General features: G+C 50.2%; 44 protein-coding genes and 1 pseudogene (1 of these 45 only partly in view). 20 read left to right on the top strand and 25 right to left on the bottom strand.

Going from position 1 to position 52346, the window contains the following annotated elements; genetic code table 11:
* The first annotated feature begins 240 nt into the window (after positions 1-240).
* The 4 genes from J3L11_RS03375 (at position 241) to J3L11_RS03360 (ending at position 5211) form a co-directional block, all read left to right on the top strand.
* Positions 241-567: a cytochrome c gene (locus J3L11_RS03375; protein ID WP_189616747.1), complete on the top strand. Its 327-nt coding sequence runs from the start codon at positions 241-243 to the stop codon at positions 565-567.
* Positions 568-678: 111 nt separating this feature from the next.
* Positions 679-2406 (top strand): DUF3373 domain-containing protein, encoded by a 1728-nt coding sequence (locus J3L11_RS03370; RefSeq protein ID WP_189616749.1) that lies wholly within the window; start codon positions 679-681, stop codon positions 2404-2406.
* 41 nt (positions 2407-2447) lie between these two features.
* Positions 2448-3821, top strand: coding sequence for a tetrathionate reductase family octaheme c-type cytochrome (locus tag J3L11_RS03365; RefSeq protein WP_207570024.1), 1374 nt, complete (start codon positions 2448-2450; stop codon positions 3819-3821).
* 247 nt (positions 3822-4068) lie between these two features.
* Complete coding sequence (locus J3L11_RS03360; protein WP_242695066.1) at positions 4069-5211, top strand: putative sulfate/molybdate transporter; 1143 nt, start codon at positions 4069-4071, stop codon at positions 5209-5211.
* Positions 5212-5214: 3 nt separating this feature from the next.
* On the opposite strand, the gene J3L11_RS03355 is transcribed toward J3L11_RS03360, so the two are convergent.
* Positions 5215-6990 carry a PhnD/SsuA/transferrin family substrate-binding protein gene (locus J3L11_RS03355; protein ID WP_242695073.1) on the bottom strand — a complete coding sequence of 592 codons (1776 nt, stop codon included), beginning with the start codon at positions 6988-6990 and terminating at the stop codon, positions 5215-5217.
* Positions 6991-7224: 234 nt separating this feature from the next.
* Here J3L11_RS03355 and J3L11_RS03350 point away from each other — a divergent pair, with 234 nt between their 5' ends.
* On the top strand, positions 7225-7809 hold the full coding sequence (locus J3L11_RS03350; RefSeq protein ID WP_207570020.1) for a response regulator: 585 nt from the start codon (positions 7225-7227) through the stop codon (positions 7807-7809).
* A 9-nt stretch (positions 7810-7818) separates the two neighbouring features.
* On the opposite strand, the gene J3L11_RS03345 is transcribed toward J3L11_RS03350, so the two are convergent.
* Genes J3L11_RS03345 through J3L11_RS03335 form a run of 3 tightly spaced genes read right to left on the bottom strand, consistent with a single transcriptional unit; the run spans position 7819 to position 10448 of the window.
* Positions 7819-8895, bottom strand: a complete 1077-nt coding sequence (locus J3L11_RS03345) for an AbrB family transcriptional regulator (protein WP_207570018.1) — start codon at positions 8893-8895, stop codon at positions 7819-7821.
* A 3-nt stretch (positions 8896-8898) separates the two neighbouring features.
* Entirely contained in the window at positions 8899-9453 is a 555-nt protein-coding gene (locus tag J3L11_RS03340; protein WP_207570016.1) for an isochorismatase family protein, read from the bottom strand.
* Positions 9454-9512: 59 nt separating this feature from the next.
* Positions 9513-10448 carry a pseudouridine synthase gene (locus J3L11_RS03335; RefSeq protein ID WP_207570008.1) on the bottom strand — a complete coding sequence of 312 codons (936 nt, stop codon included), beginning with the start codon at positions 10446-10448 and terminating at the stop codon, positions 9513-9515.
* A gap of 400 nt (positions 10449-10848) precedes the next feature.
* On the opposite strand from J3L11_RS03335, the gene J3L11_RS03330 reads away from it, so the two are divergent.
* Positions 10849-13248 carry a TonB-dependent receptor gene (locus tag J3L11_RS03330; RefSeq protein WP_207570007.1) on the top strand — a complete coding sequence of 800 codons (2400 nt, stop codon included), beginning with the start codon at positions 10849-10851 and terminating at the stop codon, positions 13246-13248.
* A gap of 131 nt (positions 13249-13379) precedes the next feature.
* The gene (locus J3L11_RS03325) at positions 13380-13853 is read left to right on the top strand and encodes a YhcH/YjgK/YiaL family protein (RefSeq protein ID WP_207570035.1); all 474 of its coding nucleotides are present in this window, start codon (positions 13380-13382) and stop codon (positions 13851-13853) included.
* Positions 13854-13906: 53 nt separating this feature from the next.
* Here J3L11_RS03325 and J3L11_RS03320 read toward each other — a convergent pair whose 3' ends face one another.
* Positions 13907-14536 carry an MliC family protein gene (locus J3L11_RS03320; protein WP_207570005.1) on the bottom strand — a complete coding sequence of 210 codons (630 nt, stop codon included), beginning with the start codon at positions 14534-14536 and terminating at the stop codon, positions 13907-13909.
* A 292-nt stretch (positions 14537-14828) separates the two neighbouring features.
* Here J3L11_RS03320 and J3L11_RS03315 point away from each other — a divergent pair, with 292 nt between their 5' ends.
* Entirely contained in the window at positions 14829-17231 is a 2403-nt protein-coding gene (locus J3L11_RS03315) for a TonB-dependent receptor (RefSeq protein WP_207570003.1), read from the top strand.
* A gap of 166 nt (positions 17232-17397) precedes the next feature.
* Positions 17398-18210: a transporter substrate-binding domain-containing protein gene (locus tag J3L11_RS03310; RefSeq protein ID WP_207570002.1), complete on the top strand. Its 813-nt coding sequence runs from the start codon at positions 17398-17400 to the stop codon at positions 18208-18210.
* Positions 18211-18545: 335 nt separating this feature from the next.
* On the opposite strand, the gene J3L11_RS03305 is transcribed toward J3L11_RS03310, so the two are convergent.
* From J3L11_RS03305 to J3L11_RS03270, 8 genes are all read right to left on the bottom strand, one after another.
* Positions 18546-19673, bottom strand: a complete 1128-nt coding sequence (locus tag J3L11_RS03305) for an NAD(P)-dependent alcohol dehydrogenase (RefSeq protein WP_207570001.1) — start codon at positions 19671-19673, stop codon at positions 18546-18548.
* Positions 19674-20244: 571 nt separating this feature from the next.
* Complete coding sequence (locus tag J3L11_RS03300) at positions 20245-20979, bottom strand: nucleoside phosphorylase (RefSeq protein ID WP_207570000.1); 735 nt, start codon at positions 20977-20979, stop codon at positions 20245-20247.
* Positions 20976-21716 (bottom strand): nicotinamide riboside transporter PnuC, encoded by a 741-nt coding sequence (gene pnuC / locus J3L11_RS03295; protein ID WP_207569999.1) that lies wholly within the window; start codon positions 21714-21716, stop codon positions 20976-20978. Before pnuC ends, J3L11_RS03300 begins: the two co-directional genes overlap by 4 nt.
* 128 nt (positions 21717-21844) lie before the next feature.
* Positions 21845-25003 carry a CusA/CzcA family heavy metal efflux RND transporter gene (locus J3L11_RS03290; RefSeq protein ID WP_207569998.1) on the bottom strand — a complete coding sequence of 1053 codons (3159 nt, stop codon included), beginning with the start codon at positions 25001-25003 and terminating at the stop codon, positions 21845-21847.
* 10 nt (positions 25004-25013) lie between these two features.
* Entirely contained in the window at positions 25014-26114 is a 1101-nt protein-coding gene (locus tag J3L11_RS03285) for an efflux RND transporter periplasmic adaptor subunit (protein ID WP_207569997.1), read from the bottom strand.
* A 116-nt stretch (positions 26115-26230) separates the two neighbouring features.
* A complete protein-coding gene (locus tag J3L11_RS03280) occupies positions 26231-26647 on the bottom strand; it encodes a hypothetical protein (protein WP_207569993.1) in 417 nt (138 codons plus the stop codon).
* A gap of 12 nt (positions 26648-26659) precedes the next feature.
* Positions 26660-26830 carry a DUF3012 domain-containing protein gene (locus J3L11_RS03275; protein WP_189616782.1) on the bottom strand — a complete coding sequence of 57 codons (171 nt, stop codon included), beginning with the start codon at positions 26828-26830 and terminating at the stop codon, positions 26660-26662.
* Between the two features lie 68 nt (positions 26831-26898).
* Positions 26899-27276 (bottom strand): STAS/SEC14 domain-containing protein, encoded by a 378-nt coding sequence (locus J3L11_RS03270; protein WP_207569992.1) that lies wholly within the window; start codon positions 27274-27276, stop codon positions 26899-26901.
* Between the two features lie 127 nt (positions 27277-27403).
* Here J3L11_RS03270 and arfB point away from each other — a divergent pair, with 127 nt between their 5' ends.
* Complete coding sequence (gene arfB, locus J3L11_RS03265; RefSeq protein ID WP_207569991.1) at positions 27404-27820, top strand: alternative ribosome rescue aminoacyl-tRNA hydrolase ArfB; 417 nt, start codon at positions 27404-27406, stop codon at positions 27818-27820.
* A gap of 81 nt (positions 27821-27901) precedes the next feature.
* Positions 27902-28342, top strand: coding sequence for a type II 3-dehydroquinate dehydratase (gene aroQ, locus J3L11_RS03260; RefSeq protein WP_133038487.1), 441 nt, complete (start codon positions 27902-27904; stop codon positions 28340-28342).
* A gap of 35 nt (positions 28343-28377) precedes the next feature.
* Here the strand turns inward: aroQ and J3L11_RS03255 are convergent, their stop codons facing one another.
* A complete protein-coding gene (locus tag J3L11_RS03255; protein WP_207569990.1) occupies positions 28378-28842 on the bottom strand; it encodes a hypothetical protein in 465 nt (154 codons plus the stop codon).
* A gap of 171 nt (positions 28843-29013) precedes the next feature.
* Here J3L11_RS03255 and ubiD point away from each other — a divergent pair, with 171 nt between their 5' ends.
* Positions 29014-30495, top strand: coding sequence for a 4-hydroxy-3-polyprenylbenzoate decarboxylase (ubiD, locus tag J3L11_RS03250; RefSeq protein ID WP_207569989.1), 1482 nt, complete (start codon positions 29014-29016; stop codon positions 30493-30495).
* 41 nt (positions 30496-30536) lie between these two features.
* A complete protein-coding gene (gene fre / locus J3L11_RS03245; RefSeq protein ID WP_207570033.1) occupies positions 30537-31235 on the top strand; it encodes an NAD(P)H-flavin reductase in 699 nt (232 codons plus the stop codon).
* A 234-nt stretch (positions 31236-31469) separates the two neighbouring features.
* Here the strand turns inward: fre and J3L11_RS03240 are convergent.
* The 3 genes and pseudogenes from J3L11_RS03240 to J3L11_RS03230 all read right to left on the bottom strand — a co-directional run bounded on the left by J3L11_RS03240 (position 31470) and on the right by J3L11_RS03230 (position 34510).
* Positions 31470-32505, bottom strand: a pseudogene (locus J3L11_RS03240) (IS110 family transposase).
* Positions 32506-32594: 89 nt separating this feature from the next.
* Entirely contained in the window at positions 32595-33872 is a 1278-nt protein-coding gene (gene pncB, locus J3L11_RS03235) for a nicotinate phosphoribosyltransferase (protein WP_207569988.1), read from the bottom strand.
* A 2-nt stretch (positions 33873-33874) separates the two neighbouring features.
* Positions 33875-34510, bottom strand: coding sequence for a nicotinamidase (locus J3L11_RS03230; RefSeq protein WP_207569987.1), 636 nt, complete (start codon positions 34508-34510; stop codon positions 33875-33877).
* Positions 34511-34761: 251 nt separating this feature from the next.
* Here J3L11_RS03230 and J3L11_RS03225 point away from each other — a divergent pair, with 251 nt between their 5' ends.
* Positions 34762-36915, top strand: a complete 2154-nt coding sequence (locus J3L11_RS03225; RefSeq protein ID WP_207569986.1) for a methyl-accepting chemotaxis protein — start codon at positions 34762-34764, stop codon at positions 36913-36915.
* A gap of 58 nt (positions 36916-36973) precedes the next feature.
* On the opposite strand, the gene J3L11_RS03220 is transcribed toward J3L11_RS03225, so the two are convergent.
* A complete protein-coding gene (locus J3L11_RS03220; RefSeq protein WP_207569985.1) occupies positions 36974-37774 on the bottom strand; it encodes a PhzF family phenazine biosynthesis protein in 801 nt (266 codons plus the stop codon).
* A 252-nt stretch (positions 37775-38026) separates the two neighbouring features.
* On the opposite strand from J3L11_RS03220, the gene J3L11_RS03215 reads away from it, so the two are divergent.
* Positions 38027-39526 (top strand): diguanylate cyclase, encoded by a 1500-nt coding sequence (locus tag J3L11_RS03215; RefSeq protein ID WP_207569984.1) that lies wholly within the window; start codon positions 38027-38029, stop codon positions 39524-39526.
* Positions 39527-39598: 72 nt separating this feature from the next.
* Complete coding sequence (locus J3L11_RS03210; RefSeq protein WP_207569983.1) at positions 39599-40120, top strand: GNAT family N-acetyltransferase; 522 nt, start codon at positions 39599-39601, stop codon at positions 40118-40120.
* Here the strand turns inward: J3L11_RS03210 and J3L11_RS03205 are convergent.
* Positions 40117-40824, bottom strand: coding sequence for an oxidative stress defense protein (locus tag J3L11_RS03205; protein ID WP_133038479.1), 708 nt, complete (start codon positions 40822-40824; stop codon positions 40117-40119). The genes J3L11_RS03210 and J3L11_RS03205 overlap by 4 nt on opposite strands.
* A gap of 205 nt (positions 40825-41029) precedes the next feature.
* Here J3L11_RS03205 and rimO point away from each other — a divergent pair, with 205 nt between their 5' ends.
* Positions 41030-42472, top strand: coding sequence for a 30S ribosomal protein S12 methylthiotransferase RimO (gene rimO, locus J3L11_RS03200; RefSeq protein ID WP_207569982.1), 1443 nt, complete (start codon positions 41030-41032; stop codon positions 42470-42472).
* Positions 42473-42528: 56 nt separating this feature from the next.
* On the opposite strand, the gene J3L11_RS03195 is transcribed toward rimO, so the two are convergent.
* Positions 42529-42747, bottom strand: coding sequence for a ribosome alternative rescue factor ArfA (locus tag J3L11_RS03195; RefSeq protein ID WP_207569981.1), 219 nt, complete (start codon positions 42745-42747; stop codon positions 42529-42531).
* A 345-nt stretch (positions 42748-43092) separates the two neighbouring features.
* Here J3L11_RS03195 and J3L11_RS03190 point away from each other — a divergent pair, with 345 nt between their 5' ends.
* On the top strand, positions 43093-43713 hold the full coding sequence (locus tag J3L11_RS03190) for a hypothetical protein (protein WP_133038476.1): 621 nt from the start codon (positions 43093-43095) through the stop codon (positions 43711-43713).
* A 39-nt stretch (positions 43714-43752) separates the two neighbouring features.
* Here J3L11_RS03190 and pmbA read toward each other — a convergent pair whose 3' ends face one another.
* On the bottom strand, positions 43753-45096 hold the full coding sequence (pmbA, locus tag J3L11_RS03185; RefSeq protein WP_207569980.1) for a metalloprotease PmbA: 1344 nt from the start codon (positions 45094-45096) through the stop codon (positions 43753-43755).
* 157 nt (positions 45097-45253) lie between these two features.
* On the opposite strand from pmbA, the gene yjgA reads away from it, so the two are divergent.
* Positions 45254-45784 (top strand): ribosome biogenesis factor YjgA, encoded by a 531-nt coding sequence (gene yjgA, locus J3L11_RS03180; protein WP_133038474.1) that lies wholly within the window; start codon positions 45254-45256, stop codon positions 45782-45784.
* 426 nt (positions 45785-46210) lie between these two features.
* Entirely contained in the window at positions 46211-48472 is a 2262-nt protein-coding gene (locus tag J3L11_RS03175) for a hypothetical protein (protein ID WP_207569979.1), read from the top strand.
* A gap of 81 nt (positions 48473-48553) precedes the next feature.
* On the opposite strand, the gene J3L11_RS03170 is transcribed toward J3L11_RS03175, so the two are convergent.
* The 4 genes in view from J3L11_RS03170 to J3L11_RS03155 are tightly spaced (each overlapping or abutting the next) and all read right to left on the bottom strand, a layout consistent with a single transcriptional unit that may run on beyond the window.
* Entirely contained in the window at positions 48554-49693 is a 1140-nt protein-coding gene (locus tag J3L11_RS03170; RefSeq protein ID WP_207569978.1) for an ABC transporter permease, read from the bottom strand.
* The gene (locus J3L11_RS03165) at positions 49690-50850 is read right to left on the bottom strand and encodes an ABC transporter permease (protein WP_207569977.1); all 1161 of its coding nucleotides are present in this window, start codon (positions 50848-50850) and stop codon (positions 49690-49692) included. The genes J3L11_RS03170 and J3L11_RS03165 overlap by 4 nt, the downstream gene beginning before the upstream one ends.
* A complete protein-coding gene (locus tag J3L11_RS03160) occupies positions 50850-51827 on the bottom strand; it encodes an efflux RND transporter periplasmic adaptor subunit (protein WP_207569976.1) in 978 nt (325 codons plus the stop codon). The genes J3L11_RS03165 and J3L11_RS03160 overlap by 1 nt, the downstream gene beginning before the upstream one ends.
* Positions 51817-52346, bottom strand: partial view of a TolC family protein gene (locus tag J3L11_RS03155; RefSeq protein WP_207569975.1) — the final stretch only. Its footprint extends 871 nt past the window's final position; only the last 530 of its 1401 coding nucleotides appear in the window; its start codon lies off the right edge, out of view; the stop codon is at positions 51817-51819. Before J3L11_RS03155 ends, J3L11_RS03160 begins: the two co-directional genes overlap by 11 nt.

Below are 52346 nucleotides of genomic sequence, written 5' to 3'. Positions count from 1 at the left end.
ATCTATTTTTTATAAATTAATAAAGTAAAAAACAACCAATTGATTCTATTGTTTTTTGTATATTAAAAATATTGATCAATTAGTTTTTTTTCAATGATATTTTTTTCAATTAGAAAAATTTCATGAAAGTGATCATCGTCAAACCTCAATATTTTTTCCTTTGCTAAATTCTTAACCGAAATAAAACAACAGCAACATTCGTAAAGGAATGATGCATTAAAACGCAATACGAGGACATTGATGATGAAAACCAAAATCCAGCTCGGTGTATTACTGCTGGCCACTGTGCTGGCGGCAGGAGCCACCGCCGCCGATGGCGGCAACCCCAAAAAAGGTAAACATCTGTATAAGAAGGAATGCAAGGTCTGCCACAGTAAAAGTGATGCCGCTGGGGAATTAACCCCAATGAGCAAAACCATGGCGCAATGGGATCGTTTCTTCGATAAAGACAAGCATAAAGCCAAACCTGAAGTGTTCCAAAAGCTGAGTGAGCAGGATCTGAAAGATATTCAGCAATTCCTGTATGACCATGCTGCGGATTCAGCTCAGCCTCAGACCTGCGGCTAATCCCGGCACTTAGCCAACACAAACCCGACAAACTGACAGCAACAGTATGGAGCATGCTCCAGGGCCTGTTGCTGCCTGAAAAAGACCGGGGTTCCGGTCAGGAGATAAAATATGCGCACGTTAGTCGCAATTGTTGTCGCCCAGGCTTTAGGACTTGCCGCCATGGCCAGCCCAGCTGTTTATGCCGCAGAACAGACAGATAACGCCAAGATTACTGAGCTAAAACAGCAACTGGCAGAGATTACTCAGGAACTGGAAAGTCTCAACTCTAGGGTGAATAAAACCGAACGTCATGCCGCGCTTGACCGTATCACTTTTACAGGTGATTTTCGCGTCAGAGCCCATTCTCTGCACTATCAGGACGTCACCTGGAATCCAGCAATACTGGTAAATTTTAGTGATTTTGGTGCCCGCGCCATGGCTGGAGAATACGGTAATCCTGCCGATGCCAATTCACCGCTCGGTAAAATGATGGCCGCCAATCCAGCACTGGCAAGTGCCTTCCAGAGTGGTCAATTAAACGGGGTTATGCCTTATGTACTGGCTGCCCAGACTCGTCAGGATATCGACAATGACATTTATTACAACACCCGTCTGCGCTTAAATCTGAAAGCGCAGGTATGGGATAACGTGGACTTTGCCGGGCGCCTCAGTATGTATAAAAACTGGGGGGATTCTACCGGAGTTCAGGTGTTCGATTCCTGGCGCTCATTCACCATGGATGGCACCGATTCTGCTAACACTTCCGGTGACTGGCTGCGAGTAGAACGCGCCTATTTCGACTGGCGCAACATCGGTGGTTCCGAGTTTTACCTGTCCATTGGCCGTCGCCCCTCCACCTATGGCCCACCAAGCCATTATCGTGAAAACGAGCTGCGGGGCGGCACCCCGTCTGGCCATTTAGTTAACTTCAACTTTGATGGTATGACTATCGGTTACAAACTTGGTGAATTGACCGGGGTTGAAGGCCAAGTCGTGCGTTTCTGCTATGGTCAGGGTTTTGAGTCACAATGGGGCAATGGTGAGCTATTTGGTGACACCATCACCAAAGATACCCACTTGGGCGGCTTTAACATTGATGCCATTAACGATGGCAACCACTTCCTGCAGTTTACCCTGTTCGCGGCCAAGGACATCAATGATGGTTTCAAAGGCACAATGGCCTTCCCTAACCAGTTGGCGTCTATCTTTGCACCGACCATGTACCAAGATCTGCAGAAGTTTGACAACTTCAATTTCGTCACTCGGGTCCAACCTAGCGGAGTGATCGGTGATATGTATCTGGGTGGCGTAGGTTACTCCTACGAAACCGATGATGAGATGAAGTTCTTCGCCTCGTTCGGTTGGACGCGTACCGTTGGTAATGGCTATGCTGGCATGTTCGGCGGCTTGTTATCAGATGCGGTATTCACTGCAGAACTGAATAGTGATGGCAGCGAAATCATCATGTCGCCCTCCACCGCTGACAGTAACGAAAATCACGATGGCTACGGCGTTTATGTCGGGATGCAGATCCCCGCGCCATACGGCAAATTTGGTCTGGAATACAACTACGGCTCCAAATACTGGACACCGTTCACCCAGGCGCAGGATGACCCAATCGGCAGCAAACTGGCTACTCGCGGTCACGTCATCGAAGGCTATTACATCTTCGACGTTAACCCCCACATGTTCATCAAACTGGCGGGTCTTTACTACGACTATGAATATACCGGCAGTGGCACACCTGTAGGCGCACCGCAGAAAGTCAGTGATGTGCTCAAAGGTACCGCCTATTCGCTGTTACCTGTGATTGATACCGCCTTTGATGTTAATGCTTCACTGACCGTCAACTTCTAACCCCATACAACAGCCCCGGGCAACCGGGGCAGGAGACTCTTATGAAATCACTTGCGTTACTCCTGTTGCTGGCGGCGGGAAGTGCCAGCGCAGCAGCGCCGCACCAAGAGGTACTGAAGGGGCCCTATGCCAACGGTCCTGAAGTCACCAAGGCCTGCCTGCAATGTCATGAAAAGGAAGCGAAAGACGTCATGAAAACCTCCCACTGGACCTGGGAGCTGAAACAGCAATTACCTGACCGCACCGTGATGCGCGGCAAGAAAAATGCGATCAACAACTTCTGTGTTTCCATTGCAGGTAACCAACCACGTTGTACCGTATGCCATGCTGGCTATGGCTGGAAAGACAACAACTTTGATTTCAAAGATGAAACCAAAGTAGATTGTCTGGTTTGCCATGACACCACCGGCACCTACAGCAAAACTGTGGCTGGCGAGGCGTTTGAAAACGTCGATCTGGTCAAAGTGGCGCAAAACGTCGGTAAACCTGTACGTGATAACTGCGGCTCCTGTCACTTCTATGGCGGTGGCGGTGACGCGGTGAAACACGGCGATCTGGACTCTTCTATGGCTTACCCAGACAAGAATCTGGATGTACACATGAATGCCGATGGTAACGACTTCCAATGTCAGGATTGTCATCACACCAAGGATCATAATATCAGCGGCAATGCCATGGGCGTGTCACCTGGTGGTGAAGATCATATCGGCTGTACTAACTGCCATGATGCGGCGCCTCACGCTAACAAACGTTTGAACGCCCATACTGCAACCGTTGCTTGTCAAACCTGCCATATTCCCTACTATGCCCGCCAGGAAGCCACCAAGCTTACTTGGGACTGGTCAACTGCCGGTGAAGACCGAGAAGATGCGGTGGATGAATATGGTCGCCATACTTATCTCAAGAAAAAAGGTTCATTCACTTGGGGCAAGATGGTGAAACCTAGTTACGCCTGGTACAACGGCAAAGCGGATGCTTATATGGCTGGGGATAAGATGGATCCAACAAAAGTCACTAAACTGGCGTATCCGCTGGGCGATATCAAAGATCCAAAAGCCAAGATCTATCCGTTTAAGGTGTTTACCGGTAAGCAGATCTACGACAAGAAGAACCATATCTTCCTCAATCCGAAAACTTACGGTAAAGGCGGTTACTGGAGCGACTTCGACTGGGATAAAGCTGCTCGGCTGGGTATGGAAGCCAGCGAAGCCATGAAAGCGGTAGGTGCTACCTACAGCGGTGAATACGGCTTTGCACCAACTGAAATGTGGTGGCGTATCAACCACATGGTGTCACCAAAGGAACAAGCGCTCAAGTGTGCCGATTGCCACAGTGCGAATGGTCGATTGGACTGGAAAGCACTGGGCTATAAAGGTGACCCAATGAAAGTAAAAGGGACACTACACCGTCAATAAAACCTAACCCGCGTTCCTTGTTTGGTCGGACATAACAAGTGCTCCCGACTAGGACCAGTCCCAATCCCTGCTCAGGGACTGGTCCACCTTTCCAGACAATAAGACTAAGCCTTCAGCCAAACTGTCCCAACACCGCTAAACTCAAAGCGTAAATACCAGAAAATTTCGGAATCTACAGCGTTAACACTGCTAAAAAACTGGCACTGTTATTGCGGTTATTATGGTAACTGTTAACACGGCAACCTATATGACTCCATCCAGTCTTGTCTCTTTCAATGTCAACCGCACCTTAGGGGAATTCAGCGGCGCTTTTGCCGATCTGGGTACTTTTCTGCCGTTAGTGCTGGGGCTTATCGCCCTTAATCAGTTTTCGCCACAAGGTATCTTTTTCGGTTTCGGGATTTTTGCTCTGGCGGTAGCGCTGTTTTACCGTCGCCCCATCCCGATCCAACCGATGAAAGTGATCTCTGCACTGGTCATCGCCCAAGGCTTGACGCCCGGGATCATGCAGGCCAGTGGCATCTTGATGGGAATAATCCTGCTGTTGTTAGCCTTCAGTGGTGCCATCACCTGGCTGTCGCGGCAGATATCCCAGGCCATCAGCGTGGGTATCCAGTTGGCGATTGGCATCCAGTTGCTGATGATGGGCGGCAAAATGATGGCGGTGACCCCAACCATAGGTTTTGGTGCATTTGCGTTGATCTTCCTGTGCCGATTTTTGCCATTACGCTACGTTTCCATGCCGTTGGTGCTGGTAGCAGGAATGTTGTGGCAATATCATCACGGCGGTGATGTGGCGACTTTCAGCTTTAACCAAACGCCGTGGCAATTCCACTGGCCGTTAGCGGGTGAGTGGTCACAGGCATTGACGTTACTGGTACTGCCGCAACTGGCGATGACACTGACCAATGCGGTGATAGCAACCTCGGTGGTGGCCAAGGAAAAATTCCCTGAAGAAGCCGAGCGCTTTACGCCTAAAGCATTTGCCACCAGCTCCGGGCTGGCAAACCTGCTGTTGGCCCCGTTGGGCGCCATTGCTATGTGTCATGGTGCCGGGGGCTTAGCCGTGCAATATCATTTTGGCGCCCGTCGTATGTGGGCGCCTTTCATCTTTGGCGTCAGCTGTGTCGCGATTGCCCTGAGTTGGGGCGAGTCTGTGGCCTGGCTGCTAAGCCTGATCCCGATGGCGATCCTCGGCAGTTTACTGTCAATCGCGGGCTTACAGTTAGCCTGGTCAAAACGGTTACTTGATGGCCGACCATTCTGTATGGCGGTTATTGCTTCCACTGCGATTGTCAGTCTGGCGGTTAACCCGGCAGCCGGATTGCTGGCAGGCTTGGTAGTGGAATTTTGCCGCAGCCGCTGGGAGTTAATCCAAACTATCCGTTAACCGCTAGTTACGCTGATACGGCAACCACAGCCGCGCCCGACATCCTTGACGGTCATGACGGTTTTCCAGTTGCAATAAGCCTTGGTGTTCGGTCATTACATCGCGGCAGATGGCTAATCCCAGCCCAAGGCCATGCTCTTTGGTGGTGGCAAAAGACTCCATCAATTGGCTGACCGGCGCGGTCAAACCACTGCCAGTATCGCTCACTTCCAATAACAGCCAGGACTGCTGTAATTCTTGCTCACGCTCACTCGGAAATGCTTGATAATCAATGCGGATCTGCAGTTGCCGTTCGCGGCTATTTTCCATCGCATCCAAGGCGTTTTTCAGCAGATTCACCAGTACCTGACTGAGTCCGACACTGTCACCCAGTATGGCTTGTTCCTCGCCATTGATGTGCAATTGCAATGCGACTTGCTGCTGCTCTATCGCACGTTGGAACAACGCTAGCGCTTCCTGCAGCAATGGCAGGATCAGCAAAGGCACGCTGCCATTACGGCGGCGGCGTAACAGCCCACGAATACGATGCACTACGCCACCAGCACGCATTGACTGGTTGTAGATTTTAGTCAACACCTCATGCAGTTGCTGATGATTCGGGTCTTGCTGATCCAGTCGCTCCAACGCCATCAAGGCACCTTCACTGTACTGAGTAATCGCCGCAATTGGCTGGTTCAATTCGTGGGCCAGCCCGGCACCAATTTCCCCGACAATGGCGGCGCTCTGCATTCGCTCCAGCTGTAATTCTTTATCTTTGAGTTGCCGCTCAGTCACCAGCAAAAATTCATTCTTTTGGCGGATTTTGTATTCCAGCCACAAATGATACAAAGGTGCCAGAAAGAAAATCGCCAACAGTAGCAGTGCCAGATCTCGATGTAGACGAAACCATTTGCGGGCCGCATCGTACAAGGGCGGTGGCCCACCATGCAGTTGCAGTTCATCGTACAGTTTGATCACTGCCAACTGGCTCACCGGTGCGGTCCAGCCCATCAAGTCGGCACGGATAGCGGCCTCAGAATCGGCTGGCAGCTCAAACAACGCTTGAGTAATTGCCTGGGTGATAGGACTTGGAACCTGATCAGACGCAGCAAAAGACCAGTTAGGGTACAGCGGCGTACTGGTATCACAGTCATAACCCTCTGGGCGTTGGCGATTGATCACCCGAAAGTCCTCGCGCTTGACCAGCCCGCCCTCCACCATCTCTTCCAAAGTACAGTAAGGTGTAATGGCAGCATCCACCGTGCCATCACGCACCTGATATACCAAAGGCTCTAATGGAAACCCTAGAAAATGAATATCACCAAAAAATGAGCTGGCTTCTATACCGTGTCGGTTCAATAATCCCACGGCGGCCTGATATCCCCCTAGGGCCTGTGGATCACTGGCCACTACTGAAGCACCGCGCATATCCTCTAACGTCTTAATCGGGCTGCTTGCCTTCACGATAATGGTGGACCCAATGGCATAGGTTGCACCATTATGTTTTCGACTGCGCATGGTAGCTAACCACGATAAAGGTAACTGGCTGCTGAGGCTCAGGTATTGGCCGGGATTGGTGACAATAAATTGAATTCGATGATCCAGCAGTTGCTGATCCATCTGGGTAAAGTTCAGCGGCACCACTTCGAAACGATTGCCCGGCAGCCGGTCACTCAGATAATCCATCATCGGCTGCCAACGCTGTTTCGCTTGCGCTTCGCCATGATTGGCCAGCACGGCGACACGAAACACCGCTTCAATGGGGTCATCGCCCATCTCACCATCGGCAATGGAATGCATCGCCTGACTCTGGCCGCAGCAGAACCACAACAGCAGCATCCACCAGTACCGCTTCATAATCACCCCACCGGATTTAATTGCGTTCAGCCTAATACAGCCATTAAGGCAAATCCTTGAATCACCGCAAACGCTCAGCAAAAAGCGGGTGATCTGGCTCCAAAAGCCAACGTTGCTGATTTGTCGCTGTTGCAGCGGCGCATTACTCTTGAGGCAAGGGTCATATTGAGAGCACCAATGCAACAAACTATCTATCTGGTGGATGATGATGCCGCCATCCGCGATTCGCTCAGTTTTATGCTGGGCCAGTTTGGTTATCAGGTACAAGTATTTGCCGACGGCATGAGTTTTCTAGCGCACTGCCCACTGCAACAACCCGGCTGCGTTATTCTCGATGCGCGGATGCCAGAGCTGACCGGTCAGGCATTGCAGCAACAACTGCTGCAATGTGACAGCCCGTTAGGCATCATTTTTCTCACCGGTCATGGCGATCTGCCGATGGCAGTTGAGGCATTCCGCCGTGGTGCCTGTGACTTTTTCCAAAAACCTGTCAATGGTAAAGCCTTAGCAGCCGCCATTGATAAAGCGTTGGAAAGTAGTCGAAAGGTGTGGGAAGAACAGCAGTTACAAGCGCGCTTTAACACCCTCAGCCCCAGAGAACGTCAGGTATTGCAGTTGCTGATCCAGGGGCAGACCAACAAACAGATGTCGGAAGCGCTGTACTTATCACTGCGTACGGTGGAAGTTCACCGCGCCAACACCATGAAAAAACTTGGGGTACACGCCTTAGGGGAACTGATGAAATACACCCCACTGTTTTAATTCATCCGTTTACTGGCGTTGCAGTTGCCACGTTACTAAACGCGCCAGCAGCGGTCCCAGCACCATCACCAGTATCAGTCGCCCGGTTTGCATGGTCATCACCAATGCCATATCCACTTGGCTGGAAGCGCCGATAATGGCGACAGAATCCGCACCACCGGGACTCATCGCCAGATAAGCCGTAAGCGGATCCATCCCCGTGAATAACACCAACAATGTTGCCAGTGCAGCGCATAACACTATCAGCACTGTGGTAGATATTAACAGTCTTGGCAGCGCTTTCGCCGCATAGCGCAATATCGGTAAATCAAAGCGCGCGCCAATACTCCAGCCAACGACAGCATAAGCCAGCAATAGCAGCGGTTGCGGTAATACAATAGAGAACCAGTCTGTTTCACGTATGATTATTGCCAGTAACAATGGCATCAACATTGCCCCAGCAGGGATACGGCTGAGCAGGCCGATAACCACGCCCAGGGCCACCAGTAGCAAGGTCGCCGTGAGTGACCAAGCTCCCCAGACAGGTAAATGACTGTCCGTTGGCACAGGCATATGCAACGACTCCGCCGGCAACCACCAGCGTGTCACCCCAATGGCTACCACGGCTACCAACACCACTCGTATATATTGCATCAAGGCGACCAGCCGCACATCAGCGCCAAACTGTTCCGACATCACCGTCATCACGGACGCCGCGCCAGGTGAGGTTCCCCAAACCGCCGTGGCTCCCGGTAAAACATGCCAACGCGCCAACAACCACCCCAGCACACTGCTGAGTAACAACACGCCGACCACGCACCCGACATAGGCCGGCCAATGTTGCTGCATCCTGTTATCGATTGCCGTGGGCAGGCTTGCGGCAATCATGCACCCCACCAGCCCCTGGGCGGCGTTAAACAACCACGGGGTAACGATGGTCGGTTGCTGCAGCACCGCCATCAACACTGCCGCTATCATAGGGCCCAAAAGATAAGCCGCCGGCACATTGACCACATCAAGCCCCAGGGCCAATAACCAGGATAATCCGGCCAGTAACAACCAGCGCCGATACTTATATAACGACGCTGATACAGACCTCAAATGCATGAATTACCCCGCCAATAGTGCCAGCAATTCCGCCGCCGTGCCGGTTTCCCCAAGTCGTGGGAACACGCGCTGAATACTATTGTTATGAGTCTCTTGATTCAGATCTGTCATTGCATCCGTTACCAAAGCGACGTTGTAGCCCAGTTCAAAAGCCTGCCGCGCAGTGGATTCAACCCCCATGCTGGTAGCAATACCGATAACCACTACCTGGGTTATCCCAAGCGCTTGCAGTTGCTGGTGCAAATCGGTGTTAATGAAAGCCCCCCAATTATGTTTGGTAATCAGCATGTCCGTTGGCGCCGGTTGCAATTCAGGCACCAGCGTCGCCCAGTTGTCAGGCTGCTGACCTGCGCGAGCTGGCAGTTCGGTGCGTCCTGGGGCTCTCCCAGCGACATTGACTAACACTACCGGGCGCTGCTGTTGTCTGAACGCCTGAACAATCTGCGCCGATACCGTCACCACGGCACTGGCATCACCGCAGGTAGGCAAGGCCACAATGCCATATTGCAAATCGATAACGATTAATGCGGTGTTGGGATCAAGTTTGGAAAACGCCATCTGCAACTCCTTAAGCGCAAAAGCCAATAGCAGAAAATGTGTAGACAACCGCTGACGTACTAGCAGCCAGACTCCAATTCTGCCGCAAAACCATCACAGCTGATATATCGCGGCTCCCCCGAAATAGGGTCATGGTAGCGCAACTCACAAGCCACCAGTTTTAATGGTCTGGAAAAATCATCCGCCTGCAGTGGTTGCAACGCTGGATAATAACGATCGTTGAGCAATGGCATTCCCAGCGACTGCATATGCAGCCGCAACTGATGCGTTTTACCGGTTATCGGTTGTAGCTCAAATAGCCCGATGTCATCTTTCACCGCCAGCAGGCGGATCTCAGAGTGACTGTTAGGCACACCACTCACTACGCGCATGGTAAACCCAGGCTCCCCCCGCTCAATGCGATTTTTCACGGTCCAGCCAATCGGTGCCGACAGCCAGCCTTGTGGCACTTGGCGTTGCAGCGCCGGGGTTAATGGCGCTAACGCCTGATAACATTTATGGATCTTTCTGTCACGAAACAGTCCGTGGTAAGCATCGCGGCTGGCAGCACAGACCGACATCAACATCACGCCAGCGGTGTCCCGATCCAACCTGTGGACGGGGACAATACTGTCAATGCCGGTACGGGCACGCAGTCTGGCAACAAGACATTCATTAACGAAGCTACCGCCTGGGGTCACTGGTAAGAAATGGGGTTTGAACACCAGCAGTGAATGCGCATCTTGATGCAGGATCCGCTCCTGCAACGGTATATGTGGTTCGCTGACGACTTCACGATAGTAGTACACCCGCTGCGCAGGGCGATACGGTGTCAATTCGGTTATCAGCTCACCGTCCTGCCAGTGAACCTTGCCCTGTTGTATCCGCTGCCGCCAAATGCTTTCGCTGATAGCCGGGAAACGCGCCAGCAGAAAAGCCAGCACAGTTGGCTTATCGGTTTGCTGGTGCGGTAATACTACCCAGGACGGATGCACCGCTCGGACACTCTGATTCATGAAATTCCTGCTTATCTGCGTCGCTGTGATTGTAACGCAAAGGGCGATGGAGGCCTACAGACACGGCTTCAAGTACGGGCATATTACACATCCCGCTCCATCCAAAACCGTCAACGCCATATGATGCTCCAAGATGAAAATTTACATTTAAAAAAAGCGGAGGGAGTTTACACAAAATTCAATGTAACAAGGATTAAAACAAAGCGATTAGAATATATTCCAGATAATCAATTAAAATTATAAACAAAACTTATTTTTTTAACATTTAATTTATTGTAACACCAAAATTAAAACACTTTTCCTCTTGATTTTTCATTAAGTAGTTTGTTATTAAGTGTTGTTAATAAGTAACAAAAATAACATAACAAATGTAAACTGACTCAATGGAATAAGGGGTTGTATGCGTCTCTCTGTCATCTCGCTGGCGGTTGCCAGCCAACTCGTTCTGCCGGCAGTCTACGCGGCAGACAGCAGTAATATCGAAAAAATCTCTGTGGTGGGTTCTCGACTAGCAGTCCGCAGTGCAACGGATACAGCGGTACCGGTAGATATCATTTCAGCGGAACAGTTGGAAGCGACCGGGATGACGGAAACGGCCAAAGCTTTACAGTTTGCCGCGCCGAGTTATAGTTTCCCGTCATCCTCGGTGACCGATGGTACCGATGCGGTGCGCCCTGCCAGCCTACGGGGACTATCACCCGATCACACGCTAGTGCTGGTCAATGGTAAACGTTATCACGGTTCAGCGCTGGTGCATCTGAACGGTACGGCGGGTCGAGGCTCTTCGAGTGTCGATTTGAACACCATCCCCATGTCAGCCATTAAACGCATAGAGATCCTGCGGGATGGAGCGTCCGCCCAGTACGGCTCCGATGCTATCGCCGGGGTGATCAACATTGTGCTGAAAGACGCCAGCGAAGGTGCCGAAATTGCCTTACAAGGTGGGCAGACCTATGCGGGGGACGGCGAGCAATGGCGCGCGGGCCTTAACAAGGGCATAAAATTCAGCGAAAACGGCCATGTGGATATTTCCCTGGAAGCTCACCACAAGAATCCAACCAATCGTGCCGGATTAGATCAACGCCAGCAATATCCAACGCTGGAAGACGGTAGCGCAGATCCGCGCGAAGCCACCTTTGATCGTAAAAACCATCAGATTGGTGACGGCAAGTATGAGAACTTGGCATTGTTTTTTAACGGTGCGCAATATTTCGGCGATGACAAACTGTATTTCTTCGGTGGTATCAGCCACCGGGAGAACGAATCTGGCGCATTTTATCGTCGGGCACTGGACTCGCGTAATATTCTGGAAATCTATCCCGACGGATTCCTGCCCCAATTGGCTCCCAAGATTAAGGACTATTCCGCAACTGTCGGTTACGCCTTTAGTCTGGGTGAATGGAAACTGGATGCCGCAGCTGGTTTTGGCCGGAATGACTTTGAATACTATGTTAAAAACAGTCTGAATGCGTCTTATGGTCCAGACAGCCAGACCAGTTTTTACGATGGCACGCTGACCACCGAAGAAACCAATCTGACGCTTGATGCTTCCCGTTACCTGCCATTTTATAATGATTCGGAACTGCTGCTGGCGCTGGGGGTGGCTTATCGTAATAACACCTATCAGATCAAGGCCGGTGAAGAAGCCTCTTATGCCAACGGTGGTTATGATAACCGTGCGGCGGGTAGCCAAGGCTTTACCGGATTCACTCCGGCGTCAGAAGTGGATGAAAGTCGTCACAATACCGGACTCTATGCCGAAGTAGAAAACCAGCTGACACGGGATTTTTACTGGGCCGCAGCTGTGCGTTATGAAGACTATTCTGACTTTGGCGGCAATACCACCTGGAAGTTGGCAGGACGCTATGACTTAACCGACAAGTTAGCATTCCGCGCCACCGCGAATACCGGTTTCCGCGCACCCAGTGTGCAGCAACTGTACTTCACTAACATCTCGACACTGTTCGTATCAGATCCCGATACTGGAGAACTAGTCCCAACGGAATCCGGTACGTTTAACAGCCTGTCGCCGGTGGCGCAAGCGCTGGGAATAAGCGAACTGAAACCGGAGAAATCGACCTCGTTCAGTGGTGGTCTGGTTTATACCGGGGATAACGGCATGACTATCACGCTGGATGCTTACCAGATTGATATTGATGACCGCATCATTCTGTCCAGCTCACTGACACCAAGCGACTCTGCCGCCGTTGCGGAAGCACTTTCGGGGACTAATGCCGAATCGGCCCGCTTCTTTATCAACGGCGTAGACACCCGTACTAAAGGGGTAGATCTGGTGGTTAGCCAGAACTTTGAACTTGGCAGTTACGGTGACCTGGTAGCCAGCATGGTATACGCCTACAACAAGAATGAAATCCGCGATATTCACCTGCCATCACTATTGGGCGGGTTGGAAGATCAACTGTTTGACCATGTCGAACAGGTGCGGATGACAGACTCTTCTCCACAAAATAAAGGCAGTCTCAACCTGACCCATAGTTATGGCGACTTTAAGACCAATCTGCGTTTTAACTTCTTTGGTGACTACAAAGTGGGTTTGTCTACGGGTGAGAACTTAGATTACGGTGCCAAAACCACCACGGACCTTTCTGTGGCTTATACCGCAACTGATCACCTGACACTGACGCTGGGGGCGCAAAACCTGTTTGATGTCTACCCAGATAAAGCCAAAACCGAACCAACCGATCAGAGCTTTGGTGGCATCTTCAAGTATCCCGTCGGCAACACGCCATTCGGCATGAATGGTGGTTATTACTATCTGCAGGCGCGTTACACCTTCTAAAGTAAAGCCATCGCGAGCAAAAAACACCAGAGAAACAGGTCGGCAGTTGCTGACCTGTTTTTTTATGCGTCACCATGCACTTTATACTGCGGCAAGGATATACTGAGCGCGCTTTCGCTCAGGAGATCATGATGATTATCGACACCCTTACCAACCGCGCGCTATATAGCGCACTACATCCACGAATTGCCGCCGCGCTGGAATATCTGGCATCAACGGACTTCAGTCAGCTTGAAAAGGGGGTGTACGAGCTTGAAGGCAAGGCGCTGTTTGCCATTATTAGTGACTACACCACAGTCGAGCGAGGTACTGAACCTTTTGAAGTACATCGTAAATATATTGATGTGCAATATATTGTCAGTGGTGAAGAGGAGTTTGGTTATCTGCCGCGACCAAAGCAGCAGATCCCGTGCACCAACTATGACAACAACCGCGATTTTGAAGAATTCAGTTATCCGCTAAACCAAGCCAGTGCCAGCTATGTGGGTTTACGCAGTGGCATGTTTGCACTGTTCTTCCCCGATGATGCCCATATGCCCTGCTGCCACCTCGATGGTGAGTCCAGCGTCCGCAAAGTGGTTATTAAAGTAAGAATCGAAGATTAACTTAAAAAAAACAGCGTGTTATACGCTGTTTTTAATTTAAGCTGCAATGGTTATCAATTTATGCCATCCGCTTTTTGGTGACAACGGGTTTCTGCTGCCTGTTTACCCCAACGTAACGTCAGCTCACCGGCATGTTCCCATAACAGATGCTCTGCATCCTGGTATTTAGCACCGCTCGCGCTGGGCACTTGATACATGAGTACCTCATCATTGCCAACTTTGGCGCGAACCACATTAGGTTCAGTATCGAAGAACTGTGCTACCAACCACGTGGACGGGACATTATCACAGACATAAGTAAACGGCCCTTGTGACGGCACTAATTGATAGCGTGCTTGTAATGTAGCGATCCGCTGTTGATACCGCGTTTGGCCACACGTTTCGGCCTGAGATTGTGTCATGCAGGCATCCCGCTCGCGAGCCCATTGCTGTTGGTTACTGTCAAGTAATGGCAAGTCTTGCAATGCTGTCTTGGCCTGCACTTGCTGGTAAATGTAGGCGAGTTTACGATCCAACTGAGCTAACTCAGCATGACCGCATACCCATTTTTTAACATCGGAACTTTTCGCCGACACCAAATTGCAGTCAAAGGATGTTTGTTCAAGGGTTGCTGCCATCGCTGATGGCACATACAGTCCTAGAGCACCTGCAACCAGTATCATTGCCACTATAACTTTCATCATATGTACTCCTGCAAACCATTCGTTAAGAATGGCCGATAAGCCGCTAGTCATAAATCCTGCAAGCTATGCATCTCAGTCAGTTATCTTTAAGGATAATCACTATTATTTAGAAACGATTATTTATTAAAGATAATTCATGTATACCCACACAATTCATATATCTTTTTAGAATTTAATTTCCCTGTTTTTATAATCATATGCTCTGATTTATCACCATTCTGTATACCGCCCCATATTGGTGCAGTGGTAAGCTTGCGCACAAAATATGGGGAGTATTAAGAAGTTACATAATATGAAAGGTTATAACTTAGTCGCATTGGCCATTGCCGGCCAACTAGTAGTGCCTGCGGTAAGCGCCGCAGGTGACACTAACAACAACAGTATCGAAAAAATCTCAGTGGTAGGTTCCCGTATCGCGTTGCGCTCAGCTACCGACAGTGTCGCACCAGTAGATATTATCACCGCCGATCAACTACAAGCCACAGGGCTTACCGAAACCGCTAGAGCACTACAATTTGCAGCGCCTAGTTATAGTTTCCCATTTTCTGCCGTCACCGATGGTTCTGATGCAGTGAGACCTGCGAATCTGCGCGGTCTATCGCCAGATCACACGCTAGTATTGGTCAATGGCAAGCGTTACCACAGTTCAGCACTAGTGCATCTTTCTGGCACCGTAGGCAAAGGCGCTTCTAACGTGGATCTCAATACCATTCCCATGTCCGCTATTAAGCGGATTGAGATTTTACGCGATGGTGCCTCCGCGCAATATGGCTCTGATGCCATCGCCGGTGTGATCAACGTGGTGCTGAAAGACGCCCGTGAAGGTGGCACGCTCACCACCCAGTTAGGCCAGACTTATCAGGGCGATGGTGAACAATGGCGTGTTGGGGCCAATAAGGGGATCAGTTTCAGTCGGGATGGTTTTGTGAATGTATCGCTAGAAGCCCAGCACAAAAACAGTACCAACCGTGCGGGCTTAGACCCTCGCCAGCAATATCCGTTACTGCCAGATGGTAGTGAAGATCCACGGGAAGCCACCTTCAACCGTAAAAATCATCAGGTTGGCGATGCCGAATACGACAACGTTTCACTGTTCGCCAATGCCGCCCAGTATTTCGGGGACAGTGGCAAGCTATATGGATATGCCGGTTACAGTCAGCGTGAAACCAAATCTGGGGCTTTCTATCGCAGAGCCTTGGATAGTCGCAATGTGCTGGAAGTCTATCCAGACGGCTTTTTACCGCAGCTTGCTCCTAAAATCAAAGATTACTCGGCGCTTCTGGGTTATGAGTTTGATTGGGGCAAGTGGCATCTGGATAGCTCTGCGGGCTATGGCAAGAACAGCTTTAATTACCGTGTGGAAAACTCCATTAATGCCTCGCTTGGCACAACCAGTCCAACCACCTTTGATGCCGGCACTTTAGCGACTGACGAGTATGATCTGACGCTGGACGGTTCGCGGTATTTTGACTTCTTCAATGATTCAGAAATTATGCTGGCACTTGGTGCCGCCTGGCGACAAAACGGTTACCAGATCCAGGCCGGTGAGGAAGCTTCATATGCTACCGGCGACTACCAAGGTAAACCCGGTGGCAGTCAGGGATTCAGCGGTTTTACCCCGGAGTCAGCGGTCGATGAACAACGCCACAACACCGCTATCTATGCGGAATTAGAAAACCAACTGACTGAAGATTTTTACTGGTCTGCCGCTGCACGGTATGAAGATTATTCTGATTTTGGCGATAAAATCAGCTGGAAACTGGCAACGCGTTATGATTTGACGGAGCACTTTGCCGTGCGCGCCACCGCTAACACCGGTTTTCGCGCTCCCAGTGTGCAACAGCTGTATTTCACCAACATCTCTACATTGTTCAACCCTGATCCAGTAACAGGAGATCTGGTGCCCACCGAATCAGGCACCTTCAACAATCTGTCTTCTGTCACTCAGGCGTTACAGGTAGGGAAACTGCGACCTGAAGAGTCTACTTCATATAGTCTTGGGCTGGTTTACACCGGGGATAATGGCCTGACAGTCACACTGGATAGTTATCAGATTAATATTGATGATCGTATCGTGCTTTCCAGTTCACTAACCCCTGCCGATTCCGATGTAGTGGCACAGGCACTGGCTGGCACAAACGCTGAATCTGCGCGCTTTTTCATCAACGCCGTAGATACTCGTACCCGCGGTGTTGACCTAGTTATCAGCCAACGTTTCGATCTGGGCAGCATGGGGGATTTACAGACTAACCTAGCGTATGCCTACAACAATACTGAAATTCAGGATATCCATCTGCCGACAATTCTCAATGGTTTGCAGGAGCAACTGTTTGATCATATTGAACAAGTACGTATGACAGACTCAACATCGCACCATACCGGCAGCTTGGGGTTCACGCATCATCTGGGAGATTTCACTACCAACCTGCGCTTGAGTTATTTCGGCCCTTATACCATTGCCTACAGTACTGAAGATGTAGAGTACCAAGGAAAAACGACTGTCGATCTGTCTGTTGCATACCAAGCCACTGACAACTTTACCGTCACGGTGGGCGCACAGAACCTGTTTGATACATATCCGCAGAAGCGCCCAGCCGACAACAATTTTAACGGTATCTTTGTCTATCCGTTGACCAATACACCTTTTGGCTTCAACGGTGGCTATTACTTTGTTGAAGGCCGCTATACTTTTTGATTTGCCATTGTGTTGCAGTTCACAAGACCGGCCGATGCCGGTCTTTTGTGCTTTTAATGTTCGTCTATAATTATTGATAGTGCAGCAATGTAGCTAAAAGCGCTTACACTCATGATGAAAGGAATCATGCCCACGGATATGTCATCAAAACTGAGGGGATTTACCCATGTATTCCTTGCGAGTCTGTGTAGTAACGATATTGATGTCGTTGGCGCTATTGCCATCGATATCATCAGCGTTGGCGCTATTGCCATCGATATCATCAGCGTTGCCGCTGCCACCACTGCGTTTTGCCACCCTTAACTACCCACCGTTTATCTATGAAGAGGATCATCAGGCTAAAGGCGTGATAGCAGACATAGTGCGCGAGGCGTTCAAACGCTTACAACAACCCATTGTGATAGCCTTCTATCCAGTTCCTCGCGGCATGTTATTGGTAAATAACGGTAATGTAGATGGCTATTTTTCTCTGAAAAAAACACCAGCCCGAGAAGAGAAACTGTTGTACACCCGGCAACCGCTGATCCGTCAGACTTTTGTGCTGTTTGTGCGTCACGAATCAACGCTGCAATACAGTGGCATTGTCGAAGACCTAGCCCCCTATCGCATAGGTGTTGTCAGCCAGACTTCTTACGGTCCACTATTTGATAATGCTGTGCGTGAAAAAAAACTGCTCAAATTGGATGAGGCTAGGGACTTCATCAGCAATTTTAAGAAATTACTGGCAGGCCGGGTTGATATGGTGATCAACAGTTATGATGTTGGAATGGCATTAGTGAGTCAGCTACAAAAACAGGACAACGTTAAAGTGCTAGACCCTCCCGTGGAAACCGTTGAGAGTTATTTGGCCTTCACCCGGCAACGGAATTTTCAGCAGTTGGCGGATGATTTTGATAACGTACTACAGCAAATGATTGCCGATGGCACAGTCGAAAATATTAAACGCCGCTATCCGGCAGCGGTATCCATCGGCTATTGAGATAACCTTTCCCTAGCGTAATAAAGTGTCGGACAGTTTCGCTCATCATAACACTGTTTCACTGCTGCGAATTAGCCACTATAAATTGATAAACATTGCCATCAGCCAGCTAGTTCCACGGCGTCACGGCTCACCTGAAAATCCCGGCCGCAGTGCCTCGACAGCGTTCAGCACTGACCACCGAGGAGCGATATCCGGTATGGTCCCAACCCCAATTGTTGATTGCGCGACTCGAAAAACAGCGTTTGTTGCGATAAACGTAATGTGCCATCAGCTTTGGCAGTATAGAAAATAACAGGGAGAAATGCGGTTCTCCCTGTTATACGAGTAGTGGATTACATTTCACCGATCATAACAATGGGTTTCAGAGTGATGCCTTTTTCACTATCGGCAGCCGCTTGGTTAATCTGCTCGAAGGGATAGAATTTCACCAACTTGTCAAATGGGAAACGCCCCTGCTGATAAAGCTTCACCAGTTGTGGAATAAACTGTTTTGGGGTTGAATCACCCTCCACTATGCCACGGATAGTCTTTCCGCCCAGCAAAAGTTCATTCACATCAAACTTAGCTTCTGTTCCAAGAGCTGGAGCGCCAACGACACCAATAGCCCCTAACGGCCCTAGGCTGTCGATACCCTGACGTAACACCGCCGGAATACCGGTAGATTCCAGTGCATAATTAGCGCCACCAGCGGTGATTTCTCGGATCACTGCAACCGGATCCTGCTCTTTGCTATTAATAACGTGTGTCGCACCTAACTCTTTGGCAAGTGCTAGACGGGATGGCACCACATCTACCGCAATGATTGTAGTTGCACCGGCAACTCTAGCGGCTAACACCGCTGACAGGCCTACGGCACCTGCACCAAAAGAAGCAAAACTGCTGCCGGGAATTACCTGCAATGAATTAATCACCGCGCCAGCACCCGTTTGGATACCACACCCCAATGGGCCGAGTAACTCAAGCGGGGCATCGACTGGGACTTTCACTGCATTAGATTCCAGTGATAAGGCATAGGTAGCAAATGATGACTGGGCAAAGAAGTGATCATGCAGTGCTTGTCCATCGGCGTCTGTAATCGCGGTATCACCATGCTGGTCAGCACCACTGAAATTACGTGGATAAAACTCATCACAATAGGCAGCATGACCAGTACCGCAATGTCCACAATGGCTGCAATAGCCATAGGTTAGCACTACATGATCGCCGACTTGCAGCTCTTTAACCAAGGGACCAATCGCGGTGACAACGCCAGCGCCTTCATGACCAAGCACCGCGGGTAATGGTACGGGGTAATACTGATCACGCACTATCATGTCGGTATGACACATCCCAGTGGCCACTATCTTCACGAGGACTTCATCCTCTTGGGGCGCACGAATACGAGCATTCTCAAGCGCAAAAGGCTTGCCTTTGCCCCGGACAACAGCCGCTTTAATATCATAAAAGCTTTGTGTACTCATAGCCTAGACTCCTTCCATTACGTCAGTGGCCGGTCCCCAAGATGGCTAAGGTTCCGGCTTGCACGGTAGCAAGATAACATCATGTCGGCGGAACATTTTTCGGTGAGCAAGCATCACGTCCCCACCAACAATCCGCACAAATATCACACTTTCAAATATTTTGTGATTTATGCCAAACATTACTACAGCAAAGACCGCCTTAACATGGCGTTTTTTGACTCAAAAACCTCGAATAAAAAGAAAGGTATATCCGCCCAGTTGCGGTGAACAACGGAACCACAAGTATCTTGTTTTAGGACAAAGCGTTAGGCAGCTAGCGGCGTTCCCATCAAGCACATAGGTAGAACGATTTGAACACATCTTATTGATAATAAAGGCTAAAAATGAGGTGTTATTGCAAACGCCATTATTGGCTCCCAACGCCACTGGGTGTTACCAAGCATCCACCAGCCCATGGAATATCTGTTAGCGCCTATATAGAAAGATCAGCCCGCACCGCTGACACTTATATCTGCAGCTAATGGCCGCATTGAGCAGCCTAGAGCAGACAAGATACGGGCCCGAATATGCGTTACACCGGTGAGCTACACAAGGCTGCCAGCGCCGCTCTCGCGGCCAACATCTCGCCATGCATTAATAGCGGTTCCGCTGCTGCGTATTGATTTACCCCGTCTGCCGTCGCGTCACCATAAAGCACCACATTGTTGAGTACCGCAGCGACAGCAACGCCGCGTATGCGACCAACCGTCAGCAAGGCGGCAGTTTCCATATCGGCACCCAACACCCCTAGTTGGTGCCAACGGCGACAGATGTCCAGCTCTTGATCGGTATAAAAACTGTCATGGGAGCGCTCAATTCTCAGGTGATGAAGGTGCTGATGTTGCCTGAGATAATCACTCAAGCCATTAACCAGTACTCGATTTGCCAAGGCGGGATAGGCAATAGGAGCATAGCTGGCCGAACCACCGTCATCACGCACGGCGGCTTCGACCACAATCAATTCACCTAGTGCGATATGAGATTGCAGCGCACCAGCAGAGCCCACGCGGATAAAACGTTTGCCACCACACTTGATCAATTCCTCTAACGCAATAATGGCGGAAGGGGCCCCAATACCCGTGCTGCAAATGGTCAACTGATACCCCTGAAATTCACCACTGACACTGGTGAACTCCCGGTTGCTAGCCAGCGGTTTAACATCGGTTAGCAAACCGGCAATTCTTGCTACCCGAGCTGGATCACCACAGAGAATAACCCGTTCACTCCCCTGCGCAGCAGTCAATTGAATATGCGGTTGTATGCTCATATTGTTGTTCCTCTGGCAAAGCCATGTACGCTGCCATTGCTGCGCGCTGTCGCCATCCATTCACGGGTGCCGTTGGCGGCGATAAACAGCAAAATGGTGTATTCGATTGCCATGGCATAAACACCCTGTGCCGCATAGATACCGATACTGATGATGTTGATCAGCACCCATAAAATCCAGTTTTCCACATATTTACGGGTCATCAGCACTTGTGCTACCACAGATAACACGGTCACCATCGCATCCCACACTGGGAACGGATCTGGTTGCAATTCAGGTAATGGCACGGTGATGCCCAACAGATTAAGTCCGGCAACGCTCCAGCGGGCCAAGCTGAAAAACACCGGATCAATAAAGACGGCCAATGCAGCCACCGCCATGCTCACAGCAACTACCGTCAATATCAGCTTTTGGCGTGCCAGCCAGCGAACCTGTAAAGGCCGCCCCTGTTGCCCGGTCGGATGTGTCCAAGCATACCAGCCATAAACATTGGCACAGAAAAAAAACAGTTGCAGCAGCAACAGGCCGTAAAGTTGGATCTGGAAAAAAATCACCGCGAACAAACTGACATTAATTAACCCGAACAGGTAATTGATGGTTTTTTCCTGGCTGGCCAGCCAGATACACAGCAGTCCAAAGATGGTCCCGACCGCTTCAATCCAAGACATGGCATATCCGGCACCGATGGGGATATTAACCAAGGTATTATTGATGTCGAACCAGCTCGCTATATCCATTTGTTTTCCTTGCCTATCCACATAAATGCCGCCCTGTAGCTAAGCTACCTATTTGACCACGGACAAGGACAATTTACCATGTGCAGCGCCGCCACCATCACAGTGACTGGCTGACGGCGCTATCGAAGTTAACGTCGTTCTCGCCAGCGATAAAGCGCCAGATAAAGTGTTGGCAATACCAACAACGTGAGCATGGTCGAACTCAGCAGGCCCCCCAGCACCACAATGGCTAAAGGTCTTTGAATTTCACTGCCAACACCGACGGAGAACAGAATAGGTATCAGTCCCAAGGCAGATGTCATCGCCGTCATCAGGACCGGACGTAATCGCGCAACGGTTCCTTCAAACACTGCCTGTTGAAGCGATTCACCTAATTCGCGGCGCTGGTTGATAGCATCCACCAGTACCACACCATTGAGTACCGCCACCCCAAACAAAGTGATGAAACCAATAGCACTTGGCACCGATAAGTAAGTGTTACTCCCCCATAACGCCAGCACGCCGCCAATGAGCGCCAACGGCACATTGGCCATGATCAACCCCACCTGCCAGAAGCAACCGAATGAAAAATATAGCAATAATGCAATCAACACCACAGATAAGGGCACAACTAACGCCAAACGCTGTTGCGCCCGCAGCTGATTCTCATACTGCCCCCCCACAACAACTGTGTAGCCAGGTGGCAACTGGGCCTTTGGCACCAACGCATAGATATCAGCGACAACCGAGCCCATGTCTCGTCCCGCCACATTGGCTTGCACTACCACCCGCCGCTGCACATCATCTCGGCGAATGTTAGGGGGAGACATCTCCACACGAATATCTGCGACATCACCCAGTCGCACCAGCGCGCCATTGCTGGCAGCCAGCGGTAAATCTGCCAATGCATCAGGACTACTGCGATAGGCCGCAGCCAGCCGTAGATTGATATCATAGCGCGCATTACCATCGATGATCTGGCCGGCACTACTACCACCGACACCCGTGCTGACCACATTCATAATCTCGGCTACGCTGATACCATACCGTCCCAACAACTCCCGTTTGGGACGCACCACCAGTTGCGCCTCGCCACTGACTTGCTCTAACGCCACGTCCACCGCACCGGGGACTTGCGCAACTAATGCCACCAGTTGCTGTCCTTTGTTGGCCAACACTGTCAGATCTGGCCCAAACAGCTTGATCGCTAATTGTGATTTGACGCCGGACAACAGTTCGTCCACCCGTGTGGCTATCGGTTGCGAGAAAGTCAGCAGCAGTCCTGGAAAGGCATTGAGCCGCTGCTCCATCAGCCGCTGTAATGACTGACGATCGGCCGCTGAACGCCATTCAGCCACAGGTTTAAGACCAATATAGATTTCAATATTGCTGACTGGCTCTGGGTCGCCACCGAGTTCAGGCGCACCGATACGCGACAACGCATACTCCACCTCTGGAAATTCCAGTAGCATTTTCTCCAGTTGTGGCGCCACCTGTAGCGCTGTCTCTAAACTGGCCGTTGGTGCCAATGTCACCCGCAGGTTAATAGTCCCCTCCTCCAGTTCCGGTACAAACTCGGTGCCCAATCGTGGTAATAGCGTCAGGCATAGCAGCAACATCATCAAAGCGGCTGCCAGCGTGACTTTCGGGCGCTGCATCACTTGTGATAATACCCAGCGATAACTAGGCGTTAGTATTGATAGCAATGGGCTTGAACGTACTTTGATATGGCGCCGAAATAACAATACCGCCATGGCAGGGACAACCAATAAAGCTACCAACAGTGCCGACAACATCGCCAACATAATGCTGATCGCCATCGGCTGAAATAACTTGCCTTCAACCCCTTGCAAAGCAAACAGCGGTGCAAACACCACGATAATAATGGCAGTGGCAAAAAATACTGGACGACAAACTTCCTTGGCTGCTAGCAAGATACGTAAGGTCATGCCATCGGCCACGTCATCAGGACTTTCCGGCGGGGTCGCTACAGGGGGTTGCGCTGGTAGCGACAGATGCTTGAAGATGTTCTCGACCATCACCACCGAACCATCAACCAGCATGCCAATGGCTATCGCCAATCCTCCAAGCGACATCAAATTGGCAGACACACCAAAATACGCCATTACTAACAACGCCAGCAAAATTGATATAGGAATGGAAATCAGCACCAGCAAGGTGGCACGCAAATTCACCAAAAACAGCGCCAGAATCACCACGATCAGCAAAAATGCCAGCAATAACGCATCCGCAACAGTGGTGACGGCCTTTTTCACCAGATCCGCCTGATCGTAAAACACCTCAAAGCTAACACCGGGTGGCAACGCCTGACGAAGCAGTTGTTCTCTTGCAACCAAATCGTCGATGGTGGCCTTGGTATTAGCCCCCATACGTTTTAGCACCACTCCGGCCACCACTTCGCCAAGGGCCTGAGCAGAGCCATTGGCATCGCGACGGGTCATGGTGACCGCACCTACGCGAATTTCACCACCAAAATCAACGGTTGCCACATCCGCCACGGTAATGGGGGTTCCGTCACTTTCAGTCACCGGAATCGAAGCGATAGCCGCCAAACCAGCGGTTCCCGCGGGTAAAAAGCCATAACCCCGCACCACCAATTGCTCTTCACCGCGCGGCATAAACCAGCCACCGGCATTGCGGTTGCCGTCTTCCAACGCCTGCTGTAATTGCGCCAGACTCAAGTGATATGCCAGCAGTTTATTAGGATCGACCCGCACTTGATACTGGCGAACTTCCCCTCCAAAGGACAGCACATCAGTAACGCCGGCGACCGGCATCAACAGCAGTTTTACCAGATAGTCGTTGAGACTGCGCAGCTGTGCCGCATCGACACCACTTTCCGGCGTTGCCCGCAGCACGTACTGATACACCTGCCCGAGTCCCGACGTATTGGGACCGATTTCCGGTGTTCCCAATCCTTGGGGGATCAAGGTCTTAGCGGTCGCCAGTTGTTCAAATACCTGTTGTCTAGCGAAATAAATATCGGTGCCTTCGGCAAATACCACGGTCACCACTGACAGGCCGGTGCGTGACAATGAACGCACCTCAGTCACATCCGGTAGTGAGTACATGCTGGACTCCACCGGGTAACTGATGAGTTTTTCCACCTCTTCAGCAGCTAATCCTTCAGCCTCGGTATTGACCGTAACCTGCACATTGGATACATCCGGGAATGCATCTAGATTCAACGTTGGCACCACGATTCCACCCGCAATTAGCAGGGCAAACAAGGCGAGCAACAGTAACAGACGATTGCGCACCGCCTGTTGAATGAGGGTAAATAACATATGGCCGCCCTCAGTGGTTATGTACGTCAAAACCGGACTTAGCCAGTTCTGATGCCAAGAAGAATGCGCCAGCGGTTACGACTGGCGTACCGGGCGCGATCCCCGTTACCAGATTCATCCCGCGCTGCTGTTGTCGCACCTGTACCTCCTGAGCACGAAATCCTGCAGCAGTTGCCACAAATACCTGCCAATCACCGTCTTCACTGCGACTCAGCGCTGCGTCAGGTAATAGCACCCCAGGTTGTTCGGGCTGTGGCAAAAAGACCTCGGCAAACTGCCCGGCATGCCAATACGTTTGGCGGTTATCGAGTTGCGCAATCAAGCGTTCAGTCCGGGTACTGCTGGAAAGCTCATGCGCGCGACCGATAATAGTGGCGCTGACCATGGTCGCATCAACTTTAACCAGCAGTTTTTTGGCTTGCGCCAGTTGAGCAGACTGTTGTGGCGTCATTTCCGCTACCACCCACAGCGAGGATTCATCAGTCAGTTGCAACAACACATTCCCAGCACTTTGCAGTTCGCCTAAACGGGTATTGTCCTGCTGCACCCGGCCATTAATGGGGGCCAGCAGTTGATAACTGCCGATGAGCGTTGGATCGGCTTGCAGTGCCGCTATCTGCCCAGCCGTCATCTGCAGCGCTTGCAACACCGCGCGGCATTGTTCCTTTGCCACCAACGCTTGCTGCCGTTCACTATCACTGATCGCCGTAGCACTCATAGCGTTGATGCGCCGCCAGTTACTCGCGGCGTTGATAAAATCAGCCTGGGCTTTTGCCACATCAACACCTCCTAGGGTCAATAATCGCTGACCGGCGATTACCTGCTGGCCCGGCACCACATGACGTTGCAGCACTATCACATCCAGTTGCGGCGTTAATGTAAACGTGCGCTCACGGTCGACTTGTAACACCGCATTGGCCACAGATTGAGGACTGAAACCACCAGCAGCAGGTATTACTTGGATACCTGCCAGTTGCTGTTGTTCGGCACTTAGTTGTAGTAACGGTTCGGCGTGCAAATTGCTGCCGTCATCGGCGTCAGCTGTAGAATGTAAACAGCCGATAACCAGTACCAGTATTTGGTACATGGTTGAAATTTTTGAAAGGCTCACGAAATACTCCTGCAACCGCAGTAGCAAGGAGTTCATCTCCCCTATGGTTGCGGTTGTTCTGTCATTAGTCTGGTGAGTCCGCGTCCAGCATGGACGTTAACTCAATACAAGATGGTTCAGACGGTTACAGCAATCGGAGGGCGATAAGCAGGTTCAGAAGCGATTGGCAGATATCTGGTCATTTCTGCGATGACAGAATGGGAAACCAGCAAAGCATGAGCAAATAAGGGCTGCATCGGCAGCGAGATATGCCCCCCATGACAAGGGCAATCGAGACACAGATCTAGCTGTTGCAGCTCCTGATGTGGCAAATGATGTAACGCAGATTTTTCAGCCGCGAGCGGCTCACCATCATGACGTTCACAATCAGCAACGGCGACAATTGGCTGGGTAATCTGTAGATGGGTATGTTGCAGTATTTCTTCGTAGCTGTTACCGGCATGCAACTGGTGAGTACCTACGTCTGATACCGCAAATTGCAGCATCAGCAGTAATGCCATACACCAGGAAAGCCAACGGCCGGTAACTATCATAGAGGAGAAAACTTACTTGAATACGCAGTGTTTGGCGTAATCTTTGGCTTCATTAGCCGTCCAGTCACCAGAGGGCTTTTCCTTCATCTGTTTGCACCAGGCTTCACTGCCTACTTCTGGCGCACAAGCACTAAGCAGGCTTGCTAACAGCAAAGACAAAGTAACAATGGTTAATTTGGACATAATATTTCCTTGTTCTGAACAGTTATCCTGGCGCTAGCTTACCAGAGCCCGCCATATTTCCACACTACTTATCCGCGCGCAACCACTTGCGAACGTTTGTGGATCCATTGAATAGCCTCGGCTTTACGCTCCAGCGGATACCAGGCAATCTCGCCGGCAACAAAAGGCCCAAGCAATCGCACCGCATTGCCCACCCAATCGGGGCCACCAACCAGTACCAGCGCATCAAATCTGGGTAACTGCACTTCGCCGATACCCGACAACGACTTAGTTTCCCAGCCTTCCAGCAGCACATCGGCTTCAATATACAGGCACACTTGGCCCCAGTTGTCGCGAGCACTTTTGATGGCAGGTTGTAGCTTGGTGCGATAGTCCAGTGCCGTTAAACGACCACTGACAAACAAACTGATCACACCCTTGGAGATTTCCGGGATTTGACACAGCATAAGCGCTCCTGCAACAAAGACTCTGGGCATCATAGCAGTCACGGCTGGGGGTTGCGATCGGCATCACCGCACCATTAGTGATAAACTGGCCACAGATCATTCATTACTTTTTGAACTGAACGGGACGATGATTAAAATTTCCAATCGCGTGCAACTCCCTGAGCAAGAATTGGAATGGCAATTTATCCGCGCCAGTGGTGCCGGTGGCCAACACGTCAATAAAGTCTCTACGGCCGCACAACTGATCTTTGATATCCGTGCCTCATCGCTGCCAGAAGTTTACCAGCAAAAACTGTTACAACTGAGTGATCACCGTATCAGTGCCAGTGGCAAAATCATCATCAAGTGCCAGCAAAGCCGCAGTCAAGATGACAATCGCCAGCAGGCGCTAGCACAATTCTGCGAACTGATCCTAAGCGTCACTCATGTGCGCAAAAAGCGCATTGCCACCAAGGCGACCCGTTCCAGCCAGATAAAACGGGTCGATAGCAAAAAAAAACGCGGGGCTATAAAATCCATGCGGCAACAGAAGATCTCAAGTTAACCTTGGCCTGATAGTCGACAAATGACGTGGGATTTGCTGAAATCAATCACAGGCATAAATTGCCATTGCCAAGGACATCGCATGAGAGATAAAGCCAAAATACTGTTGCTCAACGGCCCGAATCTGAATCTGCTGGGGCGGCGGGAACCCGAAATATACGGGCATCAGACATTAAACGATATTGTGACAGATCTGATGCAACAGGCTTCAGATGCTGGATTTACACTGGAACACCTGCAGTCTAATGCCGAGTTTCAGTTAATTGACGCAATTCATACCACCGATGCGGCGTTCGTGGTGATCAATCCCGGCGGCTTTACCCATACCAGTGTGGCGTTACGTGATGCCCTACTGGGAGTGGACCTGCCCTTTATCGAAATCCATCTGTCCAATATCCACGCCCGCGAGCCTTTCCGCCATCATTCCTATCTGTCCGATAAAGCTCAAGGCGTAATTGTGGGTTTAGGGGCGCAGGGATACGGTTTCGCACTTGCCGCTGCGATTAAACATCTACAACAGTAAAACTGCGGCGATGCCTACCATCGCCGCCAATAAGCTCACTCAGATGCCGTGGCGCTAGTGACTGGCACATACTGCTGAATACTCCAATCAAAGCGATAAAGTTGCCCCTGCCACTGGTATAAAGTTCGTCCATCCTGCTGAATAACTTTGGCATTAGCGGGTAGCTCGCTGCGGCCTTGAGGACCGACATTTACAACCCGATAACCGGTCGTCACTTGTTCAGGCACCGTGGTTATCACCGCAGGAGAAGCGGAAATTACTGGCTGCGCCACAGGCGCAATATAACGTGGCTGATCCCAGCGATAGCTGTCCCAGACCCAAGGGCTCAACCATAAAGCTGTCAGCCCCAGATTCCAGCCCCAATCATTGTGATGATGGTAATGGTGATAATGTGGGGGGCGAGGTCTGTGCCCTGCCGCAGCCGACGTACTAAAACAGGCCGCCAAGACAACACACAGCAGTAAGCCCAAACGGCGCGTACCCAAATGAATTGTTGACATAAACTCCTCCTACAACCTTGATGCTTAAATAATATGCTACTCCAGTCGCGACATTGATGCACTTATCCTTAACCGGAAGATTGGCGCTTTTTAGCGCACCAGTTACCTAGCCAGCAGAAAAATGCTATAGTGCGCGCCATCACATTTTTACCGTGCTGGGTCTAATTCCATATGAGTTTTAAGGATTTACGCAGTTTCCTCGATCATCTTGAACAACAAGGTGAACTGAAACGCATCAGCCATCCGGTTGATCCATATCTTGAAATGACCGAGATCGCGGACCGAGTGCTACGCCGCGGTGGGCCAGCACTGCTATTTGAAAACCCTGTTGGCAAATCCATGCCAGTATTGCTGAACCTGTTTGGCACACCAAGACGGGTGGCAATGGCATTGGGAAAAGAAGATCCGCTAGCATTGCGGGAAGTGGGAGAACTCTTAGGCTTTTTAAAAGAGCCGGAACCCCCGCGTGGCTTTCGTGATGCACTGGAAAAGTTACCGCTATTCAAACAAGCACTGAATATGCCAGCCAAATCGGTGCGCAAAGCACCCAGTCAGGAAGTTGTACTCAGTGGTGATCAGGTCGATCTGACGCAACTGCCAATACAGCATTGCTGGCCCGGAGATGCGGCGCCCTTAGTGACTTGGGGATTAACCATTACCCAAGGCCCACGGCAAAAGCGACAGAATATCGGTATCTACCGCCAGCAGTTGCTCGGTAAAAATAAGCTGATCATGCGTTGGTTGTCACATCGCGGTGGTGCGCTGGATTTTAAAGATTTCAAAGAACAATTCCCCGGAGAAAAATACCCGGTGGTGGTGGCGTTAGGTGCCGATCCGGTCACTATTCTGGCCGCGGTAACCCCAGTACCAGACACCATGAGCGAGTACGCATTTGCGGGTTTGCTACGGGGTGAGCGCACCGAAGTGACCAAAGCCCTGAGTTGCGATCTGGAAGTGCCTGCCACCAGCGAAATCATACTGGAAGGCTATATTGATCCACAGGAAACCGCAGTAGAGGGGCCTTACGGCGATCACACTGGTTATTACAACGAGACCGACACGTTTCCGGTATTTACCGTCACCCATATTACTCATCGTCGAGACCCGATTTATCACAGCACCTATACTGGCCGACCACCCGATGAACCAGCAATGCTGGGATTGGCATTAAACGAGGTGTTTGTGCCGATCCTCCGTAAACAGTACCCGGAAATTGTCGATTTTTATCTACCGCCAGAAGGCTGTTCCTATCGTATGGCGGTGATCTCCATGCGCAAGCAATATCCAGGGCACGCCAAACGAGTGATGATGGGCGCTTGGTCGTTCCTGCGCCAGTTTATGTATACCAAATTTATTGTGGTGGTAGACGACGATATTAACTGCCGCGACTGGAAAGATGTGATCTGGGCTATCACCACTCGCATGGATCCTATCCGCGATACCGTATTGGTGGATAACACCCCGATTGATTACTTGGATTTTGCGTCGCCAGTTTCTGGACTCGGTTCCAAAATGGGTCTGGATGCCACCAATAAATGGGCCGGCGAAACCCAGCGTGAGTGGGGCACGCCTATCCAAATGGATGCTGCAGTAAAACAGAAAATTGACCGTATTTGGGAGCAGTTGGGCATTGATGACTCACCCACGCTGTAACTGTGACAAACCGGCATCGTCCGGTAGATAAAGGTAAACCGATGGACAGCATTCGCTGCAAAATTGAAAAAGTGACACCCTTTAATGACGCCGTGTATCAAGTGCTGTTGCGGCCTGAAACCCCACTGGCATTCGCTGCAGGACAATATCTGAGTATTGTAATGGGCGAAAAAGATAAACGGCCCTTTTCTATCGCGTCAGCCCCAGGCAGCGAACTGCTGGAACTGCATATTGGTGCCGCCGTCAGTGAGAGCTACCCGATGCAGGTAGTTGAGCGACTGAAAACCAACGAGACAATCGAGATTGAAGCGCCTGCTGGCGAGGCATTTCTGCGCCATCAGAGCAACCGTCCTAGACTGCTCATTGCTGGTGGCACCGGTTTTTCCTATATCAAAAGTATTATCGAGCAGCAAATCGCGCTGGGGCAGCAACTGCAAACCAGTTTCTATTGGGGTTGTCGTACACCAGACGCCATGTATTACCAGAGTATCGCCCAGGAATGGCAGCAGCAGTATCCTTGGTTACACTTTGTGCCTGTTGTCGAGCAAGCCAGCACCGACTGGTCAGGTAAAACTAATCTGTTGCTGGCACAGATCCGTCAGGACTTCGTCAGTCTGCACGGCTATGACATCTACATCGCTGGCCGTTTTCCGATGGTTGGTGCCGCCCGCGAAATGTTCCGTGAAATGGGCGTGGACGAAGAACACCTCTATGGCGATGCCTTCGCCTTTATCAAGTAACTGAATGAAGCTCGAAGTAAAATGTATGATCCGCCTCGTTGTTGCAAGCATAAAATTCAATGACGAGGTGGGTCTGCGCTAATGTATTCGGAGTCTCTGTTGGAGGCTCTCGCCTACCGCTCCACGATGAGTTCCGCGCCGGAATATCCTCAAAAAGCCCAAAGCATTTGACTGCTGTTTTTATTATCAGGTTTTACTCCGGTGGTACTACCGTTTTCGTCATCTTCACTCTATTCATGCAAACGCTGGTTGCAGCTTTGCTGCGTTAAATTGTTCTTTCGTTCTCAACACTGACCACACGATTCTCGCAAGCTTGTTTGCCAACGCCACACACGCCACATTGAATGGCTTGGTTGCTCTGAGCTTTATCAGCCATTCGCCAAACACCGCCCCCGTCTTCTCGGGTCTCGCTAAAATCGCCCGCGCACCGTGAATGAATAACGTGCGTAGATGCTTGTTGCCACGCTTACTTATCCCGAGTAATCGGGGTTTTCCTCCGGTGGAATGTTGATGAGGCACTAACCCTAGCCAAGCCGCTAAATCTCGCCCATTTTTGAATTGCTCGGCATTACCTAACTCCGCCACACATTGAGAAGCCGTTATGTCGCCAATGCCAGGTATAGACTTCAGTAGCTGTGCATCACCCTGCGTTGCCAGTTGTTGCTTAAGCTTGATGTCTTGCTCGGCAATCCGCTCTGAGAGGTAATCATAATGCGCATGGAAGCCCAGCTAACTCTGTGATGAGTGGCGCGGGGAGTTTTCCGGCATGTTCGGCCAACCACTGGAATAAGCGCTTCATGACGCTATGGCCCCTTGGTAGACTGACACCAAACTCCAGTAACAGTGCGCCAATGCGTGACATACAGGCAGTGCGCTCTTTGATATAGCCTTGTCGCACGCGATGAACAGCTGACATCATCTGTGCCGCTTCTGTTTTGACCGAGACAAAGCGCATCGATGGCCGCGGTGCTGCTTCAGCAATGGCATCGGCGTCAATAAAGTCGTTCTTGTTGCCTTTGACGTAGGGTTTTACATACTGCGGTGGAATGAGTTTGACTTGATGGCCGAACTGCTGACAAAGCCGTCCAAGCCAATGTGCACCACCACAGGCCTCAAAGGCGATGGTTGTGGGGGGAAGTTGTTGCAGAAAAACAATGAGTTGTTTACGGGAAAACTTCTTACGGACAACCGTGTTACCCGCACGGTCATGGCCAATAAGATGAAAGTTTGACTTGCCTAAATCGATACCGAGTACTTGAATAAACATGATGGTCTACCTCCTGTCTAGCCTAATCTCAGCATAGTTGCTGAGAAGGGAGGCGGACCATCACATTAAGCCCGCTTCCGCGGGCTTTGGTATCAACTACTTTTGCCTTCGGTATACACAGGGTCGCGGTCGTCTATCAGCTTATCCTGCTCAAAAAACTGCGCCAGTACTTTGGCCTGAGACGCTTCATCCACTTTGAAAACCTGCATCAGATAACGTAGGAAATTCTCGTCGTCACACATGGTTTTCCCGGGGGTGTCGGAGATTTTTGCTACCGGTTGACCATTGAGCTGGGTCAATTTCATCACGATATTGATGGGCTCGTTGACAAACATATCCCCCATCAGCCAAGTGCCGATACCAAAGGAGGTGTTAATACGCCCCCGGAAGTGACGGTAGATTTTCACCGCGCGGTCGAAGTCCAGTGCATCGGAAAAAACTAGCCGCTTGTACTGCGGATCCACATCCAGCGCTTCCAACCGCTGGATGATTTTCTCTCCCCAAACGATAGGATCACCGCTGTCATGGCGGAAACCGTCGTACAGTTTTGCAAGATAGCGGTCAAGGTCGCGACAAAATGCATCTACCCCGATAACATCGGTCAACGCCACCCCCAAATCGCCACGATATTCCTTAACCCAGTTTTCCAATGCCATTTTCTGACTGTCCACCAGCCGATAATTCATGGCCTGATGGCTCTGTAGCCACTCATGAGCCATCGTTCCCTGGCAACGCAGATTCAGTTCCAGCGCCAAATGTGGGTTAGAGGTACCGACAAAGTTGTTGGGCAACTGCTGCTGCAACTGGGTGAGGATCTGCTTTTGCGCCCGAAAACTAAAGCGACGGCGAGTACCAAAGTCAGTAAATAGAAAGTCGCTGAGATCCACCTCATCACCCAACCGCTCCAGCATCGCAATTTTCTTGCTGGTGGCGGCAGCGATCACCTCACAGTCAACTTCCGGATAGCGAGTGCGATTACGGATCTCCGACACTAGTGCCAGTACCGGGATCTCCATGGGCGACACATGCATCAGCGGTCCATGCGCTTCAATCACCAGTTGACCGTCGATGGCATTGACCTTGAGGAACTTGGGATTAAAACGGTACAACCGCAAAAATTCCAGATAATCGGCTTTTAAAAACGGATACTTGCCAAGATGCGCTAACTGTTCTTCTGAGGCACTGCATTCGGCCAGTTGTTCAAAGGCTTGCTGCAGTGGTTTTACGTAGCCACTCAAATCCTCGTTGCTACGGCAGCGAAACGTCCAGCGGGACTGTGTGGCGGGTTGTTGATGCAAATACGCCTGCTGCATCGTGAGCTTATAAAAGTCGGTATCCAGCAAGCTCTGAATCGCCGGTTCTCCAAACATAATCAATGGCTCCCTTGCAATTTGGCCGCCAACACCTGACTGTCTTTTACCAGCATGATGCCTGCCTGACGCATTTCTTCACACGCGGCGGAGGCTCCGGTTTCACTGATAGCTCGGCATGCTGCTAGGTTCAAATACACATTAAACCCGGCGGCAGCCAATTGTAATGCGGTGGTTTTGACACAGAAGTCCAGTGCCAGACCGCCCACCAATACGGTATCTACTTGGTGGCACTTTAGCCATTCAATCACACCGGTTGAGATACGGCCAGCCAAGTCGTGGTAACACGCACCATAAGGGTGCATCGCGGTTTCCACACCTTTATACACCAGAAAATCATACTCCGCAGGCGCGGGTAATCCCGGGATCAATTCAAATCCTTCCGTACCCGGCTCTGCATGCCTGACCCAAGTCAGATCAGCATCTGGATAATCTAGCGGCTGCAGCATCTCAGCATGGCTGGCAACCACCCATTTGGCCGTTGGACAATGGGCGTCTTTGGACGCTATCCGTAGCTGCGCCAACTGCGCCTGAGCATTTAACTCAGCAGCAATTTCATCGCCACCCACAACAGGTAACTCATGGGGGCACAAAGGCGTAAAGGTACGTTGGGCATCGACATCAAACGCGGCAATCATAGATAAATTCCGTTCAAAATCCGATGACTGCACTATATCAAAAGTGTGAGCCTGCTCTAAGCACTAATGCAGCATCAAATAAAGAAATCCTCAATTGCTGCGACAAAATGCCACAGCGACTGCATCAAATTAAATTCTAAATTTATGGAGTTAACCTGATAAAAAATCTGGCAAATCTGGAAAGGTGAACCACACTTTAAGGAGTCGCATCCAACGCGACTTACCCACATAACTCCCAAAGGTACAACTAGATGAAAATTGCTTCCATTCAGGGAAAAATTGCAACTGTGGCAGGGATATGCCTTTTGGGTTCAGCTATCGTGCTTATCGGCTACGCAATCTTCTCGGCCAAGAATACCGAATCTCTGGTATCAGGTCGCGTTGGTACACTGGTGCAGAAACAAGCCAGTGATAGTCTACAAACACTGGCTGAAGAACGTGCTGGTAGTATTGCCACCGAATTCGAACACGCACTGGATATCTCTGGCACGCTTGCCAGCAGCTTTGAGTTAGTCCATGCGAACTCTGGTGCGGTGCAGCTCAGTCGTAAAAGTGTCAATGAAATTCTGTATAACGTGCTGACTAAAAATAAAAACCTCAATGGTACCTACAGTTGCTGGGAACCTAATGGTCTGGATGGTAACGATCAGGCATTTGTTGGTGGCGGTGACGGTAATAATCCTCAGACGGGCCGCTTTACGCCTTACTGGACCCGCAACGCCCAGGGCAATATTGCGGTGCAACCGTTAGTGGAATATGACACTGACAGTCGTCATCCCAATGGGGTACTCAAAGGCGGCTGGTACAGTAAACCAAGAGAATCGTTGCAGCCCAATGTCCTAGATCCAATCCCTTATATCGTCCAAGGCAAACAAGTGTGGTTAGCCACCATTTCATCGCCGATTGTTGCCAATGGTAAGTTTTACGGCGTTGTCGGTGTCGACTATGACCTGACCTTTGTGCAGACATTGACAAAAAAATTACAGCAGGAACTCTACAATGGTTCTGCTGACGTTTCTATTGTCAGTTACCAAGGATTGCTCGTCGCCAGCAGTAGTCATGCTGAAGATATTGGCCAGCCTCTGACCAAAATTCTGGCGGCAGATAAAGCCGATGCACTGATCAAGCAAGTGCAACAAGGCCAGTCTCGTGTCTGGGATGATGCCGATAACATGAGTGTGATTGCCCCCATCGTCATGGGAAATACCGGTCGCCCATGGGCGATATTGTTCACGGTTCCCAAGGACAAAGTGCTGGCTGAAGCAATGGCGTTGACTGATGAACTCAGTCACAACAGCACTAACAGCCGCAACTGGCAATTTGTTGTTGGCATTGTGGTTACCTTGCTGGCATTGGCAGCGTTATGGGTAGCAGCAGGTAATATTGCCCGTCCTATCCGCCGGGCCGCGGAACTCGCACTGACCATTAAAGACGGCGATTTTTCACAGCAGATGGAACACACCTCTGACGATGAAGTGGGTCGGCTTGCCAAAGCGCTGAACCAGATGTGCAGCAGCTTACGGCAACGCGCCGTACTTGCTAAAAAAATCAGTGAAGGCGATCTTACCGTGGATGTTGCACTGGCATCGGATCGCGATCAACTGGGATTAGCATTGCAAGAGATGGTGGGGCATCTTAGCCAGCTAGTCAGTCAAATCCAACGCAGTGCCGATAGCATCGGTGCCAGCTCCAGCCAGGTATCGCATCTTAGTGAAGTCCTCTCTGATGGCGCTATGCAGTCAGCATCATCGATAACACAGATGGGTGCGGCGATGGTGGAGATATCCAGTCAGACCAACGCTAATGCCGACAATGCCAGCAAGGCCAACCGGTTCTCACGGGAATCAACCTCCTCGGCTGAGAAAGGCAGTGAACACATGGGTGAGATGGTGGCGGCAATGGAAGCGATACATGCTTCCGGCGAGCGCATCCACCAGATTATCAACGCCATTGACGAAATTACTTCGCAGACCAACTTGCTAGCGCTAAACGCCGCGATTGAGGCGGCTCGGGCAGGAGATGCCGGCAGAGGCTTTGCCGTCGTTGCCGATGAAGTAAGGCAACTGGCACAGCGCAGTGCGGACGCCGCTAGCGATGCCGCAAAACTGATCGATGAAAGTTCGGCCAATACTCAGTCAGGTATTGAAATATCCCGACGGACAGCAGAAGCCCTGGAGCAAATCCGCCGAAGTACCGGTGAAGTATCCGAACTGGTGGCCAGCATTGCCATTGCATCAGAGGAACAAGTACAGGGTATTAATGAAACCACCACTGGACTTAACCAGGTTGATGGCGTCACTCAACGTAACAGTGAAAATGCCCGCGACTGTAAAAATGCCGCCGCAGAACTGTTAGAGGAAGCCACCCAGTTAAAGCAACTGCTGCAACGTTTTAGAGTAAACTAATCAGCTAGTGACACGTGACAACCCGCCAAATGGTGGGTTGTCACCACTCTCAAACGGTTCACACTTGCAGTGTCCCTCGAAGCACAGTGACGGCTTCACCACGGAGCCATACCCGACCATCTGCCTGAAGTTGCATTTGTACCGTTCCCCCACGAGCAGAAGCCTGATACCCGGTCAACACCTGTCGCCCCAATTTTTTGCCCCAATAGACCGCCAATGCACAATGCGAAGAGCCAGTGACTGGATCTTCGTCCACCCCAACCCAAGGGGCAAAGTAACGACTCACGACATCTTCCGGCCGCGTTACCGCCAGTGCGGTGACCACGACGCCACGGCCAGGTAAGCCTCGTAGCGCAGAAAAATCTGGCGCAAGGTCGAGCAATATTGCCTCTTTCGCCACTTCCAGTAGTAATTTAGTACCAAAGGCGACAGTGGCGACAACATCATCTCGGCACAATGATAACGCCTGCAGCAAAGCATCAGATACTTGAGCCTGATAATCCAAACAAGCCTGAGGAAAATCCATCGTCAACAGCGAACCGTCACAAGAAACAATCAACGGCCCAGAGAGTGTATGGAAAACCACGCTGCTACCATCGTCCAACAGCCCTTGTTGTCGCAAAACATGTGCAGTTGCTAAGGTCCCGTGACCACACAATGTCACTTCAGTATCCGGCGTAAACCAACGCAAACGCCAGTCACTGAGGCTGAGGAATGCCGTTTCAGACACGGCCATTTCGGCAGCGATCGCCTGCATCAACGACACATCCAGCGGTTCATCGGTAATGCACACCCCTGCAGGATTACCTTTAAAAACCTTTCCGGTAAAAGCATCTACCTGATATATAGCTAATTCCATACAATCCTTCCCCTTGAATGCGCCGAACCGATTGTCAAAAGCCACCGCTGCCAGCCAAAGCATTATGTCTTGATTGTCGCATTGACGGAACCTGCTGAAAATCGTTTTGCTGCCACGGCAAACAGCAATTTGATGAACGATTTAAGTTAAAAACTTGTTATCAGTAGCAAAAATATAACCTGCATGTAAACTATTACTACTGACAGTCGGTTACTTATTACGTCTCAACTTTGAGGCAGCCAGAGTATTCATTTGCAGCATCCACAAACAAAAGCGGACTATGAACCGCCACAAGGAAAACTGAAAATTTACTCAACACTGGTTCGCTGGCCAGTGCTGAGTGATTTGCTGCTGATCATCATATGGATGCTATTGTGGAAAATTTCCTCGCTTATGGAATATGCACCACACGCCAGCATTTGGTTCCCTCCAGCAGGACTGACTTTTTCAGCCATTTTATTGCTCGGACTACGCGCCATACCCCCCATTGCGTTTTGCTGTATGGCTGCCACGTTCTGTGAGAATATTGATTACGGCACCCAACTACCGCTGCACCAGTTGCTAGAAATCGGCGCATTGTTCGCGCTCGCTCATATCTCTGCCTATGCTACCGGCGCTTGTCTGTTGAAATTACTGATCAGCCGCCGGGACGATCATCAGCTTCCATCATTACTCTTGGCGTTCACGATTATCGGTCCGTTATCGGCACTATTGGCGAGCTATTTCACCCAGACAGCACTGGTGATCAGTGGTGTGATAGCCGATTCAGCAGCGGGTCATCAGTTGTGGTTGCCGTTATGGGTGGGAGATTTACTGGGGATCCTCGTATTGACCCCATTGCTGATTGGTCTGTTACGCAGGATTTATCCGCGTTATGGCGTTTGGGTCAGTGAACTGGGACTACGACAGGTGGCGGGTTCCGCCTGGGAATTTTTACTGAAACTTGCCACAGCGGCAGTGCTGATGGTGGCTGTGATGTCGCTGACGGCCAGTTTTCAGATCAAAGAACTGGCCTTTGCGATCTTCTTTTTGTGTATTCCGCAAATGTGGATTGTCTACACAGAGACGCCATTACGCAGTGGCATCAGCATCGCACTGATGAGCTTTTTCACGGCCGTATTGGTCAAGTATCTGGCGTTAGGCGAAGATGCGTTGATTTTTCAGTTTTCAATAAGCGTGCTTGCCGCCAGCACCTATTTCGGACTATTGATCCCAGTGCTGGCATCAAGTAATAGCCGCTTGCGAGAGATGACCCGTAAAGACTCACTGACCAATGCCTATTCACGACAACATTTTTTTCAACAAGCGGAGCAGGAGATCCTGCGTGCCCGCTATTATCGACAACCGATTTCAGTCATCGTGTTCGATATCGACTCCTTCAAACAGATCAATGACAGATTTGGTCATACGATCGGTGACTTAGCCTTAATTTCACTGGCTAATTTGGTCAATACCCAGCTACGGCAAGCCGATATGCTGGGACGTTTCGGTGGCGATGAATTTATGTTGTTGTTACCGGGCAGCGATCAGACAGATGCCACAGCTACTGCGGAAAGGCTACGACAGGCGTTGCCACAAATGCGCATCGCCGGGATTAGTCGTCCAATTACCGGTAGTTTTGGCGTTACCGAAATAACCCCCACAGACACCATCAGTTCTGCCTTCGAAAAAGCGGATGCGTTACTGCTCGAGGCCAAACGGCGTGGGCGTAATTTAGTACTGAGTTCCCTTGTAGAACCATCCGTCAATTAGCGCTGTACTACTCCGAGCATTTTAGCCTGTGGCATAATGTCACGTACCGGGCTCGGTCCTATGGAGATCAGGATGCAAATCGTTCGCTGCCGCTATGAAGTTCATGGCGATGCTGTTCAGCAAATCTTTAATTTTGCCATTGCCAATACCACAGCACTTTATGAATATCTGCCACGGGATGAGCAACGCATTGCGCAGTGGTTTGCGGCTAAAGAGCAAGGGAATTGGCCAATCATTGCGGCGGTGGATGAGCAGCAGCAACTGTTGGGATTTGCCAGCTATGGGCCGTTTCGCGGTTTCCCTGCCAACAAATATTCAGTGGAACACTCGGTCTACGTAGCACCGGAGCACTATGGCAATGGCATCGCTACCCGATTGATGCAGCACTTGCTTGAATTAGCACAAGCACAACAATTTCATGCCATGGTGGGTGCGATTGATGCAGATAACGCCGCCAGTATCGCGCTACATGAGAAGCTAGGTTTCCGCCACAGTGGCACACTGCCACAGGTGGCGTTTAAATTTGGACGTTGGCTGGATCTGGCTTTTTACCAATTGCTGTTGCCAACGCCCTCCGTTCCAACTGACGACTAATCCTTCAGCTTATAGCTGACTTCAACGCGATCACTGAAAGTCACTTTGCCATACTGGTAGCTCTGATTTTCAGCACTGTCCATCATTTCTTTGCGACTGACACTGAGCATAGGCACTGGCGTCTGGTCGAAATAGCGAATAGACCAGATGCCATCGAGCTTAGCACCAAATCCGGCCGCTAGATCTTGCGCTTTTTGCTGGGCATCTTTAATTGCTGCATCCCTTGCTTGTTTGCGTAAGGCCGCTTCGTGGCTTGACTTTAAGCTGATCTGTCGCACGCTGTTGATGCCTTCTTGTAACGCTTTATCCAGTACCGGATTTAACTGTTCAAGTGCCAGTTCCAACGTCACAGTACGGCTAGCTTGATAACCTGATAACTGGGGTTCACCGCCTCGTTCTGGATACACATACTGAGGCTGCAGATTCAAATTGGCACTGTTGATATGATCCTTACTGACGCCGGCTTGTTGCAGACGCTCAATAAAAGCTGTCACGGCTTTATCTGCCTGCTTCTTAGCATCTGCGGCTTTATCTGCCTTTATCACCACCGCCACCGTCACTTGAGCTTGGTCGGGATCGGTTTCAATCTGGCTGACACCAACGGTTTCCAGCAACGGCCGTTCCTGCGCCCCCACATCATCTGCCAGACTTAGCATAGGTAACACCAATGCCAACATCATTCCGGGTAACATGGCTTTATTCATCTCAGCGTTCCTTTGACAATTTGATTAGCTCTAAACTAAGCATCACAGCGCCTGTTGGCAAGCGTAATCCGCATATCATTCAGCTGCGCTTCAGGGTATTTTTTAACCACCAGTTCTGTACCTTTTAGCTAGCTGAGGTATAATCGCCGCCACTTTTTGTCCGGCCAAGCCGGTAATCGATTAACTGTATTGCGGAACGCGGATCTTGAAAAACCCTGTAGAAACTTTTGACCCCAAGCAGACCACCACTTTGGATACTCCAGCCAGAACCATTGCGCAAACCGCTGCCGACTCTGACGCAGGCACAGGGGGTAACCGCATTGGTTTTGTCAGCTTGGGCTGCCCCAAAAATCTGGTGGACTCGGAACGCATTCTGACCCAGCTACGCATTGATGGTTATGAGGTTACCAACACCTATGACGATGCCGATCTGGTGATTGTGAACACCTGTGGCTTTATTGATGCTGCGGTAGAGGAGTCGCTGGATGCCATCCGCGAAGCACTGGAAGAAAACGGTAAGGTGCTGGTGACCGGTTGCCTCGGTGCCAAGGAAAACCAGATCCGTGAAGTGCATCCAGATGTACTAGAGATCACCGGGCCTCACAGCTATGAAGCCGTACTGAGTCATGTTCACAAATACGTTCCCAAGCCAGCACATAACCCGTTTACCTCATTGATCCCGCAGACTGGGGTAAAACTGACCCCGAAGCACTATGCCTATCTGAAGATTTCAGAAGGCTGCGATAACCGCTGCACCTTCTGCATTATCCCATCACTACGCGGCGATCTTGACAGCCGCGAGATTGGCAGTGTGCTGGATGAAGCCAAACGTCTTGTAGAAAGTGGTGTGCAAGAGATTCTGGTGGTCAGTCAGGACACCTCCGCCTACGGTAAAGATAAAGCCGGCCGTACTGGTTTCTGGAACGGCATGCCGGTGAAGCAGAATATCACCGAGTTGGCTAAGCAGCTCGGTCACATGGGCGCGTGGATCCGTCTGCACTATGTGTATCCTTACCCATGGGTTGACGAACTTATCCCTTTGATGGCACAAGGTTTAATCCTGCCCTATTTGGATTTGCCACTGCAGCATGCCAGCCCGCGAATTCTTAAGTTAATGAAACGTCCAGGTCGGGTTGATCGGCAGTTGGATGCTATCCGCAAATGGCGCGAAATCTGTCCAGATTTGGTGATCCGTTCTACCTTCATCGTAGGATTTCCAGGTGAAACTGAAGAAGATTTCCAGATGCTGCTGGATTTCCTCAAAGAAGCCCGACTGGACCGCGTTGGTTGCTTCAAATACTCAGAAGTGGAAGGCGCTGCTGCCAACGATTTGGGAGAAACACTGATCAGCGAAGCGGTAAAAGAGGAACGCTACGCCCGCTTCATGGAACTGCAAGCAGACATCAGTGCCGAGCGGTTAGCGAGGTTGGTAGGCCGTGAGTTAGACATTCTGATCGATGATGTGGATGAAGAAGGTGCCATTGGCCGCAGTTATGCTGATGCGCCAGAAATCGATGGCATGGTATTTATCAACGGTGAAACTGAGCTGGAACCGGGTAATGTAGTCAGAGCGTTAATCACTCACTCAGATGAACACGACCTGTGGGCTGAACTGGTGGATATGCCAGATGAGACTGAAGCGGAATAAGTGTTGGTTTTACCGAGGATGCGGCCTGAGGCTACGCGGTTTATCGCTGATTGCAGCTAACACAGCAGCCCATAAAAATCGGAAGGGGCATAGCCCTTGTAAGCTTGCCCCTTCTGGTTGCGTTGTTTGCGTTGAAATGCACCCTTGCCTTTTTTGGCTTTCTCCGTGCGACTGCGAAACAGTTGACTGGTCACCAAAGCTTTAAGGGCATTGTCTTTGATTACGCCGCGCCCCATGTCATGGGCCTGCAGCTCTGCCGGTACTTTTTTACTCATATTGCCTCCAATAATGCACCATCTGTTGGACCGAAAGAAATGTCGGACGTTCAACAGTGCGCAGATTTTATCCTTTATGTCATAAAAATCCAGCGGTTTGCCGCAACGGAAAATTTCGGGTGATGTGGTGACACATGCGACCTTTTTACCCACCATTGTCCTTGGTGCGGTTAAAAATATTCGTTATTTGAGTACATTCCGGGCTGTATTTATACCGCTGCTTGTTTTAAATTGAACTGACAGCTTAAACGATCCATTAGAGATCGCAGGGTTTATTTGCAAAACTGCAAGATACAAACTCAATAAATACAATCTATTGAAGGTTCTCAATTGATGGCCGTTGGCATGAAAGGATTACTGCGCGCAAGCGTATTGCTGTTTTACCCCATCACCCTGTGCTGGTGTCTGCCTGTGTTTGCAGTGCCGGTCAGTATTCCACCACTAATGACTGCCGCAGAAATGCTGATGCAACTTAATCAGCGCTTAGTACATAGCAAAAATGCACCTGCGACACTCAATCACTGGTGTAACCAGCAACTCAACAACGCCGAAGATCTGCAGATCGTGGTTGATACCAACAGGCAACTGCCACCACCAGCCAATGTCTACCAGTTACTGAAGATTACCCCAGATACTCAACTCAGTTATCTTAAGCAGCGTTTCCTTTGCGGCGGAAAAGTAGTGGCGGTATTTGATCACTGGTTCAGAGCCGATATGCTGACTCCCGCAATGCAGCAGGCGCTGGCAAAAAAAACACTTGCCTTAGGCAGCATCGCCCGTGATGCCGGTTTCTTTCGCCGCAGTCTCAGCAATAATCCACTGTGGCCAGATGAAGGCGCGTTGCCGGTTTTTGTCATGGAACATCTGGCCGTAATTTACCGCAGTGACAACACCCCATTCAGCCTGGTGCAGGAACACTATACCCGGCAGTTGCTACCACGGGCACAACAGCTAGACCCGTACTGAAAAGGTGCCAATTGGCACCTTTTTGTTTGTCAACGCGGCTTAGCTGCCAGCAATTTTCATGCTGTCGAGCAAGATAGCACCAGTGCGGATTGAGGAGCGCATTTCACGATCATTGGCAACCGCCTGAATGTTACGGAACATATCCCGCAGGTTACCAGCGATGGTAATCTCCTCCACCGGATAACAGATTTCACCATTTTCCACATAAAAACCGGCAGCCCCGCGGGAGTAATCCCCAGTGACCGTATTCACCCCTTGGCCCATCACTTCAGTCACCACCAGCCCTTTATCCATGCTACTGATCAGCTCCTGAAAGCTTTTACCGCTGTCCGTTACCGTCCAGTTATAGATGCCCCCGGCGTGGCCAGTATTCTGCATGCCCAGTTTACGGGCAGAGTAGCTAGTCAGCAGATAACTTTGCAACACGCCTTGTTCCACAATAAAGCGATCACGAGTTGCCACGCCTTCACTGTCATAGTTAGCACTGGCAAACCCACCAAGCAGCTTGGGCTGTTCATGGATAGCAAACCACGCAGGGAAAATCGGCTGCCCCAAAGCATCTAGCAGAAAACTGGATTTACGGTAAAGTGTTGAGCCGCTGATAGCGCTGACCAGATGCCCCAATAACCCGGTAGCCACATCGGCAGCGAACAGTACCGGCAGATTGCCAGTCGCCAGTTTACGCCCCCCTAGGCGACTAAGTGTTTTGTCTGCAGCGCTGATACCAACCTTATCTGCTGCCAGCATCGCATCAAACTGCCGTGCCACGGTGTAATCGTAATCACGCTGCATATCACCGTTATCATCACTGCCAATGACCACACAACTGAGGCTGTAACGACTGCTGCAATACCCTTGCAAAAAGCCGTGACTGTTACCGTAAACGCGCACGCTGTTATGGGCATTAGCCGAGGCACCATCTGAATTAGTAACGCGCTTGTCACGGCCCAAAGCGGCAGCTTCCGCAGCAATGGCCAATTGTGCCAGTTCTTCTGGGGTGGTATGTCGCGGGTGATACAGTTGCAAATCTGGAAATTCGGTCGCCATCAGCGACTTTTCTGCTAAGCCAGAAGCCGGATCTTCGCTGGTATAACGGGCAATACTGTCGGCAGCTCTCACCGCTTCGCGAATCGCATCGGCGGATAAATCCGAGGTGGAGGAATTGCCCTTGCAACCATCACGATAGACGGTAATACCAAGAGCACCATCTTTATTAAATTCAACGGTTTCCACTTCCTGTAACCGCGAGGAAACACTCAAGCCCTGTTGTTTACTGATTGCCACCTCAGCAGCATTCACCCCGAGCCCTTGGGCAAACTCCAACGCCATGGCTACGGCATCTTGCAGGGCTGGCAACTCACCATCAATAAAATTTGCAGACACAACGATACTCTTCTTTAAAGACGTGTGGCCTAGCATAACAAACACCACTGACATTCGCAGCGCAAACTGGGCAACCTACGGTAAAAATCCGTCACAAGACGTGCATCAGCGACAATGTTACAATTACCTTCAGTAGCCATATAGATATGTGAGTACCATGAAAATCGTTGATGACTCCGAAAAAATGAAGCAGCCCTACGATGATGACGAGAATTACGTCAGTAAATCTGCCCTCAAGCGCGAAAGCACTGCGGCACAAGAGTTGGGGAAACAGCTACTGGGATTGAGCAAAGGGCAGTTGGAACGTATCCCGCTGGATGAAAATTTGCTGGACGCGCTGGCGTTAGCCAAACGCATTAAAGACAACACAGATTCTTATCGGCGCCAAATTCAGTACATTGGACGGCTGATGCGAGATGCCGATCTGGATGCGATTAAAGCCGCCCTAGATAAAGTGTTAAATCGCGCCAACCTAGTGACAGCCCAAGCCCAAATCACTGAAAAATTGCGAGACAAACTGCTGGCAGAAGGTGATGAAGCTATCCAGCAATTGCTGGATGAACAACCGCATCTGGATAGACAAAAACTCAGGCAGCTGGTGCGTCAGGCCAAGAAAGAGCTAGAAAAAGCGCCCGAATCAAAATCTGCGCGAGATCTGTTTCAGTATCTACGTCAGGAAATCGAATAGAAAAACGCCGGCAACTTGCCGGCGTTTTTCTGCTTAATCGACTCACCCCATGAACCATCAACATTCGTACGTTGTCACGTCAAAGTAACGCACTGATTTTCCGTGAAAATTAGAATTAGCATTGGGATTTAACTTGCTCATACAGTATGCAAGGGTTTACGCCAACAGCCACCTCACACTGACACCACTTAGTGCCCATCAGGCTTAACCACAAAATAGTCTCAACTCGAATGGTTGCGCAAATTTTACCCACAGGGTCGTCATTGAGGGTTAAACCTCAATTATCAGATTGATATCACATAACATTGTGTTCATTGACTATCAAAAATTCAAAAACTGTGTAATAACTAATCAGTAACTTCTTTTTTGTTAGCTACCTAGCAGTGTGTTGATTAGCCTATGATTCTATCTGAAGAGGGTCTTACTGTGCGTCAAAATAATTCTGATACCAAACCTGTAGCTAAGATCCAAACTTCGACATCTGCTGCGCTTAGTCGACGTGTTGTGGAACAGCAAGCTGCAGAGGTGAGCACTGAAACCGATGCGTGTACATTAGCCGCTCCCACTCCAGAGAGTGAGCCAACACATTTCCATACCCCCACTGATTTTGACTTTGATTTCTATTACACACAGCCCGACATTTCCCGAATTCTGCAGAACCTTAAAAAGTTTCAAGCACAAATCTCCCCACAAGTAGATGGCAATGTCGAAAAACAAAACCAAATGCAGGCGTTCCCATCTATCTGCTTGATTGGTCTTGGCCGTTGCGGCTCCAATATTGCAACTGACGTAGCATTGTTGGTGCATGGTGCCCGTAATTTTTATCTTAATGAATTTCTGAAAACAGAAGAAGCAAACGCCAAAAAAATTGAAAAATCAAAATCTTTTAGTGGTGGCTGGCTACAACGAGGCTTGAAACTTCATGGTACTGGGGCTAAGCCAGTATTTCTGATTGAACCGTTGGTGATGCTGGGCGATTTGGACAAAGATATTGAAGGGCGAGTACGTTATTCCTCTAATGGTCGCGGCCAATTGCTGGAGGATTATCATAAGCTGAAAATCATGAACTTCAGTGAAGTCCATGCCGGTGGTGCCGGTAATGCACCCATTCTTGGTCAGTATCTGGCCAAAATTATTCTGAATAAAGATACTGAGCATTTCAGTAACGCCGACTGGCCGTTCATTCACTCTTATCTGGTCGATTCCTGTGGTATCAGAGCCAACCAATCAAGACTGTATTTTTATATTTTCAGTGCTGGGGGTGGTACGGGTTCTGGCATGGCATCCGAATTCGGACTGGCGCAACAAAGCTCTTATATCCGCAAGACCTTTGATATACGGCCAGAATCTGATGTGGATGGGCAGAATCAATCATTTGTTTTTGAACCGATTTTCACCAGTGGCATCTGTATTTTACCAACAATTTCCGCCTCGCCAGATATGTCTGAAGCGCTACATATCAACGCTGGCCGACTGTTATGTAAGTACCTGGCGGAAGAGTGGAATTTCTCTTACAACCCAGAAAACATCAATGATGAGAGCTATGACGTGACACAACGCGTCCGGCCATGGAATGCCATGATGTTGATATCTAACGATATCATGAGTTATGCCGAACAAAGCAATGAAGACAACAGCCGTTATATTGATGTCAATTCAATGGAAAAATATGCCAATCAATATATCAGCCAGCAAATTTTCAACATTCTTAGTGCTCAGGCAGTCACCTCAGATTATGACGAGAATTACTTCCGCCGCGCAGGTATCAACATTGGAGAAACTATTCGTCTGGACGCCAACGATCTCTTTATGAGTCTGGCGGGACCTGTCGCAACGGCTTATGCGGAATCCGTCGTGCCCGACAACTCAACTGTCACCGAGGGACGGCGCTTATTTGAACATGACAAATCACGATTAGATATTGACGATCTATTCTGCCGCTCAATCGACTTACCCCATTTCAATAATAAAACCCAGGCGATCGAAGGGATCAGTTTATTACCCATTGCCGCAGCTCAATACCGTGAAGCATTGGCGAAATATCGCGAAACCGGATTCAATGCCGATCATCTAAAAAATCTGTGTTTTTTCAATAGTTGCTCATCAGTGGTATGTATTGTGTCCTTGCCGAAGGATTACAAACTCTCCTATGTGGATTTAAATAAACTTAAAACCCACCTTAATAATCTGTTTCCTAACACCACGCTCAAACGTTATGCACTGGTCATTGGTGCTTCGGCTAATTTGTCATTAACCACATTAATTGCCAAGAGTCCGTGTATGAGTGATGACTTCCTGACCTTGATTGTGGCCTATATCAAGCGCTGTTTTGCACGTACAGAATACCGCTATGGCGATATGCTGGAAGAGGCAGTGTTAGAATGTATCCGCCAACCCGAATTTGACGATCAACGTTTAGACGAGATGTTAGATGAATTTGAAAATCCTGCAAAAATCCTTGATACCAATTGGCACGCGATAAAACCGATGTACGAAAAGAAATACCGTGAACTTATCCGCGATGCCAATAAATTTATCTCCATCAACGATATTCGTCTTAATCGTGAAGCGGTAAAAAATGCTATTAAATATCTCAGGGAAATCTATCGTCACCGCGTGAGTAAAACAAAAATTGTCAGTCTTAATAATTATGCTGCGGCAAAGATAAAGACTGAAACACCTGAATAGCAGGCAGATATGCGCGAGAAACAACAAGCCGGAGTAATGACCGGCTTGTTTTTTATCTGTAGGCGGTAGGGTAAGCAGACATCAGATAGGTAATTGCTGCATACGGCGTTTCACACCCCACCATGCCAAAGGCAGATAAAATAGCAGTAAGCCCCATAACTGTAGCCATCGAGGTTGTACTTGGCTCCAATCTGCGCCCATCTGATTGAGCTGCAGCATGCCCATAATGCCAGGCACCGCAGGCACCAGTTGTGATAACCACACCAACGGTTGCGGAATAAGTGTCAATGGCCAGACAAAACCACTGACAAACAAGATCGGCATGGAAGATAACAGCAATACCTGCGTTGGCAGATCGCGGCGATGAAACAACGTACTGAAAGCCACGCCACAGCAGGCCGTCGCCAACAGAAATGGTAGCATCAGCAGCAACACTTGACCGAGCGAGGCAAGCAAACCGACACCATACAAGTAGTAACACCAGCCGATATAAAAGGCACTGAAAAAGCAATACAGCAGCGTGAAAGTGCCAATACGACATAACACTATGCCAAGTGGACTTAGCTGGTGCCAGTAACCTGACTGCTGCCACTGTCCAGCCCCTAAAATACCGGTGCCAATCAGCAGCGTCTGATGCAAAATCAATAAAAACAGTCCAGGGATCACATAAGCCGGATAACCAAGTCCTTGGTTAAATACCGGTACCGCATTCAGCGATATCGCATCCAAGCTTTGCTCGGCTTTGGTAGGGTTCATCCCTTGCGCCAACATACCGCGTAACTGGATGTTATGACCAATATCCAAGCCTGCCTGCGTCAACCCCTGTACTACAGCCGAATAGATCAGGAAGTAACTGGCATCGCCGCCATAGCCTAGGGTAACTTGCTTGCCACGCAGCAACTTATGTCGAAAATCTTCTGGGATCACTAACATACTGCTGGCACGACCGTCCACCAGCCACTGGCGTGCCTCATCCATGGTAGCGGCGTAACCTGTTACACTGATCCCCGGATTCGCATCGGCATAGCGGATCATCTGCCGCGATAGCGAAGAATGATCCAAGTCCACCACCACCAGCGCCTGAGCGGTTGGTACATTATTCAGATAAGGGGACGGATACAAAATTGCATAGAAACTAATGCCACCAAACAAGGTCAAGGCAATCGCTCGGTCTTTAACCACCGACAGCAAATCCAGCCATATCCAGCGCCAGCAACTCATAGCAACGCTCCCGAGGCTTGGCGTTCAGGCTGCAACGCCCGACCATAACGCCGCGCAAAATACCAAGCAGGCAGCAATAACAATAAAAAGCCAAGATAGTTGGTACTTTGCAGCAACACGGTCGTCAATCCTAAACCATGGTTGACGATGGCAATATGGGTTTCGATGTAATGGCTAGAAGGAATTAGCGCTCGCCACCACTGAGCTAGTAGCGGCATATTTGACGTTGGGAAGGTAACGCCCATAAACGCAAAGGCTGGCGCAAATAGCCCGGTACACATACTGATGACACGGGCACTATCAGCTATCACAAAAAACATCGCCTGCACCCACAACCAAACCGCAATCAGCATTATCAGTTGCGCCGGTATTAACCACAACAGACTTCCAGCAATCGGCAAACCGATATAGCCGTACATCATCACTAACAGCAACACCCCCTGCAGCAACATCAGCGGGGTATAGAACAGAAATTTCGCCAGCAACACCCGCGACAGCCCCAACCGATAACAGTCCGCCAACGATTGTTCTCTCAGCTCGCGATTAAGGCTATTCGCGTAACTAAGCATGGCAACCAACTGCCACAGGGCTATCAGCATCGGTGGCACTAGAAAACCCACATAATTCATATTACGGTTGAACAGCGCGGTGCTTTGGGCCGCCACCGGCGTCAATCGCACCTCAACCTGCGCGGGGTTCACCCCCGCCGCGAGTTGTTTCACTCTGGCAATCTGCTTCAGACCATCCGCCAGCGTTAACTGCAACTGGCTGGATAACAGCTTACCCACCAGCAGAAACTGGCCGTTATAACGCACGTCAATGGAGGGTTTGTGTCCGGTCAATAAATCGCGTTTCAACGCATATGGTAGCCTCACCACGGCAAACACTTCACCATTGCGCATGGCAGCAACCGCCTGTTGTAAATCAGTATAAGCTATTGGCTCGGCTACCGAATTGGCATCAATGTAACGACCCAACTCGCGGCTAACGCTGGAATGATCTTCATCCACAATGGCGACGGGCAGTTGCCGTGGCAAGGCCGCAGAAAACAACCACCAGAGAAATAGAAAACCCAGAAGTGGTACATAGCTTATCAGGGCCAACTGCCAGCCATCGCGCTGCAGGGCATGGAATTCCCGTTGCAGCAATTGCCACATTACTTATCTCCGGCCAACAACACTGACATGCCAACGCGCAGATCGGGGATCGGTTGAGTGGGACGCAGCTCAACTTCAAAGGTACGCATATCAAAATCGTGACCACTTTCAGTGGCACGCCAAGTCGCAAAATCCCCCATGACGCTGATATAACTCACTTGGTATTCATAATCTTTACCCAGCGCCGGGATGTGCAAGCGCGTTTTATCACCTTTATGGAACTGTGCTAACTGATCCTCGCGCACTTGGAACACCGCCCAACTGTCACTCATATCTACCAGCGTTACCACCGGGAAACCGGTAGGCGCCAGTTCGCCAGCTTGAAGCAATACATCGGTAATTTCACCAGACTTGGGCGCCTTCATCTGACTGTCAGCCAGCACCGCGTTGACTTCTTGCACCGCCCCCGCTGCCCGTTTGGCATTTCCTGCTGCGGCCGCTTTTTGTTCATCTCGCGCACCTTCTGCCGCCATATCGTACATGGCTTTGGCAGCTTGCTCGGTATATTTAGCGGCTTGCCATTGCGTAAAAGCTTCGTCGCGTTTTTGTCTTGCTAACACCCCACCACTGAACAGATTTTCGATGCGATCGTAAGTAGTTTTCGCCAGTTCGCTGGCGGCCTTGGCCTTGAGCCACTGTTCTTTCGCCGCCGCAATCTGTTGCTTACGGGCTCCGTTATCCGCTTCCTGCTGCATCGCTTTGGCTGCATCCAAAGCGCCGCTGGCCTGCGTCAGTTTAGCGTTGAGTTCAGGGCTATCAATAGCAAACAGCAGATCGCCAGCAGCCACTTCATCACCTTTACGCACCAGTACCTGCTCCACTCGACCGGCGACCTTAGAGGACACATTGTATTCGCGCGCTTCCACCTGCCCTTGCAACAGGTGCGGTTTGGGGCTGTAGGCGAGGATCAGTCCATAAATCAGCGCGACTGCCACTGCCGCCAGTGTCACTGTTGCCAGTAATGGATTAACCCGCATGACCTGTCTCCTGCTGCTTACTGTGTCCAATAAATTCATCCAGTTGTCCACTGACCGCCATCAAACGGGCATAAGCCTGCAGATAACGATAATGCGCCGCCAGCGCCTTGGTTTTCACGGCGCTGAGTTTGATTTCAGCATCCACCCGTTCCAGCGAGGTGGACAATCCTTGACTGAAAGCCAGCTCTCGCAGTTTGAGATTTTCTTCCGCCAAGTCTTTGGAGCTTTCGAGGGCGCTTATCTCTTCCTGTGCCTGTAGCATCTGCCGATAACTCTGATCGACCAGCAAACTCAAGTCCTGCGTGGTTTGTGCTTTGGTATAACGCGCCTGCAGGAGGGCACTTTTAGCCGCCTGCACCTTACCGCTACGACCATCACGGGTGATCAGCGGGACTTTCACGCCAACGCCAACCATCCAGTCTGGTGTCATCTGCGACAATAACGAGTCATCTTCATAAAGGGTGTAATTGCCATAGAGGTATACTGTGGGCTGATACTTACCGTTTTCCAAATCGATAA

It is taken from the genome of Shewanella sp. 4t3-1-2LB (assembly GCF_017368415.1).
Classification (GTDB): Bacteria; Pseudomonadota; Gammaproteobacteria; order Enterobacterales; family Shewanellaceae; genus Shewanella; species Shewanella fodinae.
This window is presented reverse-complemented; position numbering and strand designations above follow the sequence as displayed.

What these genes read in the sequence shown, in the direction of transcription:
- J3L11_RS03375 (WP_189616747.1), top strand. Translation starts at nt 241, where the DNA reads ATGATGAAAACCAAAATCCAGCTCGGTGTATTACTGCTGGCCACTGTG.
- J3L11_RS03370 (WP_189616749.1), top strand. Translation starts at nt 679, where the DNA reads ATGCGCACGTTAGTCGCAATTGTTGTCGCCCAGGCTTTAGGACTTGCC.
- J3L11_RS03365 (WP_207570024.1), top strand. Translation starts at nt 2,448, where the DNA reads ATGAAATCACTTGCGTTACTCCTGTTGCTGGCGGCGGGAAGTGCCAGC.
- J3L11_RS03360 (WP_242695066.1), top strand. Translation starts at nt 4,069, where the DNA reads ATGACTCCATCCAGTCTTGTCTCTTTCAATGTCAACCGCACCTTAGGG.
- J3L11_RS03355 (WP_242695073.1), bottom strand. Translation starts at nt 6,990, where the DNA reads ATGCATTCCATTGCCGATGGTGAGATGGGCGATGACCCCATTGAAGCG.
- J3L11_RS03350 (WP_207570020.1), top strand. Translation starts at nt 7,225, where the DNA reads ATGCAACAAACTATCTATCTGGTGGATGATGATGCCGCCATCCGCGAT.
- J3L11_RS03345 (WP_207570018.1), bottom strand. Translation starts at nt 8,895, where the DNA reads ATGCATTTGAGGTCTGTATCAGCGTCGTTATATAAGTATCGGCGCTGG.
- J3L11_RS03340 (WP_207570016.1), bottom strand. Translation starts at nt 9,453, where the DNA reads ATGGCGTTTTCCAAACTTGATCCCAACACCGCATTAATCGTTATCGAT.
- J3L11_RS03335 (WP_207570008.1), bottom strand. Translation starts at nt 10,448, where the DNA reads ATGAATCAGAGTGTCCGAGCGGTGCATCCGTCCTGGGTAGTATTACCG.
- J3L11_RS03330 (WP_207570007.1), top strand. Translation starts at nt 10,849, where the DNA reads ATGCGTCTCTCTGTCATCTCGCTGGCGGTTGCCAGCCAACTCGTTCTG.
- J3L11_RS03325 (WP_207570035.1), top strand. Translation starts at nt 13,380, where the DNA reads ATGATTATCGACACCCTTACCAACCGCGCGCTATATAGCGCACTACAT.
- J3L11_RS03320 (WP_207570005.1), bottom strand. Translation starts at nt 14,536, where the DNA reads ATGATGAAAGTTATAGTGGCAATGATACTGGTTGCAGGTGCTCTAGGA.
- J3L11_RS03315 (WP_207570003.1), top strand. Translation starts at nt 14,829, where the DNA reads ATGAAAGGTTATAACTTAGTCGCATTGGCCATTGCCGGCCAACTAGTA.
- J3L11_RS03310 (WP_207570002.1), top strand. Translation starts at nt 17,398, where the DNA reads ATGTATTCCTTGCGAGTCTGTGTAGTAACGATATTGATGTCGTTGGCG.
- J3L11_RS03305 (WP_207570001.1), bottom strand. Translation starts at nt 19,673, where the DNA reads ATGAGTACACAAAGCTTTTATGATATTAAAGCGGCTGTTGTCCGGGGC.
- J3L11_RS03300 (WP_207570000.1), bottom strand. Translation starts at nt 20,979, where the DNA reads ATGAGCATACAACCGCATATTCAATTGACTGCTGCGCAGGGGAGTGAA.
- pnuC (WP_207569999.1), bottom strand. Translation starts at nt 21,716, where the DNA reads ATGGATATAGCGAGCTGGTTCGACATCAATAATACCTTGGTTAATATC.
- J3L11_RS03290 (WP_207569998.1), bottom strand. Translation starts at nt 25,003, where the DNA reads ATGTTATTTACCCTCATTCAACAGGCGGTGCGCAATCGTCTGTTACTG.
- J3L11_RS03280 (WP_207569993.1), bottom strand. Translation starts at nt 26,647, where the DNA reads ATGATAGTTACCGGCCGTTGGCTTTCCTGGTGTATGGCATTACTGCTG.
- J3L11_RS03275 (WP_189616782.1), bottom strand. Translation starts at nt 26,830, where the DNA reads ATGTCCAAATTAACCATTGTTACTTTGTCTTTGCTGTTAGCAAGCCTG.
- J3L11_RS03270 (WP_207569992.1), bottom strand. Translation starts at nt 27,276, where the DNA reads ATGCTGTGTCAAATCCCGGAAATCTCCAAGGGTGTGATCAGTTTGTTT.
- arfB (WP_207569991.1), top strand. Translation starts at nt 27,404, where the DNA reads ATGATTAAAATTTCCAATCGCGTGCAACTCCCTGAGCAAGAATTGGAA.
- aroQ (WP_133038487.1), top strand. Translation starts at nt 27,902, where the DNA reads ATGAGAGATAAAGCCAAAATACTGTTGCTCAACGGCCCGAATCTGAAT.
- J3L11_RS03255 (WP_207569990.1), bottom strand. Translation starts at nt 28,842, where the DNA reads ATGTCAACAATTCATTTGGGTACGCGCCGTTTGGGCTTACTGCTGTGT.
- ubiD (WP_207569989.1), top strand. Translation starts at nt 29,014, where the DNA reads ATGAGTTTTAAGGATTTACGCAGTTTCCTCGATCATCTTGAACAACAA.
- fre (WP_207570033.1), top strand. Translation starts at nt 30,537, where the DNA reads ATGGACAGCATTCGCTGCAAAATTGAAAAAGTGACACCCTTTAATGAC.
- pncB (WP_207569988.1), bottom strand. Translation starts at nt 33,872, where the DNA reads ATGTTTGGAGAACCGGCGATTCAGAGCTTGCTGGATACCGACTTTTAT.
- J3L11_RS03230 (WP_207569987.1), bottom strand. Translation starts at nt 34,510, where the DNA reads ATGATTGCCGCGTTTGATGTCGATGCCCAACGTACCTTTACGCCTTTG.
- J3L11_RS03225 (WP_207569986.1), top strand. Translation starts at nt 34,762, where the DNA reads ATGAAAATTGCTTCCATTCAGGGAAAAATTGCAACTGTGGCAGGGATA.
- J3L11_RS03220 (WP_207569985.1), bottom strand. Translation starts at nt 37,774, where the DNA reads ATGGAATTAGCTATATATCAGGTAGATGCTTTTACCGGAAAGGTTTTT.
- J3L11_RS03210 (WP_207569983.1), top strand. Translation starts at nt 39,599, where the DNA reads ATGCAAATCGTTCGCTGCCGCTATGAAGTTCATGGCGATGCTGTTCAG.
- J3L11_RS03205 (WP_133038479.1), bottom strand. Translation starts at nt 40,824, where the DNA reads ATGAATAAAGCCATGTTACCCGGAATGATGTTGGCATTGGTGTTACCT.
- J3L11_RS03195 (WP_207569981.1), bottom strand. Translation starts at nt 42,747, where the DNA reads ATGAGTAAAAAAGTACCGGCAGAGCTGCAGGCCCATGACATGGGGCGC.
- J3L11_RS03190 (WP_133038476.1), top strand. Translation starts at nt 43,093, where the DNA reads ATGAAAGGATTACTGCGCGCAAGCGTATTGCTGTTTTACCCCATCACC.
- yjgA (WP_133038474.1), top strand. Translation starts at nt 45,254, where the DNA reads ATGAAAATCGTTGATGACTCCGAAAAAATGAAGCAGCCCTACGATGAT.
- J3L11_RS03170 (WP_207569978.1), bottom strand. Translation starts at nt 49,693, where the DNA reads ATGAGTTGCTGGCGCTGGATATGGCTGGATTTGCTGTCGGTGGTTAAA.
- J3L11_RS03165 (WP_207569977.1), bottom strand. Translation starts at nt 50,850, where the DNA reads ATGTGGCAATTGCTGCAACGGGAATTCCATGCCCTGCAGCGCGATGGC.
- J3L11_RS03160 (WP_207569976.1), bottom strand. Translation starts at nt 51,827, where the DNA reads ATGCGGGTTAATCCATTACTGGCAACAGTGACACTGGCGGCAGTGGCA.